The organism is Dyadobacter diqingensis (assembly GCF_024220585.1).
Classification (GTDB): domain Bacteria; phylum Bacteroidota; class Bacteroidia; order Cytophagales; family Spirosomataceae; genus Dyadobacter; species Dyadobacter diqingensis.
Genome location: NZ_JAMXKF010000001.1, coordinates 1,095,755 through 1,153,425 on the forward strand (window position 1 = coordinate 1,095,755; position 57,671 = coordinate 1,153,425).

Annotated in this window: 50 protein-coding genes (2 of these 50 running past the window's edge); 18 read left to right on the forward strand and 32 right to left on the reverse strand. The window is 44.0% G+C overall.

Going from position 1 to position 57,671, the window contains the following annotated elements:
• From M1L62_RS04430 to M1L62_RS04445, 4 genes are all read left to right on the forward strand, one after another.
• On the forward strand, nucleotides 1–548 hold the final stretch of the coding sequence (locus M1L62_RS04430) for a hypothetical protein (protein WP_254411797.1). 919 nt of this gene lie to the left of the window's left edge; only the last 548 of its 1,467 coding nucleotides appear in the window; the start codon falls outside the window, past its left edge; it ends in the stop codon at nucleotides 546–548.
• Between the two features lie 139 nt (nucleotides 549–687).
• On the forward strand, nucleotides 688–2,553 hold the full coding sequence (locus M1L62_RS04435; protein ID WP_305882357.1) for a rhamnogalacturonan lyase: 1,866 nt from the start codon (nucleotides 688–690) through the stop codon (nucleotides 2,551–2,553).
• Between the two features lie 33 nt (nucleotides 2,554–2,586).
• Nucleotides 2,587–3,363, forward strand: coding sequence for a rhamnogalacturonan acetylesterase (locus M1L62_RS04440; RefSeq protein WP_254411798.1), 777 nt, complete (start codon nucleotides 2,587–2,589; stop codon nucleotides 3,361–3,363).
• 33 nt (nucleotides 3,364–3,396) lie between these two features.
• The gene (locus M1L62_RS04445) at nucleotides 3,397–4,542 is read left to right on the forward strand and encodes a glycoside hydrolase family 88/105 protein (RefSeq protein WP_254411799.1); all 1,146 of its coding nucleotides are present in this window, start codon (nucleotides 3,397–3,399) and stop codon (nucleotides 4,540–4,542) included.
• Between the two features lie 19 nt (nucleotides 4,543–4,561).
• Here M1L62_RS04445 and M1L62_RS04450 read toward each other — a convergent pair whose 3' ends face one another.
• The 13 genes from M1L62_RS04450 to M1L62_RS04510 all read right to left on the reverse strand — a co-directional run bounded on the left by M1L62_RS04450 (nucleotide 4,562) and on the right by M1L62_RS04510 (nucleotide 19,731).
• The gene (locus M1L62_RS04450) at nucleotides 4,562–5,656 is read right to left on the reverse strand and encodes a GntR family transcriptional regulator (RefSeq protein WP_374760286.1); all 1,095 of its coding nucleotides are present in this window, start codon (nucleotides 5,654–5,656) and stop codon (nucleotides 4,562–4,564) included.
• Nucleotides 5,657–5,914: 258 nt separating this feature from the next.
• Nucleotides 5,915–6,664, reverse strand: a complete 750-nt coding sequence (locus M1L62_RS04455) for a hypothetical protein (RefSeq protein ID WP_254411800.1) — start codon at nucleotides 6,662–6,664, stop codon at nucleotides 5,915–5,917.
• Between the two features lie 95 nt (nucleotides 6,665–6,759).
• A complete protein-coding gene (locus M1L62_RS04460; RefSeq protein ID WP_254411801.1) occupies nucleotides 6,760–7,863 on the reverse strand; it encodes a sialidase family protein in 1,104 nt (367 codons plus the stop codon).
• Nucleotides 7,864–7,926: 63 nt separating this feature from the next.
• Complete coding sequence (locus M1L62_RS04465) at nucleotides 7,927–8,934, reverse strand: NAD(P)H-dependent glycerol-3-phosphate dehydrogenase (protein ID WP_254411802.1); 1,008 nt, start codon at nucleotides 8,932–8,934, stop codon at nucleotides 7,927–7,929.
• Nucleotides 8,935–9,064: 130 nt separating this feature from the next.
• A complete protein-coding gene (locus M1L62_RS04470) occupies nucleotides 9,065–10,249 on the reverse strand; it encodes a PQQ-dependent sugar dehydrogenase (RefSeq protein WP_254411803.1) in 1,185 nt (394 codons plus the stop codon).
• Between the two features lie 309 nt (nucleotides 10,250–10,558).
• Entirely contained in the window at nucleotides 10,559–11,920 is a 1,362-nt protein-coding gene (locus M1L62_RS04475) for an alkaline phosphatase family protein (RefSeq protein WP_254411804.1), read from the reverse strand.
• 375 nt (nucleotides 11,921–12,295) lie between these two features.
• Nucleotides 12,296–13,498 (reverse strand): metabolite traffic protein EboE, encoded by a 1,203-nt coding sequence (gene eboE, locus M1L62_RS04480; RefSeq protein ID WP_254411805.1) that lies wholly within the window; start codon nucleotides 13,496–13,498, stop codon nucleotides 12,296–12,298.
• A 55-nt stretch (nucleotides 13,499–13,553) separates the two neighbouring features.
• Entirely contained in the window at nucleotides 13,554–14,729 is a 1,176-nt protein-coding gene (locus M1L62_RS04485) for a 3-dehydroquinate synthase (RefSeq protein WP_254411806.1), read from the reverse strand.
• Between the two features lie 27 nt (nucleotides 14,730–14,756).
• Nucleotides 14,757–15,626 carry a UbiA-like protein EboC gene (eboC, locus tag M1L62_RS04490; protein ID WP_254411807.1) on the reverse strand — a complete coding sequence of 290 codons (870 nt, stop codon included), beginning with the start codon at nucleotides 15,624–15,626 and terminating at the stop codon, nucleotides 14,757–14,759.
• 2 nt (nucleotides 15,627–15,628) lie between these two features.
• The gene (locus M1L62_RS04495; RefSeq protein WP_254411808.1) at nucleotides 15,629–16,660 is read right to left on the reverse strand and encodes a TatD family hydrolase; all 1,032 of its coding nucleotides are present in this window, start codon (nucleotides 16,658–16,660) and stop codon (nucleotides 15,629–15,631) included.
• Nucleotides 16,638–17,522, reverse strand: coding sequence for an EboA domain-containing protein (locus M1L62_RS04500; RefSeq protein WP_254411809.1), 885 nt, complete (start codon nucleotides 17,520–17,522; stop codon nucleotides 16,638–16,640). The genes M1L62_RS04495 and M1L62_RS04500 overlap by 23 nt, the downstream gene beginning before the upstream one ends.
• Nucleotides 17,523–17,727: 205 nt before the next feature.
• Nucleotides 17,728–18,357, reverse strand: a complete 630-nt coding sequence (locus M1L62_RS04505; protein WP_254411810.1) for an MgtC/SapB family protein — start codon at nucleotides 18,355–18,357, stop codon at nucleotides 17,728–17,730.
• A gap of 84 nt (nucleotides 18,358–18,441) precedes the next feature.
• Entirely contained in the window at nucleotides 18,442–19,731 is a 1,290-nt protein-coding gene (locus M1L62_RS04510; protein ID WP_254411811.1) for an aminopeptidase P family protein, read from the reverse strand.
• Between the two features lie 176 nt (nucleotides 19,732–19,907).
• On the opposite strand from M1L62_RS04510, the gene M1L62_RS04515 reads away from it, so the two are divergent.
• Entirely contained in the window at nucleotides 19,908–21,434 is a 1,527-nt protein-coding gene (locus M1L62_RS04515) for a S8 family serine peptidase (protein ID WP_254411812.1), read from the forward strand.
• A gap of 67 nt (nucleotides 21,435–21,501) precedes the next feature.
• On the opposite strand, the gene M1L62_RS04520 is transcribed toward M1L62_RS04515, so the two are convergent.
• Nucleotides 21,502–23,139 (reverse strand): Na+/H+ antiporter, encoded by a 1,638-nt coding sequence (locus tag M1L62_RS04520; RefSeq protein ID WP_254411813.1) that lies wholly within the window; start codon nucleotides 23,137–23,139, stop codon nucleotides 21,502–21,504.
• A gap of 274 nt (nucleotides 23,140–23,413) precedes the next feature.
• Here M1L62_RS04520 and M1L62_RS04525 point away from each other — a divergent pair, with 274 nt between their 5' ends.
• The 5 genes from M1L62_RS04525 to M1L62_RS04545 all read left to right on the forward strand — a co-directional run bounded on the left by M1L62_RS04525 (nucleotide 23,414) and on the right by M1L62_RS04545 (nucleotide 28,950).
• Nucleotides 23,414–24,682, forward strand: coding sequence for a Gfo/Idh/MocA family protein (locus M1L62_RS04525; RefSeq protein ID WP_374760295.1), 1,269 nt, complete (start codon nucleotides 23,414–23,416; stop codon nucleotides 24,680–24,682).
• A gap of 6 nt (nucleotides 24,683–24,688) precedes the next feature.
• Nucleotides 24,689–25,633: a sugar phosphate isomerase/epimerase family protein gene (locus M1L62_RS04530; RefSeq protein ID WP_254411815.1), complete on the forward strand. Its 945-nt coding sequence runs from the start codon at nucleotides 24,689–24,691 to the stop codon at nucleotides 25,631–25,633.
• A gap of 181 nt (nucleotides 25,634–25,814) precedes the next feature.
• Nucleotides 25,815–26,930, forward strand: a complete 1,116-nt coding sequence (locus M1L62_RS04535; RefSeq protein WP_254411816.1) for a hypothetical protein — start codon at nucleotides 25,815–25,817, stop codon at nucleotides 26,928–26,930.
• A 163-nt stretch (nucleotides 26,931–27,093) separates the two neighbouring features.
• Nucleotides 27,094–27,729, forward strand: a complete 636-nt coding sequence (locus tag M1L62_RS04540) for a response regulator transcription factor (RefSeq protein ID WP_254411817.1) — start codon at nucleotides 27,094–27,096, stop codon at nucleotides 27,727–27,729.
• Between the two features lie 588 nt (nucleotides 27,730–28,317).
• On the forward strand, nucleotides 28,318–28,950 hold the full coding sequence (locus tag M1L62_RS04545) for a LuxR C-terminal-related transcriptional regulator (RefSeq protein WP_254411818.1): 633 nt from the start codon (nucleotides 28,318–28,320) through the stop codon (nucleotides 28,948–28,950).
• A 150-nt stretch (nucleotides 28,951–29,100) separates the two neighbouring features.
• Here the strand turns inward: M1L62_RS04545 and M1L62_RS04550 are convergent, their stop codons facing one another.
• The 4 genes from M1L62_RS04550 to M1L62_RS04565 form a co-directional block, all read right to left on the reverse strand.
• Nucleotides 29,101–29,718 (reverse strand): hypothetical protein, encoded by a 618-nt coding sequence (locus M1L62_RS04550; protein WP_254411819.1) that lies wholly within the window; start codon nucleotides 29,716–29,718, stop codon nucleotides 29,101–29,103.
• Between the two features lie 72 nt (nucleotides 29,719–29,790).
• The gene (locus M1L62_RS04555) at nucleotides 29,791–31,008 is read right to left on the reverse strand and encodes an efflux RND transporter periplasmic adaptor subunit (RefSeq protein ID WP_254411820.1); all 1,218 of its coding nucleotides are present in this window, start codon (nucleotides 31,006–31,008) and stop codon (nucleotides 29,791–29,793) included.
• Nucleotides 31,009–31,014: 6 nt separating this feature from the next.
• Nucleotides 31,015–35,355: a CusA/CzcA family heavy metal efflux RND transporter gene (locus M1L62_RS04560; RefSeq protein ID WP_254411821.1), complete on the reverse strand. Its 4,341-nt coding sequence runs from the start codon at nucleotides 35,353–35,355 to the stop codon at nucleotides 31,015–31,017.
• Between the two features lie 92 nt (nucleotides 35,356–35,447).
• Nucleotides 35,448–35,768 carry a DUF6660 family protein gene (locus M1L62_RS04565; RefSeq protein ID WP_254411822.1) on the reverse strand — a complete coding sequence of 107 codons (321 nt, stop codon included), beginning with the start codon at nucleotides 35,766–35,768 and terminating at the stop codon, nucleotides 35,448–35,450.
• Nucleotides 35,769–35,943: 175 nt separating this feature from the next.
• On the opposite strand from M1L62_RS04565, the gene M1L62_RS04570 reads away from it, so the two are divergent.
• Both M1L62_RS04570 and M1L62_RS04575 read left to right on the forward strand, forming a co-directional pair.
• Nucleotides 35,944–36,231 (forward strand): type II toxin-antitoxin system RelE/ParE family toxin, encoded by a 288-nt coding sequence (locus M1L62_RS04570; protein ID WP_254411823.1) that lies wholly within the window; start codon nucleotides 35,944–35,946, stop codon nucleotides 36,229–36,231.
• A complete protein-coding gene (locus M1L62_RS04575; protein WP_445439626.1) occupies nucleotides 36,170–36,562 on the forward strand; it encodes a helix-turn-helix domain-containing protein in 393 nt (130 codons plus the stop codon). The genes M1L62_RS04570 and M1L62_RS04575 overlap by 62 nt, the downstream gene beginning before the upstream one ends.
• 60 nt (nucleotides 36,563–36,622) lie before the next feature.
• Here the strand turns inward: M1L62_RS04575 and M1L62_RS04580 are convergent, their stop codons facing one another.
• The 4 genes from M1L62_RS04580 to M1L62_RS04595 form a co-directional block, all read right to left on the reverse strand.
• A complete protein-coding gene (locus M1L62_RS04580; RefSeq protein ID WP_254411824.1) occupies nucleotides 36,623–37,795 on the reverse strand; it encodes a glutathionylspermidine synthase family protein in 1,173 nt (390 codons plus the stop codon).
• 44 nt (nucleotides 37,796–37,839) lie between these two features.
• Nucleotides 37,840–38,451 (reverse strand): Cj0371 family chemotaxis-regulating polar lipoprotein, encoded by a 612-nt coding sequence (locus M1L62_RS04585; RefSeq protein WP_254411825.1) that lies wholly within the window; start codon nucleotides 38,449–38,451, stop codon nucleotides 37,840–37,842.
• 257 nt (nucleotides 38,452–38,708) lie between these two features.
• Complete coding sequence (locus M1L62_RS04590) at nucleotides 38,709–39,974, reverse strand: aminotransferase class V-fold PLP-dependent enzyme (RefSeq protein ID WP_374760287.1); 1,266 nt, start codon at nucleotides 39,972–39,974, stop codon at nucleotides 38,709–38,711.
• A 135-nt stretch (nucleotides 39,975–40,109) separates the two neighbouring features.
• Nucleotides 40,110–40,856, reverse strand: a complete 747-nt coding sequence (locus tag M1L62_RS04595) for a M23 family metallopeptidase (RefSeq protein ID WP_254411827.1) — start codon at nucleotides 40,854–40,856, stop codon at nucleotides 40,110–40,112.
• Nucleotides 40,857–41,011: 155 nt separating this feature from the next.
• Between M1L62_RS04595 and M1L62_RS04600 the strand changes: the two genes are divergently transcribed.
• Both M1L62_RS04600 and M1L62_RS04605 read left to right on the forward strand, forming a co-directional pair.
• The gene (locus M1L62_RS04600) at nucleotides 41,012–41,983 is read left to right on the forward strand and encodes an aldo/keto reductase (RefSeq protein ID WP_254411828.1); all 972 of its coding nucleotides are present in this window, start codon (nucleotides 41,012–41,014) and stop codon (nucleotides 41,981–41,983) included.
• 358 nt (nucleotides 41,984–42,341) lie between these two features.
• Complete coding sequence (locus M1L62_RS04605) at nucleotides 42,342–42,653, forward strand: isoamylase early set domain-containing protein (protein WP_254411829.1); 312 nt, start codon at nucleotides 42,342–42,344, stop codon at nucleotides 42,651–42,653.
• Between the two features lie 72 nt (nucleotides 42,654–42,725).
• Here the strand turns inward: M1L62_RS04605 and M1L62_RS04610 are convergent, their stop codons facing one another.
• The 3 genes from M1L62_RS04610 to M1L62_RS04620 form a co-directional block, all read right to left on the reverse strand.
• Nucleotides 42,726–43,652 carry a hydroxypyruvate isomerase family protein gene (locus M1L62_RS04610; protein WP_254411830.1) on the reverse strand — a complete coding sequence of 309 codons (927 nt, stop codon included), beginning with the start codon at nucleotides 43,650–43,652 and terminating at the stop codon, nucleotides 42,726–42,728.
• A 509-nt stretch (nucleotides 43,653–44,161) separates the two neighbouring features.
• Nucleotides 44,162–46,861 (reverse strand): PVC-type heme-binding CxxCH protein, encoded by a 2,700-nt coding sequence (locus tag M1L62_RS04615; protein WP_254411831.1) that lies wholly within the window; start codon nucleotides 46,859–46,861, stop codon nucleotides 44,162–44,164.
• A 174-nt stretch (nucleotides 46,862–47,035) separates the two neighbouring features.
• A complete protein-coding gene (locus M1L62_RS04620; protein WP_254411832.1) occupies nucleotides 47,036–50,116 on the reverse strand; it encodes a PVC-type heme-binding CxxCH protein in 3,081 nt (1,026 codons plus the stop codon).
• 124 nt (nucleotides 50,117–50,240) lie between these two features.
• Between M1L62_RS04620 and M1L62_RS04625 the strand changes: the two genes are divergently transcribed.
• Complete coding sequence (locus M1L62_RS04625) at nucleotides 50,241–50,831, forward strand: hypothetical protein (RefSeq protein ID WP_254411833.1); 591 nt, start codon at nucleotides 50,241–50,243, stop codon at nucleotides 50,829–50,831.
• Between the two features lie 16 nt (nucleotides 50,832–50,847).
• On the opposite strand, the gene M1L62_RS04630 is transcribed toward M1L62_RS04625, so the two are convergent.
• Complete coding sequence (locus M1L62_RS04630; protein WP_254411834.1) at nucleotides 50,848–51,135, reverse strand: putative quinol monooxygenase; 288 nt, start codon at nucleotides 51,133–51,135, stop codon at nucleotides 50,848–50,850.
• A gap of 470 nt (nucleotides 51,136–51,605) precedes the next feature.
• On the opposite strand from M1L62_RS04630, the gene M1L62_RS04635 reads away from it, so the two are divergent.
• Nucleotides 51,606–52,472 (forward strand): alpha/beta hydrolase, encoded by an 867-nt coding sequence (locus tag M1L62_RS04635; RefSeq protein ID WP_254411835.1) that lies wholly within the window; start codon nucleotides 51,606–51,608, stop codon nucleotides 52,470–52,472.
• Nucleotides 52,473–52,518: 46 nt separating this feature from the next.
• Here M1L62_RS04635 and M1L62_RS04640 read toward each other — a convergent pair whose 3' ends face one another.
• Nucleotides 52,519–52,926, reverse strand: a complete 408-nt coding sequence (locus M1L62_RS04640; protein ID WP_254411836.1) for a T9SS type A sorting domain-containing protein — start codon at nucleotides 52,924–52,926, stop codon at nucleotides 52,519–52,521.
• A 241-nt stretch (nucleotides 52,927–53,167) separates the two neighbouring features.
• Here M1L62_RS04640 and M1L62_RS04645 point away from each other — a divergent pair, with 241 nt between their 5' ends.
• Together M1L62_RS04645 and M1L62_RS29690 are read left to right on the forward strand one after the other, a co-directional pair.
• Nucleotides 53,168–53,389 carry a hypothetical protein gene (locus M1L62_RS04645; RefSeq protein ID WP_254411837.1) on the forward strand — a complete coding sequence of 74 codons (222 nt, stop codon included), beginning with the start codon at nucleotides 53,168–53,170 and terminating at the stop codon, nucleotides 53,387–53,389.
• Entirely contained in the window at nucleotides 53,389–53,691 is a 303-nt protein-coding gene (locus M1L62_RS29690) for a type II toxin-antitoxin system RelE/ParE family toxin (protein WP_374760288.1), read from the forward strand. Before M1L62_RS04645 ends, M1L62_RS29690 begins: the two co-directional genes overlap by 1 nt.
• Nucleotides 53,692–53,703: 12 nt before the next feature.
• Here M1L62_RS29690 and moaA read toward each other — a convergent pair whose 3' ends face one another.
• From moaA to M1L62_RS04670, 5 genes are all read right to left on the reverse strand, one after another.
• Nucleotides 53,704–54,696 (reverse strand): GTP 3',8-cyclase MoaA, encoded by a 993-nt coding sequence (gene moaA / locus M1L62_RS04650; protein WP_254411838.1) that lies wholly within the window; start codon nucleotides 54,694–54,696, stop codon nucleotides 53,704–53,706.
• A 17-nt stretch (nucleotides 54,697–54,713) separates the two neighbouring features.
• The gene (gene moaCB, locus M1L62_RS04655) at nucleotides 54,714–55,622 is read right to left on the reverse strand and encodes a bifunctional molybdenum cofactor biosynthesis protein MoaC/MoaB (protein ID WP_254411839.1); all 909 of its coding nucleotides are present in this window, start codon (nucleotides 55,620–55,622) and stop codon (nucleotides 54,714–54,716) included.
• Between the two features lie 60 nt (nucleotides 55,623–55,682).
• Entirely contained in the window at nucleotides 55,683–56,132 is a 450-nt protein-coding gene (locus M1L62_RS04660) for a molybdenum cofactor biosynthesis protein MoaE (protein WP_254411840.1), read from the reverse strand.
• 254 nt (nucleotides 56,133–56,386) lie between these two features.
• Nucleotides 56,387–56,632 (reverse strand): MoaD/ThiS family protein, encoded by a 246-nt coding sequence (locus M1L62_RS04665; protein WP_254411841.1) that lies wholly within the window; start codon nucleotides 56,630–56,632, stop codon nucleotides 56,387–56,389.
• Between the two features lie 8 nt (nucleotides 56,633–56,640).
• Nucleotides 56,641–57,671 carry the 3' portion of a molybdopterin molybdotransferase MoeA gene (locus M1L62_RS04670; protein ID WP_254411842.1) on the reverse strand. The gene runs 160 nt beyond the window's last position, so only the last 1,031 of its 1,191 coding nucleotides appear in the window; its start codon lies beyond the right edge, outside the window; the stop codon is at nucleotides 56,641–56,643.

A 57,671-nucleotide genomic window follows, 5' to 3' on the forward strand; every position in this document is an offset into this window, starting at 1 on the left:
GGGAATATGAAGACGGATTAAGAATGAGTATTTTCTACTTTATAGCATTTCTGATTGACTGGGTTTTGTTTTATTATTTACTCCGGTTAACACAAAAGAAAGCTGTCTGGCTTCCAGCCTGGTTCATTCACGCGCTGTTTTGCCTGTTTATTTTTAGCTCATTTTTCCGTATTGGACTCAATAACGACTGGTTTTACAGAGGACAGATTCCCTTTTTTGTCATCATTATCCTCGGAATATTAAGCGGCATAGGCCCGTTGATAAAAGACCGGAACATGCCTAAGTCACGTTTCTTTATTGTTGCCTTAGTGCCTCTTGTCATGGCTGCTTGCATACAGATCGGATTCAGTTCGCATTTATTGCGTGATAATATCTTTGTCAAAAGTATTTTCCCAGGAAAAACAGATTTTAAACCTGTACCTTACGACCGGTTCCCGAATGTTTATCAGGCTTTAAAAACCTTGCATGGCAATAAAGGGGATGCAGAACAATATCTGGGAAAGAAGGGATCTATCTATGATAAATACCTGTCCAGACGAACACATTGAGAAACCAGAGTTGGTAAAAGAGCCGAGAGATAACTGAATCTTACATTTTCAACCACTACTTCAAATACAGGTAAGAACAGGAAGGTTCCGCAAAACGGCTAAGTAATTTTACGCCCTGACCAGGCGCGTCCTATTATTTATGAAAAAAGTACAGATTCATTTCGGCATTTTCTTTCTGCTCATAACCAGTATTTCCTTTGGTCAACGGCAAATGGAAAAACTCAACCGAGGCCTGGTGGCGGTTAAAACCGACTCGAACAGCGTTTACATTGGCTGGCGTTTATTTGGTACAGACCGGGCGGATATTGCCTTTAACCTCTACCGGGGAAATAAAAAAGTGAATCAATCTCCGATCATTCACACAACCAATTTCGTAGATCATAACCCGTCCGGTGAACCTTATATTTTAAAAACGCTGACGCATGGCAAAGAGCAAAAAGAGTCGGAAATGGTTTCGACTACCAGTCAATCGTATCTAAAAATCGCTTTGAATATCCCTCAGGGAGGCAAAACGCCGGATGGTAAAGATTATACCTATAACGCCAACGACGCCAGCGCAGGCGATCTGGATGGCGACGGGGAATATGAAATCATCCTCAAATGGGACCCCAGCAATGCCAAGGACAATTCACAGCGTGGTTATACAGGAAACGTTTTTCTGGATGCGTACAAAATATCCGGCAAACATCTGTGGCGGATTGATTTGGGCAAAAATATAAGAGCAGGAGCTCACTACACGCAGTTTATGGTGTATGATTTTGACGGAGACGGCAGAGCCGAAATCGCCTGTAAAACAGCCGATGGCACAAAAGACGGAACCGGAAAAATCATAGGCAACGTCGATTCAGACTATCGAAACCGGGAAGGATATATTCTTTCTAGTTCGGAATATCTGACAATCTTTGAGGGAATCAGTGGAAAGGCACTTGCAACCGAGGCGTTTTACCCGCAACGTCATCCTGCAAAAGGAGATAATCCGACCCTGGATGAAATGAAGGAGGCCTGGGGTGATAACTATGGAAACCGGATCGATCGGTACGTTTCAGCAGTCGCTTATCTTGACGGCAAAAGACCGAGCCTGATTATGGGTCGGGGGTATTATACACGGCTGGTCAGGGTTGCCTGGGACTGGCGGGATGGAAAACTCACCCATCGATGGAGTTTCGACAGCAACGAAGCAGGTAACAACACGTATGCAGGTCAGGGAAACCATAATATGAGCATCGGTGATGTGGACGGCGACGGAAAAGACGAAGTTATCAACGGTGCCAGTGTGATCGATGATGACGGGAAAGGCCTGTATGCAAGCGGACTCGGACATGGAGATGCGCAGCACATGTCGGATACAGATCCGGACCATCCTGGCCTGGAAATCTGGCAGAGTTATGAGGAGCCAAAAAAATATGGAAAATACGGTCTGGAACTGCGTGATGCAAGAACAGGAAAAACGTTATGGGGCGTTGACGGCCAAAATAAAGACGTTGGACGCTGCATGGCGTCGGATATAGACCCTAGACATAAGGGGTATGAATACTGGGGAGCAGTGGGCGGATTATATAACAGCAAGGGAGAAGAAATAGCTGCCGCAAAACCTTCGTCTACGAATTTTGCCATCTGGTGGGATGCGGATTTGACGAGAGAATTACTGGACGGAAACCACATCGACAAATGGGACTACACAACCAATACGACTAAAAACCTGTTTACAGCAACGGGCTGTATGAGTAACAACGGCACAAAATCCACCCCGGCATTAAGTGCGGATATCCTGGGCGACTGGCGGGAAGAAGTCATCTGGCGAACAACCGATAATACGGAGTTAAGGATTTTCACGACTACAATTCCTTCGAAAAACCGGATGCCGACGCTTATGCATGACCCACAATACCGGTTAGCGATCGCCTGGCAAAATTCAGCGTACAACCAGCCTCCGCACCCTGGGTTTTATCTGGGCGAAGGAATGAAAAAACCTGATAGCGCGAAAACGAACCGCACAAAGAAATAATTTCATTACCCATTACACTGAATTTCTATAACGATGATAAAAGTAAAATTCCTGGTTGTCCTGGTTGTGCTTATCTCACTGGCGGCGATCAAACCTTCAAAACCGACCGTGTATCTTATTGGCGATTCTACCGTAAAAAATGGCTCGGGAAAGGGCGCAGATAATCTCTGGGGTTGGGGAACGGTATTACCTGAGTTATTTGACACCGTGAGAATTTCAATTCAAAACCATGCCATCGGCGGCCGGAGCAGCAGAACCTTTCTGACAGAAGGCCGGTGGGAAAAGGTGCTGGCGAACCTGAAAGCCGGTGATTACGTGATCATGCAGTTTGGTCATAACGACGGCGGGCCCGTCAACGATACCCTTCGTGCAAGAGGCTCGATCAAAGGACTGGGCACTGAAACCGAGGAAATTGATAACCTGATCACCAAGAAACACGAGATTGTCCATACCTATGGCTGGTACATGCGGAAGTACATCAACGAAACCAAAGCCAAAGGTGCGATTCCGATTGTCTGCTCGCCTGTCCCGCGCAATATTTTTAAGGATGGTAAAATTGAAATTCCTGAAACGGGATATACCAAATGGGCCGAGCAAACTGCCGCAGCAAGCGGTGCTTATTTTATAGATCTGTTCGGAATTGTGGCCCGCAATTATGACGCAATGGGCCAGGATAAAGTGAAAGCCGATTTTTTTACAGAAAAAGATCATACACATACCACTAAAGCGGGTGCCGAAGTGAATGCAAAATCGGTTACCGACGGGATTCGTCTTTTGAAAAAATGTGATCTGAAAAATTATCTTCTTTAATCGTCTCTCAACCTCATAAACGATTCTTTTTTCATGGAAAGACGTGAAGTTTTAAGCCTACTGCTCGCAGGGAGCGTATTAACAAAAGTTTGGGCAAATGACTCAAATGGCCGGATACAAAAAATTGACAAGAAAGAACTTCTTAAAAAACTTCGTCTTGCCAATGACTACTTTGTAAAAAAATGGCCGGATACCGGCAAGTCAATCATTACCAATCGGGAACGCCCGAGCAACATATGGACCCGCGGTGTCTATTATGAAGGACTCATGGCGCTTCATGCCATTGATCCGCAGCAGCATTATTACGACTACGCCGTTTCCTGGGGAAATAATCATAAGTGGGGTTTACGAAACGGAATACAAACACGGAACGCCGATGACCAGTGCTGCGGACAGACTTATATCGATCTTTATCTGATTGATAAAAAAGAAGAACGGATTAAAGATATTAAAGCTTCCATCGATTTGATGGTGGCTTCCGATAAGGTGAGCGACTGGACGTGGATTGACGCCTTGCAGATGGCTATGCCTGTCTTTGCTCATCTGGGCGTTATCTATCAGGATGACCGCTATTTTGAAAAAATGTATCAGCTATACACCCACTCGAAAACGAAAGAAGGCGGCACTGGACTTTACAACCCGGAAGAAAAGCTTTGGTGGCGTGACAAGGATTTTCTGCCACCATACAAAACGCCTGCCGGGAAAAACTGCTATTGGGCAAGAGGAAATGGCTGGATTGTCGCTGCGTTGGTACGCGTCCTGAGTATTATGCCAAAGAATGCCCCACATCGTGCCGAGTACGAAAAAATGCTGTTTGATATGCTTTCGGCTTTGTTACCGCTACAACGCGAAGATGGTTACTGGAACGTCAGTCTGACTGACCCCACTGATTTTGGCGGCAAAGAATTAACCGGGACTGCGCTGTTTATTTACGGTATGGCGTGGGCCATTAACACAGGTCTGGTTAAGGGTAAAACGTACAACACCTCCATTACCAAAGCCTGGAACGCTTTACAATCTGAATGCGTGCATCAGGATGGTTTTCTGGGATATGTGCAGGGGACGGGAAAAGAGCCCAAAGACGGCCAGCCGGTAACCTATACCAGCAAGCCTGATTTTGAAGATTATGGTCTGGGTTGCTTCCTGTTGGCAGGAACCGAAATTTATAAAATGAAATAACCTCGATTCCGCCGGGCCACTATAAAGATCCCCGGCGGATCATGTAAAATGGATTTTTAACTTTTATCTGTTGTTTGTTCAAAATCAGTGTCGCGGCTGTACGGCCCATGGTTTCGAAATCGGTAGTTATGACCGTTATACCCAATAACTCTTTCAGCGTCGTTTCATTGAAAGAAATTACACCAATTTCTCTTCCCATCACGTAGGCGGATTGGCGGGATTTTTTCACCAGCTCAGCCAGATCATTTTCCTCAACAACGATGTATGCTGTTCCCGGCCGGATTATCTGATCATTAATACTTTCAATGACATCAAACTGCTTGTCGTAATTGATGCAATAATTGCGGAAACCCCGTACAATTTCTCTCGGATAATTGCCGTCAAAAGGAAAAATCAGCACAAGTTTTTTATACTTATTCAGCAAGTCATTGGCGTCTTCGAGAGAGCCAAAAATATCCTTGTCAAAATTCTGATGAATGCTTAATGTAGGTTGGATCAATTCTGGAATATCGCGGTCGAGTAACACCAGCTGCGACGAGGGGATACTTTTGATTGTCGCCATGTAATCCTCCTCTTCGGTCAGATTAAAATGGGGCATAATCACGTAATGATTATATTTCCCCAGATTTTTCTCAATGATTTCCTTGAAACGTTTCACACTGTAATGATGAATTTCAAGGTCTACGACCGCATGCTCGCCCAACGCTTTGATAAACGAGTAATAAATGATCTTTTTATAGGAGCTCAATTTGTTGAAAACCAGCAGAATTTTATCCTTTTTGTCACTACCTGACTGCACATAATACCCTTTTCCCTGCACAGAAGTAATGAAACCAAGATTTCTCAATTCGCGATAAGCTTTTTCAACGGTATCCCTTGCCAGCAGATAATCCACGCTCAATTCACTGATGGATGGAAGCTGAGTGCCCTTTTTCAAAACGCCTCTTTCAATATCGGTCCGGATCGACTGCACAATTTGCTTGTACTTCGGCATTTTATCTTCCGGGTCAAACTGCATCTGAAATGAGCCTTCCTTTTCATGAAAATACACATCCTTAAAAACAAAGTTTTTAGTGCCAAGGTTGGCGCGGGCGGTCGAATATCCGGTCATCATTTCCAACTATTTAATTGAACATTTTTAATAAAACATCCTCTTCACATCAGCGGGTAAATGTGAATTAGCAATGTATATTAGCCAATAAATAATCTGGAAAATACAATCTGCCCGACTATTTTAATGCAATCGTTATCGGGAACGTTGCCAAAATGTATTCGATTTAAGATAATATTGTATAAAACACCGATAATATCCTGGAAAAGAAAAAATTAAGCGTCATACAGACACATTGTGTTATTAGATTATAACAGTAAATCAGTGCTTCGGGGAAGTGTTAAAGGTAAATCGGATACCAAGATTGAGGTTTACAACTTCGCGGGGAATGTTGGTATCAAGAATACTGACCGTCGGTGTCACACTCACAAATCCTTTGATAGCCTTCGAGCCTGCACTAAACCGGAAAGAAGGCTCCCAGTAGAACATTAAAGAGCGGTTGACAATATCGTGCACGGTTCGGAAATCATAATTATTAGGCGTCGAAATACTGCCCAGATAATAATCAACGCCTGAAAACCGGGAGCCTATACTGAGCTCGACACCTCTTCTGGGATGCGTAAAGGTCAGAGAAGGCTGAACAAAGTATTTGTCCATATTTAACCTGGCCCGTGCTTCATCACTATATGTAATCCTATATTCCCCTTTTCCGGCACCTCCGTAGATCTCGAAACACCAATTCTCATTATCCTCTAACTTGGTAAAATACCCCAGCGCTCCCTCAGCATACCAACTCTGCGTCTTTTCACGGTCCTCATCATACCTCCGATATGTGTAACGGCTGTTCGTTACTGCGCCATTAGCCATGATCCCGATATGTGACCCGAGTGCATAAGCCGTCTGTAAATCAGCGCCTCTCATCACCCATCCGCCACCAAAACCGGCATCCACACGCATGTCATTCCGCTCCCGAAGGTTGGGAACATTGCTTTTGTTCGGTGCATAATAATAGGGCGAGCAACCATACATGAGCACGCTCAAACACAGTATTATCCTTGTAAAATTTTTCATGGCTGATGTTATATTAGTGTCAGATATGGTTATCCGACATATCTAATATAAACAATTTTTCAAGGTATAATACAAGACGACAGAAAATTACCGGGTTATTTTTTGCTCTTGCTTAATGCAACAATTTCATCTTTTGTACCAAGCCAGAAAGCGATTTTTTGTCTGTTCCAGGTGTAAGTCACCGCAACAGAATCTCCCCAGCTGATAATGGCAGGATATGAAAACTCATCGTCCTTTTTGCCGGTCTGAATATCCAGTTTATCCGGCCAGGTTTTTCCATCGTCAAATGACAACCCGATGGAGAGTGGTGAGCGAGAACCCCAGTTTTTAGCATCAGGATTGTAGGCTAACGCAAGCGTTCCGTCATGAAGTCTGGTCAGGTCGATACCGCTGTTCGGGTTGGGAAGGGATGTAGTGTAAATCGGTGTCCAGGTTTTTCCGTAATCCTCAGAATCGCTACGGCCGATGATACCACTCGTTGTCCTAACCAACATATGCACCTTGCCTGGCTCCGTTTCCCACAGCGTGGGCTGGATGGCACCTTTTCCTTTGATCTGATTTGTATCAATTTTGAAATAAGACGATGCTTTCCAGGTTTTTCCTTTATCCTCGCTCCTGTCCACAAAAACCTCCCAGCGCTTTACCTCATTGGAAGCACCGGCAAGCCAGGTTCCATTGGAAAGCTCAATCAGTTTATTTTTCACCGGACCTCTCCCACCTTTGTCGCCCTTCACCAATTCGTAAGCTTCCGACCAGGTACTCCCGCCGTCTGTTGATTTTTTAACCCAGGTTTCCCATTGCGCTATTTCCTTCCCAACCTTGAAATAAAGATATACCACGCCATCCGGGGCAAGTTGCAGTACAGGGTTCCAGTGGGCATCTTCTCTGATCTTGGCTACCTCTTTCGGCTCACTCCACTGTCCGGGTTTTCCCTTTGATAACCAAATACCGACATCTGGATTTTTTTCCTCTGTCCCGCCAAACCACGCAACCAGAAACTGACCGTCTTTCAGGCGGACTAACGTTGAGGCATGACACTGCGCAAAAGCACGTTTATCCCCAAAAACAAACTGGGTGACGGGCTTGGCACTGTCCGCATCTGATAACTTATCCGATTCCGTTTTTTTTGCATTGCAGGCCAGTAAAACCACGAAGGCAAAGGCGAAAAGTAAACGTCTGTATAAATGGGTACGCGTCATGGGCAAGAGAAATTTGAATGGTTCCGAATGTAACAAGTACCCGTTTTAACCGCAAAAGGGCTATTATTTCAAAACCTTTTTCAATTCTTCGATCACAAACGACGGAGAAGCCTCTTCGTACAAGATCTGGTACACTGCCGAAGTGATCGGTAATTCTACGTGCAGGGTTTTGTTCAGCTCGTAAATACTTTTGGTGGCATAATAACCCTCCGCGATCATCTTCATTTCAAGCTGGGCAGCTTTTACGCTATATCCTCGCCCGATCATGTTGCCAAAGAGCCGGTTACGGCTAAATTGCGAATAGGCCGTTACCAGTAAATCGCCGAGGTACGCAGAGGTACTTAATTCCCTTTCACGCGGGTCAAGCGCAGTCACAAACTGACGGATTTCCTGCATGGCATTTGACACCATCACAGCCTGAAAATTATCCCCATTTCCCAGACCATGCGTGATGCCGCAGGCAAGCGCGATGATATTTTTCATCACCGCCGCATATTCAACGCCGTACAAATCGGCCAGCGGATGGGCTGTTACAAAACGACAGGTCATTAATTTGGAAAAATCTTCGGCACAGACCGCATCCGTGGAAGCGATCGTCAGATAGGATTGTTTTTCCAGTGCAACTTCTTCCGCATGACAAGGACCGGCGATAACCGCCATATCTTTTAAAGGCACTTTAAATTTTTCAGAAACCCAATCCGTAACGAGGATATTTTCTTCGGGAATCATACCTTTTATAGCCGATACAACCCGTTTTCCTTTCAGATGTAATTCAGTAAGATCACGCAACGATTCCTGTACAAAAGCGGCCGGAACGGCCAGGATGACAAAATCGGCGCCCTTCACAGCCTCCCTGGTTTTCTCAAAAACCTTCACCTTTTTGGGAGACAGATAAACGTCGCTCAGATAACTTGGGTTATGATGGAATTTACGGATATGCGCAATATCATGGGCATTGCGCAACCACCAGCGAATCTGAATATTGGGTTGTTCACACAAAATTTTAATCAGTGCCGTCGCCCAGCTTCCACCTCCGATAACTGCTATTTTAGTATTATTTAAAAAACTCATACGATGCGTAGAATACAATGAAACCCCATTCTGCCGACTGAGGAATGTTTAAAAGAAATCCGCTCTGGATATTTGTCAAAGCAAAATCATCCCCAAAAGTAAGGTTTCTTCCAACTCGGTGCTAATCCTGTTACAACGCCAGCTTCATAATCTTTCCGGACGTGTAATCGGCAAAATAAACTTCCCCGTTCGGATCCTGCCCGAACGTTGAAATCCGCGCACTGCTTTTTATTAACAACGTATTGCTTTTTACCTGATTACCATCCAGTTCCAGCGCCCAGACACGACCACTGGCGTAATCTCCGTAAATATATTTTCCGGTCAGGTTCTTGATCTCTGCCCCTCTGTAAACATAACCGCCCGTTATTGAAACATCGCCGGAGGAACGGCCATAATCCAAAACCGGTTCAATCAGGCCCGTAACATCACAATTGGAAGACGGACTGTAACAATCTTTTCCCTCCTTAATTTTCCACCCATAATTTCCCCCTTTTACAATCAGGTTTATTTCCTCTTTTGCACTTTGTCCGACATCAGCCGCAAAAAACCGGTCCGATCCGGTATCAAAGCTCATTCGCCACGGATTTCTGAGGCCGTAAGCATAAATTTCTTCCAGAAAACCTTCTCTGTTCCCTACAAACGGGTTATCAGCGGGAATGCCATAATTACCTTTTTGCGCTGAGTTCACATCAACCCGCAATATTTTGCCAAGATAGGTCTTTTTGTTTTGGCCATTTCCCTGCGGATCTCCTCCACTACCGCCGTCGCCGACAGCAATGTATAAATAACCGTCTTTCCCAAACTGCAACGCACCTCCGTTGTGGTTTGAATACGGCTGATTATAGGTAAGTAAAATGGTTTCACTGGATGCATCGGCTGTGTTCGCTCCGGGGGTTGTCGTTTTGTAACGTGCAATTACTGTTTGCAGCGGACTTCCTTTGGTGTAATTGACATAGAAGTATCCATTATTTTTGAAATCGGGATGAAAAGTCAGGCCTAACAAGCCCGTCTCTCCACCCGAACTTACTTTGCTTTTGATATCAAGGAACGTGGAGCTGCCGGGAGCTGTACTTTTATTGTCAAATACTTTGATCACGCCGGCTTGTTCAACAACAAAAAACCTGTTTGAAGCATCTCCGGAATGCTGGATATCCACCGGCGAACTGAACGTTAAGAAAGGAAAGGCTTCCACTGCCTTAACCGTCCCATCGGTCCCGGTGACAACTTCTTCTTTTTCTTTATCCGATGATGAGCAGCCCATGGCCATGCCAATAAACGCCAGCGAAAACAGGAGTGGTATGTGTATGTTTCTCATATAGTTACTTTTTTACTATTCAACGTCATGAGCGTCAATTTGTTTCGACTCAACTTTCTAAAACATGCGCTCAGTGTATTAAAGTATTACAAAAAATAGGCCAGTCTTAATCTAGTGGCAATAAATGTGGGTGAAGTCGGGCGGAGCGCCTCTTGGAAAGAAAGGATCGGTAAAAGCTAACACCGATTTGCAATCGGTGTTTCATGGTCTAGCGTTTATAACGCATATTAAAATAATCCGCGTTACAAACGCTAAACCATATGCGCACTGATTGCAAATCAGGGCGAGTGTAAAAGTCTTAAAAAAGCATTAATTCAGGTGGTTCCAGATCACATCGTAAACGTCGACAGCTTCTATTTCCTTTGTCACAGCTTCGTCAGTAACAAGAATCGGGAAATACTCGCGGGGGACATTCACACTGCCGTGTGAGCCTTTTACCAGTGTAGCATCCAATGGAATAACATCCATGAGGTATCGGAAGCCCAGCAATTTACGTCCAAGTTTATAACCTGCCCGCAGTTTGATGAACGGATTTTTCGGATCCATGAACATCTCCACAGGATCGTAACCAGGTTTTTTGAAAATTTCTACGAGATGTGCGAAATCAGGTGCTTTTGCATCATCGAGCCAGTAATAATAGGTAAACCAGCTATCGGGTTTAGCAACCACAACGATATCTCCGGAACGATCGTGATCCAGGTGATATGCTTTTTGTTGTTCCTTATCCAGAACAAGATCAATACCCGGCGTCGCCTTCAGAACCTTCACAACCTGCTCTTTCACCGTCGGATCATTCAGGTAGACATGCGCAATCTGGTGATCGGAAGCTGCAAAAGCTTTGGAAGCACCGGCATCCAGCAGCTCGTACCAACGTTCTGTCCGGACTGAAATCAAACCTTCTTTCCGCAGGATACGGTTGATATCAACCGGGTTGCTGACCGGGTTAATGCCGTATTCCGACAACAAAATAATTTTGGCATTTTTTGCCTCGTAAAACGTAACCAGGTCTTCTACCACCTTATCAATCTCTCCTAATTCCTTGCTGATTTTAGAAAAGTCAGGCCCGAACTTTTGAAGACAATAATCCAGATGCGGCAGATAGATAAGAGTTAACGTAGGGTTATGTTTGTCGTCCACGTACATGGATGCATCTGCGATCCAGCGGGTGGATTTAATATTTGCATTGGGTCCCCAGAAATTGAAGAGCGGAAACTGTCCTAATTTTTCCTGAAGCTCATCCCGCAAATCGGGCGGATAAGCGTAACAATCGGGCGCTTTTACGCCGTCTGCGTGATACTGCGGCCTTGGCGTTACCGAGAAATCGGCGGTGGAGTACATGTTGTACCACCAGAACATCTTGGAACAGGTAAATGTCGGATCTGCCTTTTTTGCTGCGTCCCAGATTTTATCAGCCTGAACCAGTTTATTTGATTGCTTCCAGAATTTGATCTCTGAATCATCTTTATCATACCAACCATTGCCAACAATACCGTGGTCTGCCGGCCATTTTCCGGTTACATACGTACTTTGAGAAGTAGTAGTTACGGCTGGAAGCACCGGTTTTATGGCTTTAAGATGACGTTTTGCAACATATTGTTTCAAAAAAGGGGTGTGCTCTCCGATTAAATTAGCACTAAGCCCGACGATATCTATGACAATAGTTTTCTTCATTTCTTTTACCTTAATATTATTCCGGAAGATGGCACAGTAATAAATTCCCCAGCCGTCACAGGAGGCTCCTAAAGGAGCCGGTCATTAGATGTATTACAATTATTTTCTACAAACAGGGCGCTCCTAAAGGAGCGAAAACCAGGAATTAAGCTTTCATGATTGCTACAAACAGGCTGGTCCTAAAGGAGCGGAAACCAGCATTAAGGTTCCTCATGATTTCTATAGACACGGCGCTCCAAAAGGAGTGAAAACCAGCATTAAGGCTCGTCATGACTGCTACAAACATGGTGGTTCTAAAAGAGCGGGAAACAATAGTTAAAGCCCCGCACAATCCCGAATGACAGGCAAAAAACTCTCAATGCCTACCCTTAACAATTAACCATTAATAATCCCCTTCACCCACTCCATTTCACGCACGATCGATTCTCCGATTGGCTTTTGCATATCTTCCGGTAAAACGCCCCAGGTATAAGTTTCCACTTCCAGACATGGTGCAAAAGGTTTTTCTTTATGAATTGCCAACGTTTTCACGATTGCGTCCCTGGTAGAATCCAGTGCGCCATAAGTATCGATAAAAAGCGGAACGTGGAAGTGGACACGCCATTCCTCCTGTTCACCTTCCTGATAATCGGCTAGCGCTTCGGGAAGGTCCGGATAATATTTTTTGCCGTCGTCAGCCGTTTGCGCTACAACCTGATGCAGATAAACCGGTTCGTCAAACGCTTTGATAGCCTCGTATTTTACCTGAGGATCTTTTGAAAAATCTACTTTTAAAGCCGAGCTCACCTGAATACGCCCTACCTTAATCCCAACCTCATTGATCCGTTTCAGAATATCTTCCGGTTCTTCAAAAGCCACAGCTGCGTGACAAATGTCGTAACAAAGACGGATGTAATGCAAAACCGTTTCTTTACTCTGTTCCTCGGTATAGCCGTATTTTTCCTTTAAATAGGTAATGCCTGCTGGTAAAAGATCGTCACGATACCAGTTTACAAAGTCTACTGTATTGTCCAAAATCCCATCCGGTTCCGGCTCAATGTGCAGGTGCATCACCTTACCCGATTCCTTTTCGATGGTAATCAGATGGTCAATAACGACAAGGATATGTTGGGTTGCAATATCAATTGTATTGCGTTTTGCCTCCTCGGTTTTCCACCAGAGGCGATAGGACAAAGGTGGCGTCGAAACCCCGCCTTCGGTATCTTCCGGCAGAATCTGCGATAAAATCGAAAAAAGACGTTTGGTATATTCGACACGGTCCGTCGTTGTCCAGTCAGGCGTATGGACGTCGTCTTTCACCCGTGTGGCATGAAAACCACCATAAGGAAAGCCGTTGATCACCGTCACGTACACATTCTGTCCGGCAAGCCAGTTTTTAAATTCGGCAAGACGATCGGGTTTGCTTAACTCAATCGACGCCTCGTTGGCAATCCTCAGCCCCAGCGCAAACGGTTCTCCCGGCGCCAGCTGTTGCCTTATGTAGGGAATATTTTCCTGTAAAGTCTTAAAGTGGTCATCCCATTTTTCTCCGGGATGGATATTGCTGCAATAGGTTAAGTGACCGTAAGGGGTTATCATGATGCAGGGAAAATCTGGTTTAGGAATTTATTAAATACTATTTCATCCAAACATTTTAACCTTCGGTCAAAACCTTTCTTTCTGAAATATATTTTTCAAGAACGTCCACCGATTCAGCGATGATATCGGCATCCATTTCATGCACTTCCACCCCTTTTCCGATTTTCTCCAAAAGCATAATGGTCAAACGACCGCCCAAATGTTCACGAAATTCCTGCAATCCATTACGTAAGTTAATCTTATCGTTTTCAGCCAGTTTGGTATGATATAGTTCAAAACCAAGCTTAACCAGAACGTTATAAATTCTTTCCAGATCCGCATCCGAAAGCATTCCGATCTTGTTTGCATAAACACAATCGAGCGCGATACCGATCGCAACCGCTTCTCCATGGCGCACTTCAAAATCCGTAAGATATTCAAGTTTGTGCGCTGCCCAGTGGCCAAAATCCAATGGACGGGAAGAACCAAATTCAAAAGGATCACCACTTCCGATATGCTCGGTATGCATTTCTGCACAACGGTGAATCAGGTATGACATCGTCACTTCATCACGCTGCGCAAGTGCCAGAACGTTTTCCTCAATCCATTCAAAGAATGACTTATCCTTAATCAGAGCCACTTTAATAGCTTCTGAAATCCCTGAACGCCAGTCTCGGTCATCCAGTGTTTTCAGATACGTCAGATCATTAAACACGGCCACAGGCGGTGCAAAAGTGCCCAGGAAATTTTTCTTGCCATGGAAATTGATGCCATTTTTGACACCCACACCAGAGTCGTTCTGAGACAAAACTGTCGTGGGGATGCGGATCAGTTTAATACCTCGGTGTGAAACCGCGGCTGCATAACCAACCAGATCCAGAACCGCTCCTCCACCAATACCAATTACAAAAGAATGACGGTCGATGCCGTAAGTATCCACTGCCTGAGCCAGTTTTTCAAACAAAGCCGGATCATTTTTTGAAGCTTCCCCACCGGGCACAACGATAATATCCTGCGCAAGCTGAATATGTTTTATCCGCGCGGCGAAATAACCCTTAATGGTATCGACCAGATCAGGGTGATGGGCAAGAAATCCTCCGTCCACCACAATCAATACTTTACGCTGGAAACCCTGTTCTGCATAAGTATTGAAAAAATCACTCAGCTGCTGATTGGTTGTGTCAAAAAGGTTATTAGTAAAAAAAATAGAATAGTTGTATTCTACCTGAAAGCGTTGTTGTATCGTTTGCATCTTGAAAAACAATAATGTCTTTATATTTTATGTTACCGCGAAAACGCGGGCTAAAAGTATTGATAATGGCAACAAAGCCAGAACTGCCAGCGCAATCGGCCACAGTCCGAAAGCCACACACCAGGAAGCATTCATCACAATTAATGAAAGAACGCCAGCCTTTACCGCCTTGCCGATCAAAGGCCCTATTGGATTTTGAATCGCATTGTACAAAGGCCTGCCAATAAGCCAGGCATGTAGAAGAACGAATGGAAGGGCAAAAAGAATATTTCCCTGTGACCGGGCAATGGTAAGCTGTGCGGCTAAAACCACCAGATATAAAAAAACTGCGATGTATAAGGTGCGTCTTTTTCCTCCATGCACCTCATCCTGGCTGATCAGGGTGATCGCAGCGATGTAGGCAATGGGTAAAAGCGCCACAAAACTCCATTGCTGAAACGATTCAGGCAAAACACTCATACCCAGCAACAAATTACCACCGCGGCACATGCCCATCGTTAACGGACCAAAAAAAACGTGATGTTTCGCAAACCGGTTATAAAGCACCGTTAATGCCGCAATCACAACCGCAATCATTCCGCTTTGGAAACTGAAAAGTGCGGCCGCCAGAACACCGGCAAACAACAGGGTCATACCCAGCATCGTCGCTGATTGCAAAGATACTTTTCCGCTTGGGATCGGACGCTCCGGTCTTTCGACGGCATCCAGTTTGGCATCAAAAACATCATTCATCACCACACCGCCGCCATATAACCCCAGGGTAGAAATGACGAGCAAAGCCGGATTAAAGTCTGAAAACGTAAACTGTGCTATGGCCATACCGGCTAAAATGTCGGCAATGGCCGTTACCAGATTGGCTGGCCGTGTTAATTGCAAATAGGGTTTTATTGTACTCACTGTTATTGGATTACCAGGGAATCTTTGGCAACGTCCGGTTGCTGTCCTCCGCGTAAGATTGAATTACCATGAAATTTTTCCGTTTTTTCAACAGAAAGCCCGCCTTCAAAATCGGAAACATCAATTTGTCCGCTTTTTCCAAATGCGTCGATCGCATTCTGATACGTTACCAAACGGATCGTTTCGTCGGCAATACCCCGCATTTTCATCAATGCAGCAGTTTTTGGAAGTGCAAGCGGATCTGAAATCCCCCAGTCCGCAGCCGAATTAACCATGATACGCTCCGGACCATACTGCTCAACAACTTTTACCATACGTTCATTACCCATTTTTGTAAACGGATAAATGGTGAAAGCTGCATAAAAGCCCTGATCCAACACGCTCTTTACAGTTTCTTCATTGTTGTGGTCAACGATAACCCAGGAAGGATCCAGGCCATGTTCCAGTGCAATAGCCATGCTGCGCTCGGTTCCACGTTTTTTGTCCCGGTGGGGCGTATGAATCTGCACGGGAAGTTTTGCTTCCTTGGCCAGTTCCAGCTGTAAACGATAATATTTTTCCTCCGCGGCCGTCTGGTCATCAAAACCGATCTCGCCGATCCCTACCACACCTTCCTTGTAAATATACAATGGCAAAATCTCCATCACCTGCTCAGCAAGCGGCTCATTATTGGCTTCACGGGAATTTAAGCCCATCGTGCAATAATGTTTGATGCCAAACTGAGAAGAACGGAAACGCTCCCACCCTACCAGACTACTGTAATAATCTTTAAAACTGGAAAGACCCGTACGTGGCTGTCCTACCCAGAACGAAGGTTCGATCAGCGCCACAATACCCGCCTGACGCATAGCCTGGTAATCATCTGTTGTACGTGAAACCATATGGATATGCGGATCAAAAAACCGCATTCCTTTAATCAGTTCATTGTATTCACTCCATGCCATGTCAATATGTGCAGGAGAATTTGCCAGCCCGTCGCCCGCTTCAAAATGTGATGGATTAGGCGCGCTACTATCTTTGCAATGTTGGCACATAAGTATTTAAGTCAGTAAATTCAAGATTGGACCAGGTCAGGGCCCCTTCCGTAATCGATTTTTCAAATTCAGGATAACCTGATAACAATGCCTTTGCAGGCTCATATTCTGAATCAAAACACACCAGAGCCGCAGCTTCATGATTGTAAAAATGCGGTGTATGGAACAAATGCGCCACGTCAGATAAAAGCGTGTCGTTCAAATATTTACTCACCAACCGCCATACATTGGGCGCTACGGACCGACCGGCAGCCCAGCGTTCATGTGCAAAATCAGAAAGGACAAGTGCCAGATTTTCGTTCTGCCTTTCCTCTAATCCGGTAATGAAATGGACAGGCTTGTCATTGAAAATCGTTTTCAGCACAAGTTGGTTCCAGGCCAGCTCGCTGAAATATTTGGCAGGATAAGGGTTATGCAGCGCAATGGCATCAAAAACAAAACCCATGTTGGAGCGAACCGCATCCGTGGCCCTGAACAGCCACTGCTCCGGAAAATCCAGAACAGGCAGTGCAGAATAAAGTGCCACCAGTTCGTTCATCTCCGCCGTATCAAAAAGTGTTTCTATATTCTTGACAAAGGCCTCTTTATCCGAAGCGTCCAGCTTGGTCAGCAGCCACACCCGGGCCAGCCGCACCAGACTCCATCCATTGATCGAAAAACCGGGTACAATCTCATGAAGTGAATGCTCCTGTGCTGATTCAATATTGACTATTTTCTTGGGTAAAAATCTGGGAGAGGCCACAAAGGCAGTCATCAACTCAATGGGCGACCCGTTTCCTTTCTGCGTCAGCCAATCCGTCTCTGTTTCGGATATGTTCTGGCTGATAACCTCCCAGAGCGTTGTATTTATTAAGTGGGACATAATGATTCAAAAAATGAATTCAATTTAACACAAAATCTTGTCCTAAATTGTTTAAGAAAATTGGGTTATGGTGTCGTGTTTTTTAAACACTAATTTTTCAACACTGGTTTACTGGTAACGTATTTATTTATAGTTCTGTCTCACGTTCTACTTTAATTTCTAAAATTCTAAGCAAAAAATAATTTTAAAAAGTGCCTGACAGTTACTAAAAATCAAACTCTACAATATTCTGGTCATTCAAAAGGTAATCTGTCAGCTGCTCGTGCGTATGTAATGACCCCTGTAAAATCCAGTTTCCTGTGATGTGACTTCCCGAGCGGTTTTGTTCGGCACCCAGAATGACCAGGCCGTATTGCTTAAAAAGATCTTCATAATCCTTCAAAGTTCTTTTCTGGTATACACACATCAAACGGTAAGTCCGGATCTGATTTTTACCCCTTATCCATTTCTGAATGGGCGAAAGAACCACAAGCGCCATACCCGAAATCAGGAACGAATACAGGGCTATTGTATAATACCCGGCGCCGATCGACATTCCCAATGCAGCAGTCACCCAGACAATCGCGGCGGTCGTAATCCCGACCACACGGTTATTCTCCCGAAAAATAATCCCGGCACCAATAAAACCGATCCCCGTCACAATATTCGCCGCGATCCGGCCTGCATCACCACTGATCCGAATGGATACCAGCGTAAAAAGCGTAGAACCGACGGCAATCAAAATCATGGTCCTCAATCCCGCCGACTTGCTCCGGTATTCTCTTTCGGCACCAATAACGGCACCCAGAATGAATGAGAAGAGTAGCTTATAAAGGTCGTCGGTATAAAAATCCATGGTACTGTTCAAACGGTTATTCCAATGAAAAGCCGGAAGAATGTAAAATCTCCCGGCTTTAACATCATTCAAATTTACGCATTCTTACGAATTCATCAATTCTTCAATTTCCTCGGCCTCGATTGGTATATGTCCCATCAGGTCAATATTGCCATCTGCGGTGATGAGAATGTTATTTTCCAGCCTTATCCCCAAACCTTCTTCACGAATATAAATTCCCGGCTCGCAGGTAAATACCATACCCGGCTCAAAACGGCGATACTTATTGCCAACGTCGTGGATATCAAGCCCGAGGAAATGAGAATTTCCATGTGGAAAATACTTCTTGTAAGCCGGCCATTCAGGATCCTGTTTTTCGATATCATGCCTGGTGATTAACCCCAGTCCCAACAGCTCACTCTCCATAATCTTGCCTACTTCGACGTGATATTCATCCCAAAGACCACCCGTCACGAGCATACTTCTGGATGCCTTAAAAACCCTTAGCACAGCGTCATAAACATCCCTTTGTCTCTTTGTAAAACGACCGTTCACGGGAATACTTCTGGAAAGGTCTGAACCGTAATTGGCATATTCCGCCGCAACATCCAGAAGGATCACGTCGCCATCTTTACATGGCTTGTCATTCTGGATATAGTGCAATACACACGCATTAGCACCTGACGCAATAATCGGCTGGTATGCAAATCCCTTAGAGCGGTTTCTTACAAATTCATGCAATAATTCAGCTTCGATCTCAAATTCCTGCACACCTGGTTTTACAAATTTCAGTAACCGCTCAAAACCAAGTTTTGTTATATCACAGGCCTTTTGCATCAAGGCTATTTCCTGAGGCTGTTTCACCGCACGAAGCTGGTGCATCAACGGTGCCAGTCTGGCAAGTTGGTGCAACGGGTATTTTTCTTTGAAATCTGTAATAAAACGGACGTCACGGGTAACCACCGGCGAGTCGTTTCTGGTGTGCTCATTCGTGTTGAGATATACATTTTCAGCCTCAAAAACGATATTCCTGAAAACGGTTTCGTACTGATGTGTCCAGAAAACCGTCTGAATCCCTGATACCTCACGGGCTTGCTCCTTCGACAACTTTTCACCCTCCCAAACCGCAATCAGCTCATTGGTTTCGCGCACAAATAATACCTCTCTTAACTTCTCGTCCGGGTGCTGCGGCGAGATTAATAATATCGTTTCTTCCTGATCAACGCCCGTCAGATAAAAAAGATCCGTATTTTGACGAAAACCCATTGAACCGTCCGCATTCGTTGGCATAATATCGTTGGAATTCAAAATCGCCAACGATTTGAGTTTCAGCAAACCGGCAAGCCGGCGGCGGTTTTCAACAAACAGGTTTTTATCTATGGACGAGTAACGCATAAAGTCTAAGTTTTGTAACTGGTAATTAAATTTGTAAAATTACGTTTTACTTCTTTAATATTATACTTTAATAAGGGAAGTTCTACGTTAGAAAGTCCTGAAAGTAGAGGATTTTCAGAACACAAAATTATTAAGTAATTTCATAAGCAGGATTCCTAACAAATTTTAAATATTCAATGAAGAGATTCTTTTTACTGGCGTTTTTATCTATCCCCGCATTGCTTTCTGCGCAGCCCAAATACTGGATATATTTGAAAGATAAAAATTTATCCAATGCCCCCGCAGTTTCACAGACAACGCTGGAAAACCGTCAGAAATTTGGCAATCCTTCCTCGGATGATACCGATCTGCCCGTTCGCGAAGATTATCAGAAGCAGCTAAAAGAAAGTTCGGTAAACATCGTAAACCGTTCCAAATGGCTTAATGCGGTATCTGCGGTACTTACTTATGACCAGGCAGAAAAAGTTCGTCAGCTGAATTTTGTCAAGGAAGTGATTCCGATGACCTCCGGTTTTTTCATTGCTCAGACGAAACCAACCGAAAAAGCACAGATGGCTCAGGTGATGTCGCAGGTTCAGGCCAACGCATTCCAGAAAGCCGGTATTAACGGGAAAGATGTTACGATCGGCGTTATTGACGCAGGTTTTTACGGAGCAGATTCTTCCCTTGCCCTTCAGCATATTTTTGCCAACAAAAGGATTTTAGGCATTCATGATTACGTAAAACCGGGTAGACCAGGCAACATGCTTTTCAGCACGGCTGAGTCATTTTCGGATATGCATGGCACAGAAGTTTTGTCAGCCATTTCAGGCATTGACAATCAGGATCAGATGCAGTATGGTCTGGCATTGAACTCCAAATTTTACCTGGCACGTACCGATTACTCCCTGCGCGAATGGCGTGGAGAGGAAGACAACTGGATTGCGGCGATGGAGTGGATGGACAGCCTTGGCGTTCGCCTGATCAATACCTCACTGGGTTATGCCAAAGGTTTTTCTGACCCGAAAGAAAACTATAAACCATCTCAAATGGATGGAAAAACCAGCGCCATTACCCGTGCGGCGCAAATCGCCTCGGACAGAAAAGGAATCATGATCGTGGTTTCTGCCGGTAACGAAGGCGAAGACAAGAGCTGGGGAATTATTTCGGCTCCGGCTGATGCCCAGGGTGTGCTTTCTATCGGCGCCACCAACGCAAAACTATGGAACAGAATTGGTTACAGTAGCGTAGGCCCCGAATTTTTATCCTATGTAAAACCTAATGTTTCCTGTTTCTCTTTATATGGAACATCGCTTTCCGCACCTGTAATCACCGGTTTCGCGGCTTGTCTGATGCAGGCAAATCCGAAACTTACCAACAAGGAACTGATTGAACTGATCGAAAAATCCGCGCATTTATATCCTTATGGAAATAATTATGTGGGTTATGGTGTGCCATTGGCATCCCGCGCGCTGGCACTCGCCAAAGCTCCGTACCTGCCGAATTATTCCAAGCTGATCACAGCCAAGGGACGCAACTGCGAGGTGGATGTGACGACAGATGAAAACCTTGTGGCCATTTACAGAAAGAAAAACAATAAAGACGTATTGTCACAGCAAACAGCAAAAGTGCAGAACGGAAAAATATCGTTAAGAAGACAAAACGGAGAACATTTCACAACGATTGATCTGAAAGACTACGCGGTGGAAGTTCAGTGGAATTAATTATAACCTGAGTCTGATATCAATAAAAAGAGCCTTCAAAATGTCGATTTTGAAGGCTCTTTTTATGTCAGGGTGAATCACGCAAACGTGCTTCTTCCAGATCCAGCTCCCTTTCTCTGGCCCGTAATATTTCATCGGAATAAATGCGTTCCCGTCGTAATTTTTGAAGCTCTTCGCGTTTGATGTAAACAATTTCAACCAGCATACTCCGGTACTTCGGAAGAAAATCAGCTGTTGAGTTTTTTGTTTCTTTCTCCAAAAGTTTCCCGTTAGCATTCTCAATCATACGCTCATAGCGGTCCCGGAGGCGGCTGAAGGCGTCAATCACCTCTACCTCGTCGCTGTACATCGACTGCATATGATCCAGACTCGCCGTGGCCAAACGAAGACGGACAGCTACTTCCTGCTCTTCCGTATCCCCCCCTTCATCATTAATTTTCAGCCATTTGATCAAAAAAGGCAAACTTAAACCCTGTAAAACCAATGTAAAAAGTATGACAACAAACGTGATAAAAAGAATCATATTCCGCTGTGGAAATGCCGTTGTTGCATCGGTCAGGGTTAATGGCACTGCCAAACCCGAAGCCAAAGAAACCACACCCCGCATTCCGCTCCAAGCCACAATAAAAACAGGCTGCCAGCTGACGCGGGGCTCACTTTCACGGATGCGTTTACTTAAAATACGTGGCAGATAAGTACTTGGGAAAACCCAGAAAATACGGATCAGAATGGTTACGATACTGATCACCACGGCATAGGTAATGGCCGAACCAATGGAGTTCTGACCAAGGCCGCTTATGATTTCAGGAAGTTGCAGACCAATCAGAATAAACACGATACCATTCAGCAAAAACACGACCGTCTCCCAAACATAACGCGACTGCATCCGGGAATTATAAGTAAGGATTTCATGTGAACGATAGCTGAGAAATAACCCACCGCTGACCGTTGCCAGTACACCCGAATAGTGAAAATGTTCAGCCCCGATGTACATTAAATAAGGACTGATAAAGGTTAGCGCGGTGTCAATACTTGACGTGGTTGGAAAAAACCTGTGGACCAGATACAACACATGCGCAATGGCCAGTCCGATAATGATACCCATGATCGATACCACAAAAAAATCAACGCCTGCTTTCCAGAAAACAAATTGACCTGTTAACAAAGTCGCCAGTGCAACCCGGAAAACAATCAGTGAAGAAGCGTCATTCACCAAACTTTCCCCTTCCAGAATCGTGACCACACGTTTTGGAATTTTAAGCCCCTGCAAAACCGAAGTTGCCGCCACAGCATCCGGCGGAGAAATAATTCCTCCTAAAACAAAACCCATGGCCAGGGTAAAATCGGGGATCATGGCACTTGACAGATATGCCACAGCGGTGGCCGTCATGACCACCAATCCGATCGCCAGCAGTCCGATCGGACGTTTAAGTTCCCAGAAATCTTTCCAGGACGTATTCCAGGCGGCGAAATACAAAAGCGGAGGAAGAAACAGCAGAAAAACCCAGTCGGGTTCGAGGCTGATATGCGGAATGCCAGGAATAAAACTGATCAGCAAACCGGCGATAACCAAAAAGATCGGATAAGATATCCGCAATTTCTCGCTCAACATCGTCAGCATCGAAACGACGAAGAGAAGCGATATAACAATTAGTAAATTATCCTGGATATTATCCTGAGCCATAAGCCAAATGGATGATTTCATTAGCGTTTTTAGGTATTAAAAAATAAAAGGAGCATGTAATATTACAGAATTTAAACCTTTTGAAAAGCATTCCGGCTGCCACAAAATTTCTGGAGTCTTCATACTTTCGGACGATTTTTGAAGTTAATTAGCAAAACAATTGACAGATTTATTTAACTTTAAACCTTTGCATAGAATTGTAAAAGCAGCAGCAATGCTTTAAGATTTTATGTAAATTTATTATCAAACCTAATCCCTTATAAAAATGAATGCTTCTCGTAGAGATGTTTTAAAAATGGCAGGTGTAGCACTAGCAGGTAGCGCTTTGCCGGCAATCACAATTCTTAACCCAAACCGTGCCTATGCAGGTGTCAACAGCGACACCCTGAAAATTGGTTTGATCGGTTGCGGAGGACGTGGATCGGGAGCTGCCAATCAGGCGCTTAAAGCAGATCCAAATGTTGTCCTTCACGCAATGGGTGATATCTTCAAAGATAAAATGGACTCTTCACTTGAAAACCTGACGAAAGTACATGGTGCAAAAGTGAAGGTTGACGACGGCCATAAATTTGTTGGTTTTGATGCGTTCAAAAAAGTGCTTGACTCAGGTGTTGATGTTGTAATTCTTGCAACGCCTCCGCATTTCCGTCCTGAACATTTGACAGCGGCTATCAACGCAGGCAAACACGTGTTCTGTGAAAAACCGGTTGCGGTTGATGCACCGGGGGTACGCAAAGTGTTGGATGCTGCTAAACTGGCAAAACAGAAAAACCTTTCATTGATGTCCGGTTTCTGCTGGAGATATCATGAGCCAAAACGTGCGAGTTTTGGAAAAATCCTTGACGGAGCCGTTGGTGATATTTCTGCGATCTATAATACGTACGATACCGGTACATTGTGGTCTTTCCCACGTGTTCAGGGCTGGACAGACGCGCAATACGTTTTGCGTAACTGGACTTACTATACATGGCTTGCCGGTGACCACATTGTGGAACAGGCTGTACACAGTATCGATATGATGTCATGGGCTATGGGTGGAAAATTACCAATCTCGGCAGTTGGAACCGGCGGACGTCAGGTAAGAACTGAAGAGCTTTTCGGTAATATCTTCGACCACTTCGCTGTGACTTATGAATACGAAAACGGCGCAAAAGGTTTCCACCATTCAAGACAGCAGGCCAACTGTGAAAACAGCTACCTGGTTGAAACGATTGGTACCAAAGGAAGAGCGATGGTAAACTGTGCACGTAACGTTCACGAAATTTACGGTCAGAACCCATGGAAATATGAAGGAAAACAAAATGACATGTATCAGACTGAGCATGACGAATTGTTTGCTTCGATACGTAAAGGCACTCCATTAAATGATGGCGAATTCATGGCGCATAGTACGCTTTTGGCTATCATGGGTAGAATGGCCGCTTACACAGGAAAACGAGTTACCTGGGAAGATGCAATGAACTCGACCGAAAAACTGGGGCCTCAAAGTTCAGCTGATTTCAGCTTTGATATGAAACGTCCGATCGTTGAAGTGGCAAGACCTGGTATCACGTCATTCTCATAATCCGGTATGCAAAGAAGAGATTTTCTTAAAAATACCGCGTTTGCAACAGCGGCCACGACAGGTGTGGCTATGGGTATCGGTTCTGTGACAGACGTGATCGCATCACCTGTACAAAACTTGCCCGGAAATATTGTTGCGCCTCTTGCCAGACCCATGATCAAGAAAAGTTTGAAATGGGGCATGGTAAAAGAAGATTTGTCTATCATGGACAAATTCAAAATGCTGAAAGATATCGGTTATGACGGCGTTGAGCTGGATTCACCTGATAAACTGGATATGAAAGAAGTGCTGGCCGCCCGCGACAAAACGGGGCTGGAACTTCCGGGTACAGTTAACTCGATGCACTGGAAACTGCCATTGTCTGATCCGGATCCTAAGAAACGGGAGGAATGTGTAAAGTCCATTGAAAAAGCACTTTGGGATACCAAACAATATGGCGGAACAACAGTTTTGGTTGTACCTGGCGTAGTCAATGCACAGGTTTCCTATGCAGAAGCTTACGAGCGGTCACGCGCCGAGCTGAAAAAGTTGCTTCCGGTCGCTGAAAAAACGGGTGTAAAAATTGCACTGGAAAACGTTTGGAATCAATTTCTGATCAGTCCGCTGGAAGCTGCCAAATATGTTGACGATTTCAAGCATCCGATGATCGGCTGGTATTTTGATGTTGGCAATGTACTTCGTTATGGCTGGCCTGTATCCTGGATTGAAGCGCTTGATAAACGCATCCTGAAAATTGACCTGAAAGAATTCAGCTTTAAGAAGCAGAACGACCTGGGTCTTTGGAAAGGATTTGACGTCGAGTTTTTTGATGGCGATTGCAATTGGCCGGAGGTAAACAAAGCTTTGCAAAAAGTCGGTTATTCCGGCTGGGCATCTGCCGAGGTTTCCGGTGGTGACCGCAAAAGATTACAGACGATCAAAGATTTTATGGATAAGATTTTTGCAGCATAATAAAATCAGTAAAATGATATTGAGCAACCGCGGGATTTATCCGGCGGTTGCTTTTTTTATTGATTAGTTGTGAAAAAACTGCTATGAGAATCGGATAAATCAGCAGCAGATTTTAAAGAAATAAAACCCAAACCTCGAATTTATTTCATTACTTGTAACAAATAAATCTATCAATAATTATATGAAAAGACACTTTTACTTACTCGGCGTTTCGTTATGTTCTCTTCTTTTTTCTTACAAAACTCAGGCTCAGGGTTGTGTGGCCATCCGCAGCACGGGAAATGCCTGCATGCTTGCCCATCCGGATAGCACCGACCACAACAAATGGGTATTTGCAACCAATGCGCGTTACTTCAAATCGTTTCGCCATTATTCGGGAACCGAAGAAAATAAAGACCGTCTTAAACAACATACCGAGGTGATCAACCACACGGTTTCGCTTGATTTCAACTTAACACGAATTCTGAACGACCGCTGGTCTCTGATGATCGACCTGCCTGTGATTTCCAATGCGCGTTCTTCGTTGTATGAACACGGTTTGATCAATGGTGTTAACAAATTTAACGAACGCCACAGCATGCATTCGTTTGGTATCGGCGACATGCGGATCGCTGCCTATCGCTGGTTGCTTGATCCTAAAAAAAGCACCCGCGGAAATATTCAGGTTGGTCTTGGAATTAAATTGCCGACCGGAGATTACGACTACCAGGATTATTGGTATAATGTCGGCGCAAATGGCGCCAAGGAACTTCGTACCGTTGACCAGTCCATCCAATTGGGCGACGGCGGCACCGGATTTACTTTTGAAGCAAACACATATTACAACATTTCCCATAATTTTGGCGTGTATGCAAACCTGTATTACCTCAGCAATCCGAGAGAGCAAAATGGCGTTCGCACCTATCGCGAGACTTTGACACCTCGCCTTGCCAACGAAGCCATCATGAGTGTTCCTGATCAATACATGGTTCGTGGCGGATTTAGTTATGCACTGAACAACGTCGCTCACGGTTTGTCAGTAGCAGCCGGTGCACGCCTGGAAGGCGTTCCTGTTCATGATATCGTTGGCGGCAGTGGTGATTTTCGTCGTCCGGGTTATGTATGGAGCGTTGAGCCAAGCATCAACTATTCCACTAATAAATACAGCATTTTTGTAAGTGTCCCGGTGGCCTTTGTTCGTAACAGAACACAGAGTATAACAGATAAAGAAAATACCGTCAAAACCGGTACATATACGCGTGGAGATGCAGCATTTGCGGATTATTCTGTCAATGCAGGTATCGCTTTCAAATTTTAACATCGTTCTGAATGGGCAGCGATTTACGTTGCCCATTCTTTTTCTCTCCTCAAAAACAACCATAAGACACGTCATAATCTGAACGATCCTTGTAGATATATTTCGACCATCCTCGCAGCGCATAAATAATTAGATTTGCGAATATCATACATACTAGTTATTCATGAACATATTAATTATCGAGGATCACCCTTTAATCCGAATGGGGTTGAAACAGCTGATTACAGAATCAGATCCCAAAGCAACGGTTTCTCAGGCTGATAATTTCCCGGCAGGAATATCTTTATTAGAGCATGAAAAATTTGACCTTCTTATTCTTGACATCGACGTACCGGGAGGTGAGAACATAAGAATGATGGAGATGGTCAGAGAAAAACAACCGGATATACTTATCCTGATCCATTCCGGTTATGATGAAGAAGTGTATGCGTTACCGTATATGCAGGCCGGTGCAGATGGATTCCTTTCCAAACAAGCTTCTCAGGAAGAATTTCAGGCAGCTTACAAAGCGCTCGTGAACCGTGGAAAATATGTCAGTTACCGCATACAGCAAACGTTACTGAATAACCTCGGTGACAACAATTCCAAAAAGCTGAAAAATCCGATTATGACGCTGTCTCCGCGGGAAATTCTGGTGATGCAGCTGCTGACTGAGGGGAAATGGACCAAGGAAATTGCTTCGTTACTCAACGTGAAGGAAAATACGATCAGCACTTACAAAAGAAGGATATTTGATAAACTGGAAGTTGCGGATGAAATCGAATTATCCAAAAAAGTATCACTTCTTAAGAACTTCTGAACCGGCCGCAATCGTTCGTTCAAAATTTCATTTGTACTGAATATCCGCCGTTATACCGCCCTGCTTTCTGAAAATAGCATCCTGCATACACCGGTTAGCAATAATGGCCAACTTACGTGAGTTGAGGAAATTTGATTCTATTCCTGATATTAACGAAAGTTGGTTACAAGAATCATAATCCTTTCAGAATCCTGCAAAACGCCTCCCGGCAGTTGAAAAATCTCTTTCTACATCAGTATTCATGGAAGCATAGAGATCATTCTACAAAAGAGAATAATGTTGTCGACAAACACATTCAAAAATGTACGTTAGATTTGATTCCGATAAGATAAATCAAAAATCATCGACACACACACTTTTCAGAATATAATTTATGAACATTATGCCCACACTAGTTTACAGTTCCGCCATCTTTGAAACCGTTATCAATCAGCTCATAACGGTTTCGAAGAGGCAAAATTCAGCATACCTGATTCATTCCTGAACGCCAATAACACTCCTGCTTACCATAATCATTACCACACACGAACGGGTTGGGCCAAGTCGTGATCTCAACTTTTATTATTAAACAAATTAACCTGCATCAAAATGACACGAACATTGCTATTGATCAAAAATGATTTTTTCCGTTTAGGTATCATTGCTTCAATTCAGGAAAACGTCAGCAATCCATATATCGAGGAAACCGATAGCTGGGAAAACATTCAGATTGCGCTTAGAAAATCATATTTTGACGTACTCATTCTGGATATTCGTTTGTCAAACCTCACCAATCTGAATAGTTTTGACAGTATCAGAAGGATTCAGCCTACGATCAAAATACTTATTCTTGGTGAGGAAAATGAAAAAGTCTGGGCAATTCCTTATCTGAAAAAGGGCGTGGACGGCATATGCCTGAAAACAATGACGAAGTTTGAGTTTCAGTCGGCATTCAATACCGTCATGAAAGGGCGCAAATATTTATTTGACGGAATCACCGATTTTCTGCTGGAAGGATTGATGGACCATAACTTAATGACGCTGCTTTCCGTAAGAGAGTCTGAAATTCTTCAATTGCTTTTAAAGGGATTCCGTACCGCAGATATTGCAAAACAGCTCGGCCTCGCTCCTTCCACGATCAGTACCATGAAGTTTAAAATTTACCGCAAAATGCAGGTAACCAATGTTGTCGATCTGGCTAGCAAAGTCAGTTCCTATCAATCCAAAGCGCAATTGATATAGTTCAAAAATAGCCTTCCTGAAAATTTTCAGTGTACCTTACCTTCGTGAACCACATTTTAAAACACAAAAAAGCTGTCTCAAAATCAATTGAAACAGCTTTTTTGTGTTTATTTAACAATCTTTTATTCTTCTCAGAACATTTTTCCCTGATCAGTGAATGAAGAAAGTCACGATACCAACCAATATTAAAATAACCCCGGTGATCCGCTTTTCGTTGTGTTCAATAAAGTCCGTGTCCACAAGGTGTATCCCTTTAAAGGCCAGCATAACCAGTCCCACAATGCCTGCGATGCTCGTGACCGCATAAACCAGAGCTAACAATAACACATTTCTTACACCGAATGCTCCGGCGGAAAGGAAAAGACTTTCCACTTCAAGACATGGCGAGAGAAACATCATCATCACAAAGATCAGAATCCAGCGCGTCCTCGACTTTTTGTATTGTTCAACATCTTCACCCGCACCATGATGGTGGTGAGGCAGATTAACAGAAAAGTAGATCAGTCCAAAAATGATCAGTAGCACAGGCGCGATAATGTCCACAAAATCGCTGTATTGATCGGCCAGCCTGGTCCCAATAATGCCAAGAATGATACCCAGCGCCACTGTACCCGCTACATGCGCCAGAGAAATAATAAATGCAACGCTCAACAAGTCGGTCCGCTCCCACTTTTCTGCTTTCGCAACGGCCACCAGCGGCAGCCAGTGATTGGGTATCAAAGCATGAACCATTCCAAGTAATATCGTGGCGGTGATGATACTATACATAGTTTTTAATAAAATAATGACGCGAAAAATATTGTCGTTTTTCGCAAAGTAATTTTGTCCGACGGTGCCATGCTAATGTTCATGTCCTCCTCCGCCTTCACTTTTCAATAAATGACTTTGAATATAATAAGAGCCTTTCAGCACGATACGAGCATCTTTTCCCAGGTTTTGCAAAGGTGTCACCTGCACATAACCCAGCTGCATCGTACCCGATTTTACCTCAACGCGCTGAAAATGGTATAACTTCGTCTTACCCTTCTCCTCATGTTCTGCTTCCAGAATGAATATAAATTCTCTGCCATCGGCTTTGATAACAGCATCCACCGGCAAAGCGTTTACTTCGTTCTTTCCAATATCAATCAAAGCATTGACATACATACCCGGAATGAGGATCTGCTTGTCATTTAAAATATCTGCATGCACGGCCACAGACTTCGTTTCGTTTTCAAATGCCTTGCCAACACTGAAAATTTTCCCCTGGATTTCTGCATTATCCTGATTTGTCAAAACAAATCGCACCGTCTGATTCGGCTTTACTTTTTGCAGGTCTTTTTCATAAACCAGTAAATCCACATGCATTTTGCTGTTATCGACAATACTAAAAAGCGCGGTACCAGGCTGTACATTACTGCCAATTTTGATATTCACCTCTGTGATATATCCGGATATGGGCGCAGTGACAGCAACGGTCGATGAAATATTACCGGCACCAGAACCGCTGATATGCAAAAGGCTTAATTGTTTTTTCAGCGAGTTATACTTTACCTTTTCCGTTTCATAATCAGATTTTACTTTCTGAAATGCCTTTTTCGCGTTTACATTCTCTTCCGATAAGGTTTTTTGTCTTTCAAATTCGGCACTTAAAAATTCCAGATTACTCTCCGAGGTCAGATATGCTTCCTGAAGTTTCGTAAACTCCGGACTTTCCAGTGTCGCAATAGTCTGACCTGCATTAACATGCTGGCCTTCGATCACCTTAATGGATTTTACAATGCCCGCCATGAATACCGACACATCCGCCTGATTCTGAGGCGGGAGTTTTGTATAACCGTTCGCATTGATGACTTCGCTCAGATTTTTCGGTTCAAAAGTCCCCAGCACAATATCCGACGCGTTATACTGTGCTTCGGTAAGCTCTACCTCCTTATTTTTAGGCTCTTCATGTTCCTTTTCTGAATGTTTTTCTTCCTCTTCTTTATCCGTTTCTGCTGGTCTCTGGCAGGAAAAGATGCCTCCAAGTAAGAATAACCCCAGCATAAAACTTATATATATAATCTTTTTCGTGTTCATTATTTCCTATTGGTTTAATACATATTGCAGGCCTGCAAATGCCTGGTTAAAGTCCGCGACCGCCCTCAGATAATTCATTTCAATATCCAAAGCTGTTTGAACACCCTGGAGATATTCCACATAGGAAATTTCTCCGCTTTCATAACCTCTTGCAGCGTTGGTAGAAATCGTCTGTGCATTCGGTAGCGCAGAGGCGAGATAATAATCCACCAGCGACTGAGAAGTGTAGAGCTGGGTTAACTGCTGCTGGTACTGACTTTGCAGCTGCGATGCCAGATAATCTGCATTTTTCTGCTGCATTTGAATATTTGTTTCCGCAGCCTGTATTTTGGATTTATAACTCTTCGAGAAAATCGGAATGGCAATACCGGCCTTAAAACCCTGAAAACGGGGGGCTCCGTTATAACTGACCGTCCGGCCATTTATTTCCTGATTGCCAGTCAGCGACTGAATGAAATATCCAGCCGTAAAATCAGGCATCAGCATCGCCTTTTCAAGATTTTTACCTGCTCTTGCCATTTCCACCTGTTGCACGGCATGAAGAAAAGCAGGATTTTGCCTGATTGCCGTACTATCGAGCAACGATGTTACGGGCTGTGTATTGAAAACAGTATCACGGACCATAAAATCCGAGTCCAGGTTAAGCAGCACCCTCAGTTTTGACTTCTCAATTTTGATCAGACTTTCATTTTGATGAATTCTTTGACGGATTTCATCTTGCCGCGTCACGGCCGTTGTCTTTTCCAACAGATTGGTTTCACCGGTTTCAAACCGTAACGTGGCAGCTTTAACGAACTGTCCCAACAGACGGTTTTGTTTTTCAAGTAAACCATTTAGCTTATTGAGATAAAGAATGGCAACCCAGTTTTGGCGGATCACATAGGTAATCTCTCTTCTGGACTGATCCAGTTTTAACTCGCTTCCTTTAAGGTTACTATTAAGCACTTCCCTGCGCGCACTGTATTGAAACGGACTGAAATTTTGGGAGATATCATAATTCTGATCAAACGCCTTCGTGTTATATTGCCCGAACATTCCACCAATATTGGTTTTGGGGAGATCAAACGCAGAACCTTTTAACTGGGATTGCATCTTGATTTCAAGCTCTCCCGCCGAAAGAAGCTGGTTATTTTTTAGTCCCAGCGCTATGGCTTCTTGCAGATCCAGCGTCTTCACCGGCTGCGCATTGGCTCCCGAAAAAGACAAAATAATCAGCAGCACCGCTATCACCGATGATTTACCCGTTTCCAGACCTTTCTCAAAATACCAGTAGAGGATCGGTAAAACAATAAGAGTTAAAAGTGTGGCACTGATCAGCCCGCCAATCACGACGGTCGCGAGCGGTTTTTGAACCTCTGCACCGGCACTTGTACTTAAAGCCATGGGAAGAAAACCCAGCGAGGCCACGGCCGCGGTCATCATGACAGGTCGCAAACGAATATGCGTTCCAACCTTGATACGCTCCATCAAATCAGAAACGCCTTCGGCCTTAAGTTGATTGAAATAGCCGATGAGCACAATACCGTTCAAAACCGCAACCCCGAACAAAGCGATAAAACCAACGCCAGCCGAAATACTGAAAGGCATGTCACGGATCCAAAGTGCAAACACACCCCCAATTGCAGAAAACGGGATAGCCGTATAAATCAGCATGGATTGGGTTATCGAACGAAAAGTAAAATAGAGCAGTACAAAAATTAATAAAAGTGCCACAGGAACTGCCACAGCAAGCCTTTTATTGGCTTTGACAAGATTTTCAAACTGTCCGCCATACGTGACATAATAACCCGGTGGCAGTTTCAGTTTCTTATCCAGCTTCATCTGAATCTCGTCGATCACCGTTTTTACATCTTTATTTCTGACGTTAAACCCGACGACAATTCTGCGTTTCCCTTCTTCCCTGCTGATTTGCATGGGGCCGGGCTCGTAGTTGATATCGGCAACCTGTTCCAGTGGAATCTGACTGCCGGAAGGAAGCGAAACAAAAAGTGTTTTTAGATTTGAAATATCCTGTCTGCGGTCAATGGCGAGGCGAACCACCATATCAAAACGTTTTTCGCCTTCGTACACCACACCTGCAACTTCACCCGCAAAACCGGTCCGGATGACTTTATTGAGATCTCCCACATTTAGCCCGTAAAGCGCAAGTTTGTCCTTATTATACCGCACCGTAATCTGGGGTAAGCCGGAAACCCGTTCCGCTTTTGCATCCGTAACGCCTTCAATACCCTGAATAAGTTGCAGAACATCATCACCGGCACTGACGAGTCTGTCAATATCTTCTCCAAAAATCTTGATCGCCACATCGCTGCGGATGCCAGTCATCAGCTCATTAAACCGCATCTGAATCGGCTGGGAAAATTCCGTCGTTACCCCGGGGATTGTTTCAAGCGCTTCCTCCATTTTGGCCATCAGCTCCTCCTTGGTCGTGGCTGACGTCCATTCACTTTTATCTTTTAAAATGATAATCATATCCCCTGCTTCCATCGGCATCGGGTCTGTCGGGATTTCAGCGCTGCCGATCTTCGTTACGATCATTTTCACTTCCGGAAACTTCGCTTTCAATATCTGCTCTGCCTTTGTTGTTGCTTCAATTTCTTGCGTTAAAGAACTTCCGGAAGCAATAATCAGGTGCGTTGCAATATCCCCTTCATCCAAAGTAGGAATAAATTCCCCGCCCAAAGTGCTAAAAACAAAGCCAGCAATAACCAAAAGTGCGAAGGCCGTTAATATGACAAGTCCTTTCATTTTCAGCGACCAGGCAAGTACGGGCTGATAAACACGCTGTAACGCATTCATGATTTTATCACTGATATTGATTTTATGACCGGTTTCCTTTTTCAAAACCAGCGCACTCATCATCGGGATGTAGGTTAATGACAGAATAAACGCACCGAGAATCGCAAACGAAACAGTTTGTGCCATAGGCCCGAACATTTTTCCTTCTATACCAACCAAAGCCAGAATCGGCAGATAAACGATCAGAATAATAATTTCACCGAAGGCAGCGCTGCTACGAATTTTGGAAGATGCTTCATAAATCTCCTGATCCATTTCAGCAGCAGTCAGTTTCCCTTTGGTGCTGATCTGTAATCGATGAATGATGGATTCAACGATGATGACGGCCCCGTCCACAATCAATCCGAAATCAATCGCGCCCAGCGACATCAGGTTTCCTGAAACACCGAACAGGTGCATCATGCTCACCGCAAATAGCAGCGACAAAGGGATCACCGATGCAACCACGAGACCTGCCCGTAGATTTCCAATCAGCAGTATCAACACAAAAATGACGATCAGTGCCCCTTCGAGAAGATTTTTCTCAACAGTTCCAATCGCCCGGTCAACCAGTTTGGTCCTGTCTACAAAGGCTTCGATGGAAACTCCTTCCGGTAAAGATTTTTTAATTTGCTCCATCTTAGCCTTAACACTGGAAACCACTTCGGCGCTGTTTTCACCTTTCAGCATCATCACCATGCCACTAACCTCCTCGCCTTTTCCATCTTTCGTAACCGCTCCATAACGGATACTGCTGCCAATCTGAACCGTAGCCACATCACGGATAAGAATTGGAATCTCGTTTTTGGTTTTGACAACGATCTTGTTGATCGCATCAATTCCGTTGACCATGCCGATCCCACGGATGAAATAAGCATACGGCTTCTTGTCGATGTAAGCGCCACCCGTATTTTCGTTGTTCAATTCCAGCGCATCCAGTATTTCTGCGATGGTGGTATTCATTGCCTTCAATTTATCGGGCTCTATCGCGATTTCATATTGTTTTAAACTCCCGCCAAGGGTATTGACCTCCGCCACGCCGGGTGTTCCAATAAGCTGCGGCCGTATAATCCAGTCCTGAATCGTCCTGAGGTCGGTGGCGGAATATTGCTTTTCAAATCCTTTTTGCGGAAAAACGACATACTGATAGATCTCTCCCAGCCCTGTGCTGATGGGTGCAAGTTCCGGATTTCCCAAACCCTTCGGAATTGTATTTTCGGCTTCTTTAAGGCGCTCCGAAATTTGGGCTCTCGCCCAGTATATATCTACGTTTTCCTCAAAAACAACGGTAACCACACTCAATCCAAACCTGCTGATTGACCGTAATTCCACGATTTTGGGAATAGGTTTTATGGCCAGCTCGATCGGATAAGTAATAAATTGCTCAACTTCCTGCGTTGCCAGCGTTGGCGAAGTAGTAATGATCTGCACCTGATTGTTGGTAATATCAGGCAGGGCATCGATAGGCAGTTTGCTAAGTGAATAGCTGCCCACACCTATCAGCGCCAACATACACAAGCCAATAATAAACTTGTTATGTATACTGAAATGAATGATTTTATCTAACATGAAAATTTAATTACCAAATAACGAATAGGACAAAGTGCCGATGCCAACCCAGCGGGCCAGAACCTTAACTTTTCACCAAAAACAAGACGTTATTAAGCAATCTTCGGCGGCTGCCAAATGGAGAAGGAAATTTCAGGGCGGGATGAAACCTGATAATTCGGGAATTTTAAAGAGGCGAAAACTGCCCTGGGATTTTCAACAGCTGCGGTGGTATATTGAAAAACCGTGGAAGCCGCACAGCAGCTGCACGTACAAAAAGGTGTACAGGCTTCTGTAACGTGTTCGTGAGCCTTATGCTCCGAAGCCGCAGAAATTTTCAGCTCCTCCTTGTCATTACATTCCTTCACATCGCCGCACGGGAAGCACGACAACGTTAAAATGTAAAGACTTAATATGAGCTTGAATATTTTCATCGGGGGCAAAGATAGGAAATTGAGAATAGAAAAAAGTTATTACCAAAATGAATTTAAGCAGGAAATCAAATATCGTGTTTCCAAATATAGAAACTATTTGTATCTTTAATAAAAAATACATTGCAATACTTTCACACACTATTTCTGGAAGAAGTCGATAAGTTTTTGGAGGGCCTTGAAAAAAAAGGCGACCCGAAAGATTCTGTATAACATTGAACTTGCAGAGCAAACCAATGATCCGCGATTATTTAAAAAACTAAATAATGACATCTGGGAATTCAGGACCCGGTATGGTAGTCAGCAAATCAGATTATTGGCGTTTTGGGATAAAACGGATGGAACAAATACCTTGGTACTCGCAACACATGGTTTTATAAAAAAGGTCGATAAAATTCCGTCAAATGAAATCGAGCGTGCAACAAACATTAGAGCAAGATATTTTGAAAGCAAACTTAAAAGATAACGTTATGGAAAATACAGAAATGAAAGCCTTGTCGTTGGCAGAAATGAAAGATAAGTTTCTCGGAAAAACGGGAACAGTCGAGAGAGATGAATATGAGTATGAACTTAGGATGGATATTTTGGGCAGAATGATTAAAACTGCCCGACAGGAGCGTAAGCTGACACAAGAGGAATTGGGTCAACTGATTGGGGTTCAAAAAGCACAGATATCAAAACTTGAAAGTAGCGCTAATAGTGCGACGATTGATACAATCTTAAAAGTATTCAAAGCTTTAAACGCCGACATCCATTTCAATGTAACTTTGGAAAATCAACGGTTACAATTGATCTAGTGCGAATAAAGCCTACCGGGCGATAGGCTTTAAGACTCACAACTTTTAGCCAGCAGTTATTTATTCAACAATATGCCCAACAAACTGCGCGGTATTGTCAAGAATTTTTCCACCGCGACGAAAGCCCAGTGCGCAGGGTTCCCCGGTATAAAATACGCCCGCCTGATAAGAAAAACCTTCTCCATCTACGGGGAATTCGGTATATTCCTGATAAACTCTTTTTTGGGAGTCATAGTCTCCCTCTACCTTTTCCAACACTTCGCCGCCCTTTTCCATAATGGAAACATTGGCGCCTTCCCGGCCGAAAAGCACTTTACTTACCGACTTTTTGTGCGTAATCGGATGGCGTTCCGTTTGCAATAGCAACGGATGATATGGGAATAAATCCCACAATACTTTTAAAATATACTTCGACTGAAATAACAAAGTATACGCCGGGTTCAAAATGACAGCGCGACGGTTTTTAACAATATCTGTGAGCATGACAGCCAATTCAGGTTCGTCGTCGCCGATATATTCCCAGGGAATCAGTTTGAACCAGAAATCAAAACGGACAAAATTACCCGAACCGGAAGTCTCCTGTTTAAAAATTCCTTCCTGAGCAAATTCTACTTCATCGATGTAAGCAAAATCAACCTCGAACCCTGCTTCTTTTGCCGCCTCGGAAAGGATGTTCACGTTGGTGTCATCTTCGGGAAAATCACGCATTGCCGAGAAAAGGATCGAAGGCGTCAGGTCGTTATTTACCAGTTTTATATACTGAAACTGCCTGACCAGAGTTTCATAAAGTGTGTTAAACTGCTTCGAATCATCCTCGCCGTTGGTACGTAAATGCGCCCATTGCACCACCGCCGTTTCGGGCAGACAGGTCGCAGTATCCGCGTTAAACTCAATAAGTTTTACCGGTTGATCATCAAATCCGCCGGCGAGATCGAATCGTCCGTAAAGATGCACATTCCGGTCTTCTTCCCAGGAAAGTTTGACGAGTTCAATCAGGTTTGCCGGAATGCCCATCTCTGCAAAAAGTTCGTGATCAATCGCATACTGGCCTGCTTCCACAAACATATCATACAATGTCCCAGCCGCTTCATAATATTGGGTAGCCGTTTCTTCGCTAATGATCACCACTTCTTTACCAAGATATGGCGTTGTGTCCGTACCCAGCATCCAGTTCCATCCAAGTTTTTCAAGTGCCTGCTCCGGAGGATTTGGCAGGGATTTTAATTTTATCATAAGTATTTAAAAATAGTCAGAAATTTTGATTCGGATGACTTCGGTCAGCCTCCGCTTCTTCCTGAAAATCTGCCAAAAAATCCGCTGCGTCCGCCGGATGGTCTTGAAGTTACCGTTCTTGTTGAACGCGAGGCATTTACATCACTATAAGCACTTTGTGACTTATTGAATGCTCCCGGATTAGCATAAAACCCTCCACGGGAAGTTTCCCTGTCCCGGTAGTTATTGATGTAACCATTACCAGAATTACGCCCCAGCATATAACCAATTCCTCCATACAAAAGCATGCTCGAAAGTCCGCTGTGATGCCCCACATAAGACTGGTTATGACGAATTTCATTATCAATTAAAGCTTTTGCCGCAGTGGTCGACAGCGAATCGGTATGACCGTCGAGATAAGTCACAATGGCCAGCGACTTGTCTGCTGCCACACTTTCTTCATCGGTAATTTTAAACTCGCCCGGTTTTACCTCTTTAATATGCGACCGGATCCCTTTGGAATAGGTCGTTTCTTCGTAGCTATAATCAGATTCATCATCCTTTGACGAACAGCCCGTCATCATTGCACCTCCCGACAAAATGGCAAGTGTTAATGCGCTGCTGAGCGTTATATCCTTGGCCCTTTTTATAAAAGAACCGTTGCGTTGTTGTGTCATGGTTTATAACAGAATTTGTTCCGGTTAAAGAATATACCAAATGTAACGGTTTGCCGGACAGTAGCGAAACCAATTTGTTCAAACGGTCATATCCATTACTTTTAATGTCCTATTTGTTATAAAAGCGGCTGGCGAAATGGATAAATGGTTTGCAAAAAATTGGACATAAAAAAAGATCTGGCCGTTTGGCCAGATCCAGATCTATCAACTGCCCGAAAGCAATTCTTAATTCTTAATTCTTAATTCTTAATTCTTAATTAAGCTTTCTTCGCTATTTTCTCCAAAGCGCCAACCAGTTTATCCAGATCACTTATTTTAGTATACACATGAGGCGTTACCCTCACGCACTGCACACTTTCATAACTGATTCCGACCGTATGGATTTTAAAATCGTTGAATAACTTGCTATCGAGTTCTGTCGGCTTAAGCCCTTCAACACTTACGCCCGCTATCGCACAGGAATATTCCGGTTTCAGCGACGTATGAATTTTCACGCCGGGAATCTCTTTTGCTTTTTCTGCCCAGTATTTTTTCAGATAATGGATGCGCTCCTGTTTACGTTTTGTCCCAATTCCTTCCTGAAAATTAATCGCCTCACCAATCGCCTGCTCGATACAGAAACTTCTCGTGCCCAGAGTTTCAAATTTCCGTATATCCGCACTGGTTGGTTCGTGGTTGCAGACCAACGGCCAGATTTTAGCAATTTTATCCTTTTTGATCCACATCATGCCACTGCCCACAGGCGCACTCAAAAACTTGTGCAGGCTGGTTCCAAAATAGTCACATTCCAGATCCGGAATTTTGAAGTCGAGCAGCCCAAATGAATGCGCGCCATCGACAATCACCTCAATCCCTTTTTTATGCGCCATCTGGCTGATCTTTTTAACCGGCATAATCTGCCCGATCCAGTTGACGATATGTGTAATGTGAATGATTTTTGTCTGAGGCGTTATCGCATCTTCATAGGCTTTGACGATCTGATCATCGTTTTCAATCGGAAATTCAAAAGAGAGCTGTTTGTAAACGATCCCGTCGCGCAGCTGACGCTGACGCCAGGCATTCATCATGTTGGGATAGTCAAATTTGGTCCCGATCACCTCGTCGCCTTTTTGTAACGTCAGACCAAAAATGACCGTATTAAGAGCTTCGGTAGCATTACGGTTTATGGCAATTTCTTCGGGATCACAGCCGCCGAGCGTTGCCAAACGCTGACGTAAAGGCTCACGTCCTTTGTCCATAATCCGCCACATGTAGTAAGACGGGCCCTGTGCAGCCTGTTTATTGTATTTTTCCAGCGCCTGCTGAACGACAATCGGAGAAGGAGAAACGCCGCCGTTATTCAGAATGATAATCTCACTTTTACTTGCTGTGTACGCATCCTGAATGGTTGCCCAGTAATCGTCGTTGGTTTCGCTGTCGTCTTTCCAAAACTTTTCAGCATTTTGGAAATCAGCAGCATGGAGTTCATTAAAAAGACTGTCGATTCCAAATGCGCCCATACCCAGGGCAGCACTTTTTTTCATAAAAGAACGGCGGTTGTTCATAGCAAAAGAGGTTAGGAAGTAGTAAAAATGGAGTGATAATAAAATATTGTTAAAATAAATTTTACGTCAATTTTTAACCAAGCCACCTTCCTGCATCAATCCATCGCTACCCGGCTATTGTTTTACTATTGCATTCATCAACCAGTCATAAGTATCGCCCGGTTCAGGCAACGCGTCTTTATTTAATTTCAAAAACATGAGATGCAAATGCGTCGGTGAGCGTCTCTTGAAAGCATTAAACCCGCTGCGACCCATTTCCGAAATTTTGTCCCCGGCGTTTACCCATTGCCCCGGCTCAACAAACAAAACATTGTTGTGGGCATAATAAAATAAACCATCCAGGCAGGGATCGTAGATCCATATCCAGTTTCCGCCCCGCAAATCACTATCGTATTTCCAGTTATTTTCCACTGCCACAACCACACCCGATGTAAAAGCCAGTACTTCCACAGGTTTCCAGGTACGATCATCGAGGTTGTCCTGGTTTTTATCATAGACAAAAAGGTCATGCGCCGGATGGCTTCCCTTTACATCCATATCGAAAAGGTCAAAACCATCTGCCCTATACCCCATGCCTCTGCCACCAATGGATTTTTCAGGCGTATATCCCTTGATGGGAAATACAAAATAAGTTGAATCACCCATGCGGCAGGTATCACCATTGTGAAACGTAGCCCTGATATTTCTGATATTCTCCTGCCATGCCCTGGCCGCAGAGTCGGGTGTTATGACACAGTCCCGGATATCCTGCTGTATCTGCCGAAAAGTAGCACAATACGTAAGCATGCTATTTTTCGGTATGGTCTGCGTATTCCATCCTGCCATCCCCACAATCAGCAGCAAGCCAATTATTCTTTTCATTGTACCCTCCAACAGTTTTCCCCAGCTAAACGACATTTTGTTTTTTGATAACCCCTGCATCTTCCTAAATATAATAAATTGCAGCAAATGTATTTCAATAGCATTAAAAATGTGCTATAAATTCCTTTAAAGTAAAACAACTAAACATAAACAAGATGCAATACCGCCGTTTTGGACGTAGTGACTGGCAGATCAGCGAGATAGGTTATGGCATGTGGGGACTTGCCGGATGGACAGGCTCAGACCGCAAGGAAATTGAAGACTCTCTTGACCTGGCCGTTGAATCGGGATGTAATTTTTTTGACACAGCCTGGGGTTATGCCGAAGGGTTGAGCGAGCAGATACTGGGAGACTTAATCCGCAGAAATCCCGACAAAAAGTTATATGCAGCCACAAAAATTCCACCAAAAAACCGTCAATGGCCTTCCAAGCCTGACTTTCTTTTAAAAGACGTTTTCCCTGCCGATTATATCATTGAGTATGCGGAAAAGAGCTTGAAGAACTTAGGTGTTGAGACGATTGATCTGCTTCAATTCCACGTTTGGGAAGATGCCTGGGCGCATGAGGATGAATGGAAAGAAGCCATACAGAAACTGACCAAAGACGGCAAAGTAGAGCGCTGGGGAATCAGTATTAACCGCTGGGAGCCTAACAATGCGTTAAAAACATTGGAAATAGGTTTGATCGATGCGGTACAGGTTATTTACAACATTTTCGACCAGGCACCGGAAGATCAGTTGTTCCCGCTTTGTAACAAACTGGATATTGGTGTCATTGCCCGTGTGCCTCTGGACGAGGGAACATTATCAGGAAACCTGACCAAAGAAACGACTTTCCCGGCAGATGACTGGCGTTCGACTTATTTTGTTACTGAAAACCTGAATACAAGCGTGGATCACGCCGAGGCATTGCGCCCGGTTGTCCCGGCTGATATGACGATGCCTGAACTGGCACTACGATTTATTCTGGAAAACCCGGATGTCCATACCACCATTCCGGGTATGCGTAAACTTGCGCACGTACGTTCCAACATCGCTACCAGCGATGGCGTGAGGTTAAACAAAGCGCTGACCGAAGAACTGAAAAAACATCGTTGGGACCGGGAGCCTACCGAATGGTCGCAATAGTATTTTCTTAGCTGCCATCCAGTCTATTTTAGTCCCTTATAACGCTGCCTGTTATAAGGGATTTTTTATTGCCCAAAATCCGTGATAAAAGAAATTCTCCCGAAAATATCCGGAAGAATTATTCGGTCGCCTTCCAACCCTTTTTGTACTTTTCTCATCTTTGTAAAAGACAAACATTTCCTTTGCTTTTTTGTGCAAATTTTCTTAAAATGCTTTTAAAAATTACGTCAGGCATGTTTTTGGCAATAAATACATATAACTATTCGAAGAATTTAAAAATTTATTCTATTGATATTCATTTATTTGTATAATTTTTGATTGTATATTTGTCGCACCAACTAAAAAAACACTACAAAGTATGGCGATTACAAAACAGTATTTAAAAAGCAAGCCGGTTGTGAAAGTTACGTTCACATTGCCAGCTGAGGCCGTTGAAAAAACTGAGAAAGTTTCACTTATCGGCGAATTTAATGGATGGAATCCAGAAGAAGCAATCGCGTTGAAAAAACAGAAAGACGGCTCATTCAAAGGTAGTCTTGACCTTGCTCCTGGTAAAGAATACCAGTTCCGCTATCTTTTGGATAACGAAAAATGGGAAAACGACTGGGAAGCTGATAAGTATGTACCAGCTGGTGTAGACGCTGAAGAGAATTCAGTTGTTGTATTGTAATTGGCTGTAACAGCTACCAAACAAAGAAGTCAACTTTTGAAAAGTTGACTTCTTTTGCTTTAAAACGAAATCTTAAATAGTAAAGTTGTCACTATCAACGTAAGCTTTGATCAGGGCAGCCTCACCTTCTTTGCCTTGCTGGGAATTACCGTGTTCCATACCCATGATGAAGCTTTTCCCTTCTTTCTTGCTACGGTCGTAGATATACTTGAAAATATTTTTGTAGTTAATTTCACCTGTTGTGGGCTCTTTTCTGCCAGGCTCATCCCCTATCTGGAAATAATCGATTTCACTCCATGTCATATTGATGTTGTGAAGCAGACGTCCTTCATTTTTCTGCATGTGATAAATATCATACAGGATTTTGCAGGATTTGCTGTTCACACCGCGACAAATCTCATACGTCTGATCGGACGTACGCAGAAATAGATTAGGAGAATCACTCAAAGGTTCCAAAACCATCACCAGTCCGTGCGGTTCCAATATCTCAGCTCCTCTGCGCAAAGCATCGATTACGTGACCTGTCTGTACGCCGATGGGCAAATTACGTTCGAAGTCACCCGGAACCACCGTCATCCATTTAGCATTCACACGCTTCGCCGTCTCTACTGCTCGCTTACAGCCATTCAAGAAAATATCGATATGTTCTTTCTTTCCTGCGGCTAGGGTATTAGCTCCGTTTCCACCTTTATCTACCACGAAAACCCCCATTTCCATACCCAAACGAGACATTTCCTTCCCTATTTTTTCCTGCTCCTCTACCGAACGTCCCATCATACCATTATCTTCCAAAGCCATAAAGCCCTGATCCGCCATAAATTTCAGCTGGTCGATCACGTCTTTACCGGCGCTGTTCTGGAACATTCCGAAGTGGGAAGCGTATTTAAGTTTGAATTTATTCTTTGCCATGGGTGAAGTGGAAGAAGCAAAAGCCTCTCCTGCCGCGATAGCAGCGCCAGCCAACCCAAGTGATGATTTAACAAAGTTTCTGCGGAGCATGATTTAATTTTTGTGTTATGGTTTTAGAAGGTAAAGAAAAAGCCGGCACGTTTATACCGATTAAAATTTCAATTATAAGGTTTTTGAAGGGGTTTCACGCAAAGAAGATAAGGAATCGCAAAGGCCACGAAATAGAAATCTTACCGATCTTTGCCCTTCACTTCTGTTGCTTTGCGTGAAAAAAGGTGAATCCTAATCTGAATTTCACGCAAAGAAGATAAGGAATCGCAAAGGCCGTGAAGTAGAAATCTTACCGTTCTTCGCCCTTCACTTCTTTTGCTTTGCGTGAAAAAAAGTTAATCCTAATCTGAATTTCACGCAAAGAAGACAAGGAATCGTAAAGCCCGCGAAGTAGAAATCTTACCGTTCTTTGCCCTTCACTTCTATTGCTTTGCGTGAAAAACGTTAGTCGTTATCTGAATTTCACGCAAAAGAGGATAAGAAAAAAGGCAAAGAACGCTGAGTTTAACTCTTTACGTTCCTTGCCTTTTCTATGATTCGAAAAACCGTTAATCTTTCTTCCGTCGTCTTCTCTCCTTTTTACTTTTTTCTTTGGGCTGAACCTCTTCCACAACCGTGACAACCTCAACCGGCTTCGGAAAGTATGGTGCGAGCTCAGCCTTTACATTTTCTCTGAAAGCATTTTTTACACCTTGTAATGCCGCTTCTTTGATATCGCCGTCAATCTGGTTTTGTTTCAATAATTTCACAACAGCATCCTCGCCTGGCCAGCTTCCACCCAGATAACGGGCAGCATCGGCTCTCACAGACTCTTTCTGACCTACATCAAGGATCACCGACCGCAAAATATACACAGACTCAGAGCTTCCGGCGGTTTGTAAGGAAGCAAGCAAAGCCGATTTTTTTGCATCACTTAGGGTAGCGAGTTTATCCGTGATAAAAGAAACGCCGGCAATATCCAGCAGCAACGCACCCGCATCACGACCAAGTACCCCGTCGGATTTATTGATCGCCATTTGGAACAACCGGTTATTCTCAGATTCCGGTGCATAACGGGTTACCAGTTCGATATAATCGTCCGTTCCGTATGTTTCGTCAAGCAGTTTGTTTAAGGCAGTCAGCCCTTGTTGCGAGTTGGTTACAAATGATTTATCCAAATGCAGCAGCGCGAGCTTGCTTACTTCAATCCTGTCGGAAGATTTCACATTCATCACGTGCATAAGTGCCTGCGATTTTTCATAACCCGCGTGAAAAAAGTCAAAAGCACGGAAGTAACGTAACCTGCTTTTAAATGTGACGGAGGTATCTGCCGCCAGATCGGTTAGATAAGGAATTGCCTGTCTGGTCCGCGCCAGCCAAATAATATCCTTTCCCGCATTTGTTGCACCCGGATTCTTTCCGGCCTTGGCAAGCCAGGCCGGGAAAATACGCTCCCACTGTCCGATCGCCCCAATACTTAGAGCCTCAACGGACCATCTGTCATTGCCCGGATATTGCTGTGCGAGCTGCAACCACACGTCAAGTGCTTCATAGGTATGGTTATGATTGATGGCTAACGCACATTCGCGTCGCACCTGCGGATTAGGATCCGAAGTCAACCGTTTGATGTATTCCGTCGGGTCACTGTTCCGCTGACGGACTGCCCGTAACGTTGTGATTCGTAAATTCGGGTTTAACTCTCTGAAACCGATGTCAAGATTTCTGTGGTTGAATCCTTCAATTTTATTCAAAACCCAAAGAGCCCGGGCCCTTAATTTAGGATTTCCGTTGTATAACCTGAATAATTTTTCCAGCTCCGGTTCTGCCGCCCAGCCCAGTTTAACACAGGCATTCCAGGCAAGATAACGTTGCGACAAGTTCGGACTTTGAAGCGCCTGCACGGCTTCAACCGGATTGGTCAGGTCATAAACCGGAATTTTATAAGGTGTTGCAGGCGGAGCGATACGGAAAATCCTTCCTCTGCTTTTGTCTTTCATTTTATGCGAACCCGCAACAGGATCATACCAGTCCGATACAATCAGCGAGCCGTCGGGTGCAACGCAAACATCCGTAGGGCGGAACCACTTATCTCTCGTTCCTTCAACAACAGGATTAATACCAACCGATTTAAAACCAGCTCCATCCGGCTGTACCGGATAGGAAGTGACTGCATTTTGCCCGGCATCGGCCAGAATCACCTGATCCCAGAATTTACGCGGCAATAATTCTCCTTCATAAACGACCATCCCCATCGGCAGTCCCGAACCGGTTTCCAGTAAATTGGGCACAACACCCGGATCATTCTGATGCCAGTGACGGCGCGGAATTTCATCTTCGAGATTGGTGTGATTGATACGCCAGCTTGCTCCGCTCATTTCATCAATATAACCGAAGTTTCCGTTTTCCATGACATAACTCACACGATCTGCTCCATTTCCCGGCTCCTCCTGATCTGATTGCCACATCGTTCCATAACTATCGACGGCTAACTCAAAGCCATTATGAAAGTTTTCGGCCAGAATTTCCACATTGCGAAATTCCTGATCTACTCTAAAAACAACACCCTGTCGGTATTGACGGAAATTGATCGGTCTTTCGTATTTATCCAGCAATGGCCGGTCCTGCCCGTCTACCAGCTGTTTTCCTGCATTTCCGTAGTTAAAATAAAACTTTCCATCAGGCCCGAAGACAAAAGCGTGAACGCCCGCATCCTGCTGTGTTCCGCCGATTCCTTTGAAAAGCACCTCCTTTTTATCTGCTTTGTCATCCCCGTCGGTATCTGTGAAAAGCCACACGTACGGACTTTGCGAGACAATCGCTTTATTGCCCATCACCCAGATCCCAAGCGGAGAATTTAATTCGGGCCCCTGATAAAAAACCTTGGTAACATCCGCTTTCCCGTCTCCGGTGGTATCTTCCAGAATAACAATTCTATCACCAACATTAAGCTCCGATTTGCCGTTTACCGCCGGACGATAATTGTAGGATTCGCAAACCCAGACGCGACCGCGATGATCCACATCAATGTTAATCGGATTTGTGATCAGTGGTTCGGCGGCAAAAAGCGTCGTTTCCAGGCCATCGGCTGTTTTTAAACCGGCCACGGCATTCCTGGAAAATCTTTTTTCAGATTCTGAGAGTGAGGCATACAAACTGTCAGGATGTATTACAATCAGGGAATCAACCACTTGACACGTACCACTTACGACAAAAAAGCAAAGATTTGTGGCAACCAGAAATGCGGACTTAATGTAATTTAATTGTTTCAAAACTTAATTCAGTGGAGCAAATAACTATTGGACAACCTCAAAATTACCAGTTCTTTTTCAGATTAGCGAAACAAAATCAGAGTTTTAAGTAACCGATGTAAATAAAAAAACAGCCAGTCAAAACAAAAGTGTTTTAACTGGCTGCAATCGGAACATTGACCGAAAATTAAAAAATTATTTTTTCTTCAGACTGCTCATATATTCAACAAGATTTACCAGTTCGTCGGTGCTCATCGCATCCTGAAGACCAGCCGGCATCATCGAGTCTGTCATCTGTTTTATAGATTTCACCTGCGACATTTTATACTCCTGCGTCACACCGCCAGGCAGTTTCATGATCAGATCCGTTTCCGTTTTACTGGAAATAATTCCCGAAACCGAAGAACCGTCTTTTAGCGTCACCTCAAAACCTTCATAACCAAAACCGATACCGGCACTTGGTTCGAATATCGCAGCGTAAAGAGCTTCTTTCGGCAGCTTACTTCCTATTTCTGAAAGTTTAGGACCAAAATCAATCCCCTGTCCGTTGACCTGGTGACAAACGGTGCAATACATCCCAAAAATTTCTTTCCCTTTTGCCACATTGCCATTCATGCCCACCAGTGTTTTCAAATCAGGGTGTTTTTTGGCAACAGTCCCGGAGCCTTCAAGATACTTGGCCGCCTCTGTTTTCACTGACTTGCGCCAGGCACCGCTTAATCCCTGAACCGCCGCTGTTTTCAACTCGCCATCGATTTTCCCTTCTTTCAGCAAAACCAGCACAAGATCTTCTCCGCTCATGGTACCGCCCAAAGAACGGGTTGCTTCCACACGCAAATCAGTAGGGTGTTTCGCATCCAGAGCAACCGTTTTCAAAATATCCAGTGATTGTTTACTACCTACCCCTTTGATGGAGGTCAGTGCAGCGCTCGCCTTTTGCGCATCTTTTCCTTTGATTGTCGCCCAAAGCAAGGGTGCACCGTTTTGCTTTAAAAGCTGCTGACCAGCACTGCGACTGATATTTGATGACGCTTTGCCAGTGGCCAGCTGCAACAAACGGGTGTTTTCAGAAGGAATCTCATAACGCGAAACCAGTTCTATGTAGGTTGAAGTACCATAGGTTGCATCCAGCAATTTTTTCAAAGCGGCCATAGCCTCCGGTGATTGTTTCACAAAAGCAGGATCGAGGTGACGAAGGGCCAGCTCATTGATTTCATTTTGATTTTGCGCTTTTCCTTTCATGATTTTCAACAACGCAGTCGATTTCTCTTTCGCCCCCGGATTGAAGTCAAAAGCACGGAAATATCTCAAACGACTTTTCAGATCTACGCCCGGATCACTTGCCAGAGAAGCCAGCAGATTGACCGACTCCTTGCTTCTTGAACGCCAGACGATATCTTTTCCTGCATCCGTAGCAATCGGATTGGCACCGGCTTTGGCAACCCAGGCTTTAAAGAATGAATCCCACTGGCCTTCCGCACCAATACCCAAGGCTTCAAGATACCAGCGATCTTTGCCATCGTATTGCTGTGCAAGCTGCGCCCATAACTCCGGCGCATCCGCAGAAACCGTTCCGTGAAGCGCCAAAGCACATTCGCGGCGAACCTGCGCATCCGAATCATTGACCAGTAATTTCAGATATTTTGTCAAATCAGCATTTCTCTTTTCACGAACCACACGCAGCGCCGTAATACGAATATCGGCATTGGAATCGCGGAAAGCAGATTCCAATTCTTCGGTACCCACTTTATCAAGCGTTGCGATAGCCCATAATGCGCGGGCACGCATCCGGGGATTTTCCTTGTTTGCAAAAAGTGTTTTAAGCTCAGGAAGTGCTTTATTACCCATTTTCACGAGCGCATCCCATGCCAGATAACGCACCGAAAGGTTGGGGTTTTGCAGTGCCTGAACAGCGCCGGCTGCTGTTGTATAATCTGCTTTGGTAATCCGATAAGGCGTATTTTCAGGTGCCAGACGGTACAGACGGCCTTTGGCCTGATCACCTGCCTGGTGCCCGCCAACGCCCGGATCATACCAGTCTGCCACGATCAGCGAACCATCCGGCGCCACACAAACATCAGATGGACGGAACCACTGGTCACGTTTCCCTTCCAATATATTAACAATCTTAGCAGAATAGCCCGCGCCCGCCTTTTGAACAGGGTAAGAGCGCACCACATTTGGTCCGGCATCGCAATGTATCATCTGATCCCAAAACACTTTTGGCAATAAGCGTCCTTCGTACACAATTAACCCCGTAGGAGAACCTGCCCCGGTTTGTAAAAGATTTGGAACTACGCCCGGATCATTCAAATGCCAATGACGGAAAGGAATAGAATCCTCAATATTCGTGCGGTTTGCACGCCAGCCAGCTCCCGTGATTTCGTCGGTATAACCGTAATTTCCATAGGGCATAACATAATTGATACGGACACCTTTGTTGCCATCGTCATCATTATCCGACTGCCACATCGTTCCATAACTATCGACGGCTACTTCGTAGTTATTCCTGAAATTGCTACCCAACACTTCAACATTTTTGAAATCCGGGTCACAGCGGAATACCATTCCCTGTTTATATTTTTTAAAGTCAATGGCTTTACCATCAAGACCTGTAACAGGATTTCCCTTACCATCCAGTAAATGCCCGCCTTCGTTACCAAAGTTAAAATAAAGCTTGCCATCAGGCCCGAACACAAAAGCATGCATGCCGTGATCGTGCTGCGTGCCACCAACGCCTTCAAAAATAACTTCCTTTTTATCCGCTTTGCCGTCTCCGTCCGCGTCCGTAAACAACCATACATAAGGACTTTGGGAAACAATTACTTTATTGCCCATTACCCAGATGCCAAGCGGCGAATTCAGTTCTTCACCCTGATAAAAAACGGTGGTTTTATCTGACTTGCCATCCGCATTGGTATCTTCCAGAATCAATATCCGGTCGCCTTCCTTATGGGTTGGATTGCCGTTAATGGCCGGTCGATAGTTATACGCTTCACAAACCCAAACACGGCCAAGGTGGTCTACATCAATATTGGTCGGATTGGTCAATGTCGGCTCCGAAGCAAAAAGTGTAGCTTCCAGCCCATTCGCCACATTTAAACCTGCTACGGCATATTTGGGAGAACGTTTTTGCTCAGTGCTCAGATTCTCATACAAGCTATCCAGCCCCGGGCTTTTTACCGTACTTGGATTGGTACGCATGTAAGAAGCCGCCAGAACGCCCAACGCAAGCATACCGGATGCTGATAGAGTAAGCGGTTTTTTGAAATTCATCGGTGTTTAATTAATCAGTTGCTTTGCTTAGTGAACAATCGTTTCAAAAGAGAATTATAGGATTCTTTTAGTAAAGATTGCTAAATTTAGATTATAAGAAACTAGCCACATATCATTTACTACCATGAACAGGATTTTTTTTCACGCGGCCGCTCTCTGCGTCGCTTTTCAGGCACAGGCGCAAACGGTAATTCCGGCTGCTGATATTCAGATAAAAACCGCCTCACTGGCTGCTCCGGTTGATAAACAGGCAGGTGCAAAAGTGTATGGATATGCCGCAGACGGAACATTTAAAGTACTCCGGGCCGGTACAAATGATTTTGTTTGCATAGCCGATGACCCGAAAAAAGAGGCCATAAACGTTTCCTGTTACCACGCAGATCTTGAACCTTTTATGGAAAGAGGCCGGGTATTGACCAAAGAAGGAAAAAGTCAAAAAGATATCTTTGATATCAGAGAAAAAGAGGTGAAATCCGGACAATTAAAAATGCCTAAGCAACCGGCTACGTTGTATTCGTTTTCGGGATCGGCAGAGAATTACGACAGTCAAACGGGCGAAGTCAAAGATGGTTATTTACGCTACGTGGTTTACATTCCTTATGCAACCGCCGAGAGTACTGGCCTGCCACTGAAACCAGACGTTCCGGGTATGCCCTGGATTATGGACCCGGGCACACACAGGGCACATATTATGATCAATCCCGCAAAAAAATGACGGGTAGATAAGTTTATTACGCTATTTTTTCCACAGAAAAAGCCAAAGGCTTATCCGCGAATAACGCCTTTGTCTTTTTCCAAATCAGTCCGAAAAATTCGGTGCGGCGGTACGTATTCAGATATTCCTCCGTTTCCCAATGGCTGTGTGTGATCAAAATATTGGGGTTATCGACATCCCGCCAAAGTTCGAGATGCAGACAACCCGGCATTTGTTTAATATCATGCTGGCACTTTTCAAAAATACTTTGAAACTCACTAATCTTTTCCGGCAAAAAGGTCATTCTTACAATTCGTATGATCACGATAAAGCACTTTATATTTGCGACTTAGTAAAATCCAAAAAATAAATCGGCGACATTTGTTAACAAATTCTGCATGCGTTACAGCCATTTATTGGAATATGTCAAACGAGCCTGAAAATTAATTTTCATGGAGAGCTGATTCTGAAAGACTTAATTTAGACCCACCTACTCATTACCATAAAATAATAACTTAATTTTCTTCGCTCCTTTGCCTCCCTCCGTCTTTACAGAATAAAAAATATTTATATTATACCAAAACATATTTGCTCATCCGATTTTAATAACGAGCTGATACCATAAGCCTGTGTGCGCTTATAAAAATTAAAAATTCAGTATAAGTAAACAGGTTTAAACAATTCGAGGGTAAAGATCAACATTGCTCGTCTTTTTGAGAGAAAGATCCTTTATCTATGAAAAAAACAAATTCGATTATAATGTCTGCCGGCCTTACGCTATTATCCTTACAATCTATGGCACAAAATGAAGTCATATCGCTGTGGCCAGACGGAAAAGTTCCAAATAACAAAACGAATACCGTAGAAGAAAAATCAGTTACCGCTGCGGATGGTATTTTAAGGATCAGCGGCGTGACCGTGCCTACAATTGCCGCATATATCGCCCCTAAGGAAAAAGCGACAGGCGCGGCCGTCATGATTTGTCCGGGAGGAGGGTATGGTATACTGGCCGCCTCACATGAGGGAAGTGACCTGGCCAAGTGGTTTAACGAGCGCGGAATTTCAGCTTTTGTTTTAAAATACCGGCTTCCGGATGTGAAAGCTATGGAACATCAGCACGAAGCGCCACTGCTCGACGCGATGCAAGCCATGAAGCTGATTCGTCAGGGGGCAAAAAAATGGAATATCAATGCGGATAAAATAGGTGTGATGGGATTTTCAGCGGGAGGCCATTTGGCTGCAACGCTTTCTACGCACTATAACATGGGCGCCAAGGCTTCCGAAGAATCCAAGCCTAACTTTTCAATATTGATGTATCCGGTGATCTCGTTGTTGCCTGAACTGGCACATGGCGGGTCAAGAGACAATTTACTAGGTCCTGATAAATCAGAAGAACTGATTAAGTATTATTCCAACGAATTGCAGGTGAGTGCAAAAACGCCTCCTGCTTTTTTGGTGCACGCTATGGATGACGGTGGTGTACCCGTAGAAAACAGTATTGCCTATTATCTGGCCTTAAAGAAATTCAAAATCCCGGCGGAAATGCATCTTTATCCGAAGGGAGGCCATGGGTATGGTATGCGTACCGAAGGAAAAGGGTCGTTGGCAAACTGGCCCGCCGCCCTGGAAGGTTGGCTAAAAGCCAACACATGGATGAAATAATATTTTTTGTTACGGATCCTTTTGTCGGATCCGTAACAAAAAATAGCTAGTTTAAAGCGATCAGACGACGACCCGCTATTTCTGCGATCTCGGTGGTTGATAAGCTGATATTTTTAACAATACGTTCGTCTCCGTTCGTAATTTCAATTTTATATTCTCCGTCATTGATTTCTGAGAAATCAAATTTTTGCCCGACTTTCCGAAGGCCTTTACCGATATATTCCTGATGTAACACTTTACCTCTGGCATCGATCAGTTTCACATTTACGGCGACTCCTTTGTCCTTTTCCAGCAGCAGATTCATAACAAGTGTGTTTTTCACACGGTACATCCCGACTCTGAACGACTCATAGTACTTTTCCGTCGCCGAATTTTGTAATGGTTCTGCCGAAACAAAACTGCTCAGCAACAAGCCGCAGAACGCAGCGATGAAGGTTTTCTGGAAATTTTTCATGACTCTGAAGGTTATATTATTGGCTAATAATTTTCACCAATGATGCCTCCGACTGACGTCATGTTGCACGGGTTTTATGAGCGGTAAAAAATGTGGGTTGAGTGGTGTACCCATCTCAAAATAACTATCAACTAGTCCTGATTCATTTCATTTTCAACGATCAATACATGTTATTTCTTCATCGGTTTCGTTATCTTTGATATGAGTAGCCGTACTCCTATACCATTCGAAACCATTTGCCATGGCACTAATATATCATATCAGGGTAAAAAAAGAGTACGCAACTTCTGTAATTGAGGATTTGCAGAAAATGGAAGCCATCGAGATCTTAACCGACGATAACGAAACTGAAATATCTCAGTGGCAAATGGATTTGGTTAACCAACGAATAAAAAAGTATAAAGACAATTCAGCGTTACTAATTGAAGAGGACCCTGCCTTCAAAATACTGGATGCTGAATAATGTCTACCCCGTACCAATTGCGGTTTACCCCTGAATCCTTGCAGGATATAACCGATGCTGCTGAATATTACGAATATCACAGCAAAGGATTAGGATTAAAATTCAAGTCTGAGGTTAAGAGGAAGCTTATTCTGGTTAAGAGGTCACCTCTTTTGTATGCATTGAGATATAACAATGTACGAGTAGCTCTGACAGAAATCTTTCCTTATTCCATACACTTCTCGGTTTATGAAAATATCCAAACGGTTCAGATACACGCTGTCTTGAGTCAATTTAGGAAACCTGTCGAATTTGAGCCTTAGCCTTCAAAAATTTTACCCACCAATAGCAATCATCCTCCGGTTTTGCTCATAATCCTCTCTCGCATTTTTCTCCGAAAAGTCGATATGTCCGCCGTGCGCGAAATGTTTTTTCTGAAAATGTGTGTAGATCAATGACCGGACATCTTCGCCACGTCTCAGTGGCGTAAGCAGATCGATCTCTGTTGTATCAAAAAGGCAGTTTTTAAGCTTTCCATCCGCAGTCAAACGGATACGGTTGCAGCCTGCACAAAAAGGATGGGTAACCGTGCCAATAATCCCAAACGTACCCTTTCCTCCGCTTACCTTAAAATTATGTGCGGTATCCTGCAATTCACCTTCAATTTGCTCAAAGTCAAATTGCGTACTAATATCAGTCAGCAGATCATTGTAGGAAACGATTTTCGACATATCCCACTTATTTCCGTTAAACGGCATAAATTCGATGAAACGCACATGCAGGTTAGGCTCATCCAGTGTCAGTCGCACAAAATCGTTGACCTCATTGTCGTTGACGCCCCGCATGACCACCATGTTAATTTTCACTACAAACCCTTCCGAAATCAGCAAGCGGATACTTTCCAATGTTTTCCCAAAATGATCTCTCTTGGTAATGCTTTTAAATGATTGCTCATTCAGCGTATCCAGACTGACATTTAAGGAACGGACACCGGCAGTCTTCAAATCACCAATAAATTGGTCAACAAAAACTGCGTTGGTCGTCAACGTAAGTGCGGTTGGCAAAGTACCCAGGTCACGGATAATTTGTCCTGCGTCTTTTCGGATCAACGGTTCGCCGCCTGTCAAGCGTATTTTCTCCACCCCCATATCGACAAAAATCCCGGCGAGCGTCTGGATTTCATCTGCCTGCATCAGCCATTTAGAGGGCATAAACTGCATATCTTCCTGGGGCATACAATAGGTACAACGAAGATTGCACTTATCGGTCAGAGAAATTCTCAGATAAGTGTGCTTACGACCGAATGTATCCAGAATGGGCTGAGACATTTTATTTATCAATAGTATTAATCGTGTTTCTTGCCCTCTATAACACTGAAAACGTGTAAGACGTGCGGAAATAATGCGTCAATATATTCGGTAACACCACCTGTGCTACCCGGCATCGTCAAAACCAGCGTATTACCGATCAGTCCGGAAACCGATCTGGATAACATGGATGTACCAATGCGTTCCTGGCCGTATTGTCTCGCGGTTTCACCTATGCCCGGAATCTCGCGATCAATAAGTTCACTGACAGCCTCAGGGGTAACATCTCTTGGCGACAATCCGGTTCCACCGGTGATTACAATCAGCTGATAGGATAAATTACAAAGGCTCTGGATTTTCTCTTGAATAATGGATTTGTTATCCGGAATGATACTATAATCACTAACGCTTATCGCCAGCCCATCAAATTTCTCAATAATTTTCTTCCCCGACTTATCCTCCCCGATACCTTTTGAAATGCTGTCGGAGCATACGATAACGGCCGTTTTGAGGTTTTCCGGAATGGCCTTCCTGTCACTCTTACCACCTCGCTTTTCCAGCAGTTTTATATTCCTGATCTCCACACCCTTGTCAATCGGCTTTAACATATCGTACAATGTAAGCGCCACCACAGATGCTCCGTGCATCGCCTCCACTTCAACACCGGTTTTATAAATGGTCTTAACCGTCAGCTCAATAACGATATTCAGATCTTCGATCTGATAAGCGACAGCTGTATACTCAATTGGAATAGGATGACAATCAGGTAATAAATCAGGTGTTTTCTTTACCGCCAGCAACCCGGCGGCCTTTGCCATTTCGAAAACATCTCCCTTGGGCACCAGCTTGTTTTGAATAGCGTGAATGGTTTCAGGCTTACTCACCACAACGGTGGCCTGGGCAGTAGCAATTCGTAACGTATTGGTTTTATGCGTAATATCAACCATCAGAAAGAAGACAATGAAAAATAAAAATTAAGGCTGAAAAGATCTATAAACTTGCAGAACTCACTTGTTCTCTTTCCAGATATACTCTCCGACCGGCCCTACCATTTCTTTGCCAAAAATAGGCACCTTTGTTTTTATTTCATCAACAATATATTCAGAAGCCTCAAAAGCAGCACGGCGATGCGCCGAAGAAACGAAAACAAAAAGACTAATCTCACCCGTTGGCACCAATCCTAGGCTATGATAAATATGCATACAGGTAAGATCAAACTTTGAAAAAGCATCCTCCCTTATCGCATGGAACGCCTGCTCAGCCATTTCCTCATAAGCCGAATATTCAATGCCGGTCACAAAACCTTCCTCTTTTTCATCGGCACGGATCTGTCCCAGAAAAATCGCATGTGCGCCAATATTTACCTTCGACTGATGCCGGGCAATAGAATCGGCAACAAACTGCGGACTGATCGGCCCCTGCACAAATACTTTTTTAGGTTTATGAATTTTCTCCATGATCACTTTTGAACTGAACCAATATCAACGGCCCAAATTTAGATTATATATCGGTTTAACCAATTAAGCAATGTTCTACCACCTTAGACACCTGAGATAACCTAAGATTGTCAGATGGTACGTTACTTTGCTTTCAAAACACAGGGTAGTTCAGGATTACCACACAAAACTATTTACAACCTAATAGCCTGATTAATCCTAAAACTTCCAAACAGAAACTAAGATAACCTTATATGTCTCAGGTGGTAGCAAAATCATCCGCCGGCAAAAGGTGGTAATAAAGCGACTTCGGATTGGAATGAAATTTTCGTCCCGTCGTCACCTATTTGCTGATTTACTGCTACTTTGAATTTCTTCTCACGTATTAAAGGGTATTTATCCCCAATTTCCTGCTTCAAATCCCCTACCGTTAAACCATCTTTGACCAGCCAGGTTTCGTTGGCAAGGCCCGTAATTTCGGCCAGCATTCCAAAATATAAAATATTGATCGTTATTTCCATCGGTATTTTTAAAACGGCAGCAAATGAACTTCAACCAAATCCCCTGCCTGTACGACTTGTTGTGCCACGGGCAAATAAATCAATGCGTTGGCCACTGCAAAAGAACGCAGCGCAAATGACTCTTGCCCTTCAAGCGATGTTACTTTTCCATCTGAAACATATGCCCTTAGAAATTCATCCCTTTCGCCGTTGAAAGAATAACTGTGAGAAATAGGCAATTTGAATGATTGTAAAAAACACTCTTTTCGTCCGGACATCAGCCTCAAAGCTGGCAATACATATTCATAATAACACACAAGTGACGATGCAGGGTTTCCTGGCAAAGCGTAAAAATTCGTTTTTTCATTTTTGGCAAAAAGTAAAGGCTTACCCGGTTTTTGCCTGATTTTATAAAATACAGTCTCAGCCCCTATTGCTTCCAAAGCCTTTCCAACATAATCATAGTCACCCACAGAAACGCCGCCTGTCGCCATAACCACATCATTTCTTTCAGATAGTTTTTCCAAACCGCTGATCGTTGATGATAAATCGTCTGCGGCGTAATGTACTTCAACGTCAAAAATACCTTCCTGCTTTAACGCCGCCACAAGCATGGCAGAATTGGATTCATAAACCTGACCATGTTCCAGTTCTTCTCCCGTTTTCACCAATTCATCGCCGGTTACGAGGATGCCTATCTTTGGTTTACTATATACCTCGACTTCTCCGATGTTCAACCCCGTTAAGAAGCCAACGGTGCCACCTGAAATATACGTTCCGGCAGGCAGGGCAATATCTCCTTCCCTTATCTGCTGGCCGATATTCCTGAGATTTTTATTTTCTGCGACAGGATATTCTTTGATTGTTACAACTCCGTTTTCGACTGACGTGTTTTCCTGCATAATGACTGCCGTTGCTCCTTCAGGAACAGGCGCTCCGGTGAAAATACGTATGGCAGTTCCGGGTTTCAAAACAAGTTTTTCAGCTTTTCCTGCTTTCGATTCACCCTCGACAGGGAGTGTTACATTTTCCTTGTTAATATCGCCATGAAAAACAGCGT

Coding starts and splice junctions, on each gene's coding strand:
- M1L62_RS04620 (WP_254411832.1), bottom strand. CDS start 50,116: ATGAATTTCAAAAAACCGCTTACTCTATCAGCATCCGGTATGCTTGCG.
- moaCB (WP_254411839.1), bottom strand. CDS start 55,622: ATGGTTGATATTACGCATAAAACCAATACGTTACGAATTGCTACTGCC.
- M1L62_RS04575 (WP_445439626.1), top strand. CDS start 36,170: ATGAAATCGAGCGTGCAACAAACATTAGAGCAAGATATTTTGAAAGCA.
- M1L62_RS04475 (WP_254411804.1), bottom strand. CDS start 11,920: ATGAAGAAAACTATTGTCATAGATATCGTCGGGCTTAGTGCTAATTTA.
- M1L62_RS04605 (WP_254411829.1), top strand. CDS start 42,342: ATGGCGATTACAAAACAGTATTTAAAAAGCAAGCCGGTTGTGAAAGTT.
- M1L62_RS04460 (WP_254411801.1), bottom strand. CDS start 7,863: ATGACGCGTACCCATTTATACAGACGTTTACTTTTCGCCTTTGCCTTC.
- M1L62_RS04535 (WP_254411816.1), top strand. CDS start 25,815: ATGAAAAGACACTTTTACTTACTCGGCGTTTCGTTATGTTCTCTTCTT.
- M1L62_RS04515 (WP_254411812.1), top strand. CDS start 19,908: ATGAAGAGATTCTTTTTACTGGCGTTTTTATCTATCCCCGCATTGCTT.
- M1L62_RS04580 (WP_254411824.1), bottom strand. CDS start 37,795: ATGATAAAATTAAAATCCCTGCCAAATCCTCCGGAGCAGGCACTTGAA.
- M1L62_RS04450 (WP_374760286.1), bottom strand. CDS start 5,656: ATGATGACCGGATATTCGACCGCCCGCGCCAACCTTGGCACTAAAAAC.
- M1L62_RS04545 (WP_254411818.1), top strand. CDS start 28,318: ATGACACGAACATTGCTATTGATCAAAAATGATTTTTTCCGTTTAGGT.
- M1L62_RS04550 (WP_254411819.1), bottom strand. CDS start 29,718: ATGTATAGTATCATCACCGCCACGATATTACTTGGAATGGTTCATGCT.
- M1L62_RS04585 (WP_254411825.1), bottom strand. CDS start 38,451: ATGACACAACAACGCAACGGTTCTTTTATAAAAAGGGCCAAGGATATA.
- M1L62_RS04455 (WP_254411800.1), bottom strand. CDS start 6,664: ATGAAAAATTTTACAAGGATAATACTGTGTTTGAGCGTGCTCATGTAT.
- M1L62_RS04520 (WP_254411813.1), bottom strand. CDS start 23,139: ATGAAATCATCCATTTGGCTTATGGCTCAGGATAATATCCAGGATAAT.
- M1L62_RS04590 (WP_374760287.1), bottom strand. CDS start 39,974: ATGAAAAAAAGTGCTGCCCTGGGTATGGGCGCATTTGGAATCGACAGT.
- M1L62_RS04540 (WP_254411817.1), top strand. CDS start 27,094: ATGAACATATTAATTATCGAGGATCACCCTTTAATCCGAATGGGGTTG.
- M1L62_RS04445 (WP_254411799.1), top strand. CDS start 3,397: ATGGAAAGACGTGAAGTTTTAAGCCTACTGCTCGCAGGGAGCGTATTA.
- M1L62_RS04530 (WP_254411815.1), top strand. CDS start 24,689: ATGCAAAGAAGAGATTTTCTTAAAAATACCGCGTTTGCAACAGCGGCC.
- M1L62_RS04645 (WP_254411837.1), top strand. CDS start 53,168: ATGGCACTAATATATCATATCAGGGTAAAAAAAGAGTACGCAACTTCT.
- M1L62_RS04660 (WP_254411840.1), bottom strand. CDS start 56,132: ATGGAGAAAATTCATAAACCTAAAAAAGTATTTGTGCAGGGGCCGATC.
- M1L62_RS04635 (WP_254411835.1), top strand. CDS start 51,606: ATGGCACAAAATGAAGTCATATCGCTGTGGCCAGACGGAAAAGTTCCA.
- M1L62_RS04495 (WP_254411808.1), bottom strand. CDS start 16,660: ATGTGCCAACATTGCAAAGATAGTAGCGCGCCTAATCCATCACATTTT.
- M1L62_RS04665 (WP_254411841.1), bottom strand. CDS start 56,632: ATGGAAATAACGATCAATATTTTATATTTTGGAATGCTGGCCGAAATT.
- eboE (WP_254411805.1), bottom strand. CDS start 13,498: ATGATAACCCCTTACGGTCACTTAACCTATTGCAGCAATATCCATCCC.
- M1L62_RS04440 (WP_254411798.1), top strand. CDS start 2,587: ATGATAAAAGTAAAATTCCTGGTTGTCCTGGTTGTGCTTATCTCACTG.
- M1L62_RS04510 (WP_254411811.1), bottom strand. CDS start 19,731: ATGCGTTACTCGTCCATAGATAAAAACCTGTTTGTTGAAAACCGCCGC.
- M1L62_RS04470 (WP_254411803.1), bottom strand. CDS start 10,249: ATGAGAAACATACACATACCACTCCTGTTTTCGCTGGCGTTTATTGGC.
- moaA (WP_254411838.1), bottom strand. CDS start 54,696: ATGTCTCAGCCCATTCTGGATACATTCGGTCGTAAGCACACTTATCTG.
- M1L62_RS04565 (WP_254411822.1), bottom strand. CDS start 35,768: ATGAAAATATTCAAGCTCATATTAAGTCTTTACATTTTAACGTTGTCG.
- M1L62_RS04555 (WP_254411820.1), bottom strand. CDS start 31,008: ATGAACACGAAAAAGATTATATATATAAGTTTTATGCTGGGGTTATTC.
- M1L62_RS04610 (WP_254411830.1), bottom strand. CDS start 43,652: ATGCTCCGCAGAAACTTTGTTAAATCATCACTTGGGTTGGCTGGCGCT.
- M1L62_RS04600 (WP_254411828.1), top strand. CDS start 41,012: ATGCAATACCGCCGTTTTGGACGTAGTGACTGGCAGATCAGCGAGATA.
- M1L62_RS04595 (WP_254411827.1), bottom strand. CDS start 40,856: ATGAAAAGAATAATTGGCTTGCTGCTGATTGTGGGGATGGCAGGATGG.
- M1L62_RS04435 (WP_305882357.1), top strand. CDS start 688: ATGAAAAAAGTACAGATTCATTTCGGCATTTTCTTTCTGCTCATAACC.
- M1L62_RS04505 (WP_254411810.1), bottom strand. CDS start 18,357: ATGGATTTTTATACCGACGACCTTTATAAGCTACTCTTCTCATTCATT.
- M1L62_RS04500 (WP_254411809.1), bottom strand. CDS start 17,522: ATGTCCCACTTAATAAATACAACGCTCTGGGAGGTTATCAGCCAGAAC.
- M1L62_RS04485 (WP_254411806.1), bottom strand. CDS start 14,729: ATGCAAACGATACAACAACGCTTTCAGGTAGAATACAACTATTCTATT.
- M1L62_RS04560 (WP_254411821.1), bottom strand. CDS start 35,355: ATGTTAGATAAAATCATTCATTTCAGTATACATAACAAGTTTATTATT.
- M1L62_RS29690 (WP_374760288.1), top strand. CDS start 53,389: ATGTCTACCCCGTACCAATTGCGGTTTACCCCTGAATCCTTGCAGGAT.
- M1L62_RS04525 (WP_374760295.1), top strand. CDS start 23,414: ATGGCAGGTGTAGCACTAGCAGGTAGCGCTTTGCCGGCAATCACAATT.
- M1L62_RS04465 (WP_254411802.1), bottom strand. CDS start 8,934: ATGAGTTTTTTAAATAATACTAAAATAGCAGTTATCGGAGGTGGAAGC.
- M1L62_RS04640 (WP_254411836.1), bottom strand. CDS start 52,926: ATGAAAAATTTCCAGAAAACCTTCATCGCTGCGTTCTGCGGCTTGTTG.
- M1L62_RS04625 (WP_254411833.1), top strand. CDS start 50,241: ATGAACAGGATTTTTTTTCACGCGGCCGCTCTCTGCGTCGCTTTTCAG.